Source organism: Defluviicoccus vanus (genome assembly GCF_014672695.1).
Taxonomy (GTDB): domain Bacteria; phylum Pseudomonadota; class Alphaproteobacteria; order Rhodospirillales; family Defluviicoccaceae; genus Defluviicoccus; species Defluviicoccus vanus.
On record NZ_CP053923.1, the window covers coordinates 972,505 to 1,022,500 of the forward strand.

Genomic DNA, 49,996 nt, shown 5'->3' on the forward strand with positions numbered 1-49,996 from the left:
CACAAGAAGAAGAGCCGGCGCCCTGGCTCACTACGGCAGCCGCCGCCGATATCGATGAGCAGGAAATCCACCTGTTCCTGCTCGCCGGCCGATTGTTGATCGTGTACAGCGAGGCAACACCGCGGGTGGAACACACCCTTTACAATCTGGCTGCCAAACTGGGGCGGGAGATCCGCGTCACTGCCGGCTATCGCGACCTGACGATCTTTCTGCGCTGCGGTGACCATTTCGAGGGCAGGGTCAGCCGGTTCACGCCCGAACTGAAGATCAACATGCGCATGATCACCCATGTGCATGACACCATCAGGCGATTGACGCGGCGCGAGGTCACCCTGGAAGCGACCATCGAGGCGCTGGAACGCCTCGCCGCCGGCCTGGCGCTGGCGGCGCTGGCCTCCGCCGGCTTCGGCAACTACTTCAACGTGCCGTTTCGCCTGTTGCCGGCCTGCGTGCTATGCGGTGTTGCCGGCCACGCTGCGCGTGATCTCGGCGCCGATCTGCAGCTGCATCTCACCTGGTCGACCCTGCTCGCGTCTACCGTTGTCGGCGTGCTGACCGCGCTGCTACGCCAACGCTACCACGCGCCGTTTGCGGCGATTGCCTTTGGCGCGGTGGTGCCGCTGATTCCGGGGGCACTCATCCTGCGCGCCGCCAGTGGCACCATCCAACTGTGGCCGCCGGCGCCGCGGCCACACCGGCGCAGCTGGTGGAAACCGCCGTTGCCGGCCTGAATGCCGGCTTGGTGCTGCTGGCCATCGCCGTCGGCCTGCTGGCGCCGGTTACTCTCATCCGTCGAACTCCGGCGCATCTCGCGGTTCACCCCTGACCAGGGCCACACATGACCGGGGCCGCAGCTGATCACGTGCGGCTGAGCGGCACCCCAAGGTGAAATCCGAGCCATTCTCTTGGTTATCGTCTGGCGCGAGACGTAGCGACAGGCGCATACTGAATGCGGAAGAAAGGCCCGCCGCCGCGGTTGCGGTGAGACGCGCCGCCGGTTTCGGGAGGCTCGCATGCAGCACGTCAAAGACCTGATGGTCCCGCTTGAAGAGTATCCTCGCATCCCCGCCACCGCGTCACTGCACGACGCGATCAAGGCGCTGGAAAAAGTTCTGCTCAGTCCGGCGAAAGACCCCTCGCGGCCTCGCGATCGCGCCATCATCGTGATGGAGGCAGATGGCCGGGTGCTGGGCAAGCTGTCGCTGTGGGATGTCCTGCGCGGCATTGAACCGCGCTACGGCCACCCGATCGAACCCCTGGTGATGATCGACGATTACTTCCTCTGGACCCATGCGTCCTTCGCCGGCCTCGCCGAAAAGGCGCGGGCGATCAAGGTCCGGGAACTGCTGCAGGAACACGCCAAGCAGGAGTTCATCAGCGAAGATGCCGCCCTCGATCTCGCTGCCCACCAGCTGGTGCACGGCAGGCTGCTGTCGCTGCTGGTGACCCGCGGCGAGCGCATCGTCGGCATCCTCCGCTTGAGCGACGCGTTCAAGGCCGTCACCGAAATCATCGCCGCGGCCGAAGCCCAGAAGGCACCGGAACTCGCCAAGGCGTGAACGGGGGCCCCGGCACGTAGCAACCGCCGCCGCGGTCACGCCCGCCGCGTCCCGCGGCCGGCTTTGACCGCGCCTCGCTCAGAGGGCCTCCGGCCCGCCGGCTTGACCTGTATCATTGGACCTCAGGGACAGGCGAAAGCCCAGGGAGAAGTCGTCGTCGCCCGGGTGGTACGCGAGGCGGTAGGCGGACCGGACCCTCCTGGCGTCGTCGAACCAGGAGCCGCCGCGAATGACGCGGGGNNGTGCCAGATTCAATCGGCCCCANNGCGGATCGGCGACGGCCTCGCCGCTGTAGGCTCGCATCCCATCATGGCACCATTCCCAGATGTTGCCGTGCATCTCATGCAAGCCCCAGGGATTGGCCAAAAGGCTGCCCACCGGGACGGTCTGTTGCCGATACCGCCCCGTCTTGGCGTTGCCGTAGGGATGGTTGCCATCGTAGTTGACTTGCTCCGGCGTGATCGTCTCGCCGAAGCTGAATGGTGTCGCCGTCCCCGCCCGGCAGGCGTATTCCCATTCCGCCTCACTCGGCAGCCGGTAGGCATGCGCCGTCGCTCCCGTCAGCCACTCAACATAGGCTTGTGCATCCTCCCAGCTGACGTTGATCACCGGCAGTCGGCCACGGCCCCAGCCCTTATCGTCTGGCATCCTTCGCTTCGTGACCTCGCAAAAGTGGTCGTATTCAGCGAACGTCACCGCGAAGCGGCCGATGGCGAACCGCCGGCTGATCGTCACCCGGTGTTGTGGACCCTCGTCCTCGAATCGCGCCTGCTCGCCGGGCAGCGAGCCCATCAGGAACGAGCCGGCCGGGAGCACCACCATCTCCGGACACCAGGGAGTGTCCACATCCTTGAACACCGCGAAATCGGGCAACTCGCGCCAATCGCCGCCGATATGGACGCCGTTCTTCGGTTGCGACGTCGGAGCCCTCACCCCGGCCCTCTCCCGCTGACGGGAGAGGGAGGGACCCGCGTCCGCTGGAGGGTGAGAGAACTCGGGCTGTGGCGCGGTCAGGACGGCGTAAAGGTCAGCACCGCTGTGCTGAACCGTCTGCGTGCCCTCACCCGCCGCATCCGCGCCGACATCTCCCGCAGGGAGAAGGTCGCCCCCCCCGCCNNTGCTTGCGGGAGAGGGCCGGGGTGAAGGCACCGCCGCCGCACCAATGCCAGTGGTTTTCGCCGCGGCAAGGATCGGCCGCAGCGCCTTGATCAGCCGCTGCGCGTCGGCCTCGAACCGCTCGTGGCTAATCCGCACGGCGTTCCGCCGGGCGAGCGGCTTGAGATCCTCCGGCAGCTCGTCGTTGCGCGGCATCGCCACCGTGTCGATAAGCACCGGAATGACCCGCTTGCCCTGCGCCAGTCCGGCGCCGACCTCGATGCGAACGAAATCGGCGGGGTTGTCGAGCCTCCGCTGACCGGTTTCGTCGATGGCGGCGAGCCAGCCGCGACCAATCAGCGCCAGCAAGACGTCGCAGGCGGCGACCTCCGCCTCCAGGATCGCCACGAAATCCTCCCCGGGCGGAATACTGTCCACGTCCATGAACAGCTGCCTGCGGAACGTCCGGTTCAACCGGTCGAACAGCCGCCCAGCCGACGCGGTGTCTTCGCCGCGGCGGTAGCTGATGAAGATCCTGCCGCCCATCTCCCCCACGCCCTCGCTTCCCTCATCCTTCGCCAAAGGACACTATGCCACGCGCAAGACCGTGCGCCGCATCTTTCGCACCTTGATGCAGCCGCCTTTATCGTCTATGTTCATGGTTTGTGCGGTGATGCGCGTTTTCGCTTGCGGCGACGGTGGGAACCGTATGACGACACAAGACGACAAATGACGACAGATTGGCGCGCGGTCGAGTGTATTCCTAAGACTTTCAGGTAGTTAACCTCGAACGACCGGGTCGTGATCCGCCGACGAATGGTCTTCGAAGCGGTTGCTTATGCATCGTGGTGGCCGATGGTTCAGTCGGGAACCCAACGTGAGGAGTCTGTACGCCGCCTCGCCGCATGGGCGGCAGCCGGCTTTGCCGCCGGATTCGTCTCGACACTGGTGTTTCATCAACCGGTTCTCGCGGTCCTGCATGGTCTTGGACTGACCAATCGGACGGCATTTCGCTTCGTTCTCGTCCCGCCGCTCGGGCTGCCGGACATCCTGTCGCTGGCGTTCTGGGGCGGTCTGTGGGGAAGTGCTTTGGCGGTGGCGCAGCACCGGCTGGGTCGCTGCCGTGGCGATTTCGGCAGTGCCCTGCTGCTGGGTGCCATCGTCCCCAGCCTCGGCACCTGGTTCGTCTCGGCGCCTCTGCATGGCTATGGCCTCGGCGGCGGCTGGTACGGCGCTGAGATGCTCACATCGCTCCTGGTTAATGCGGCGTGGGGCCTCGGCACCGCCCTGTTGTTGCGACGGCTTCCCGGCGCCGGCTCACTCAGTCGACAGTGACTGCTGCCAGCTCGGCTTCCACGGGTCGTCACGCTGGTGCCACTGCGGAATATAGACGTAGACAACCCGCCAGCCGCCCTTTCCCGGGCGGAGGATGTAGGTGCGTGGACCGACCTCCCATTCGCAGCGGTCGGCGGCGCAGCCTTTGACATTCGCGCCGCGCGGATCACGGTCAGTGGCGATCAGGCAATCGTTTTCCGGCCGGCACACCTGGAACCAGACGTCGGCGGCAAGATCACCTTGATGCCAGCTGGCTTCGCCAAGGTTGCTTGCCCAGGCGGGGATATCCCCCGGCCGAGAACGTGCTCGGCCATTTCCTTGTAATGAAAGACGTAAAGACGCCAGTAGTCCTCCTGGCTGGAAAGCGGATACACCGGCTGATAGCCCACGACCCGGCACAGCCGCATATCACTCCAGACGTCGCAGGCGGCGGCAGTTGCCACGGCACAGAGCGGCGTCGTCGGGTGGCCGATACAATCGGCCGGAGTCAACGCGCGATCTGCTGTTATTGTCCTGACGTCCGCGGGATCCACGGGGCGGACCTGCCCGCCAACGCTGGCAAACGCCTGCCAAGGCACGGCAAGCATGACAAGAAGGAGCCCGATCCGATGCAGCAAGAGCAACACTGGCTTCAGCATTGATATCCACCCTCTCGCCCGGGAAGCCGCAGAATCGCACGGAAGGCAGCAGCTTATCAACGTCCGAGTAGCAACCGGCGTTGCCACGGTCAGGCTGCCGCCAGCACCCACATGGCGCTTGTCAGCGGCTGGCTATTCCGCCAACATTCGCCGACGATGGGTTTCCGGTTGGCCAAGCCGACCGGATGAAAAGGGAACACGGGAGGGACGACCCAAGAGGGGCCTGATCCGTGGCTGCCCCCGCAACTGTCAGCGGTAGCCGACCCGAAGACCACTGGGGCACACCTGCCCCGGGAAGGTGGGAACCGGCAACGACCCGCGAGCCAGGAGACCTGCCCGTCGAAAACTGCCGCCGGCCCGATCCGCGTTTTGCCGGCGGTCCGTCAACGACCATGCACGGCGGGTGCTGGAAGGAGAGGATGCCATGGGTCTCGAACCCGAGCCGACAACAATCCCGTGACCGCTGCCGTCACGCCGGTGGCGTGACCCGAAGTCAGGGCATTCGCGTGTCCTGGCCAAACCTGCCCCCGGCTGCACCACCGCGCGCTTGGCAACAGCGCCGTGCCAGCCGACGGCAACCGACCAGCATGCGGATCAGGGGAGACATATTCGCCCATGCACATCATGGAAGGCTACTTGCCGCCAGATCACGCGATCGCGTGGACGGCAGCCTCCGCACCCTTCGTCGCCTATGGTGTTTATCGCATCAACCGCACCGTCCGCGCTCAGCCGCAGACTCGCCTCCTGCTCGCTGCCTGCGGTGCCTTCGCCTTCGTGCTTTCGGCACTCAAGCTGCCGTCGGTCACCGGCAGCTGTTCGCACCCCACCGGGACCGGCCTCGGCGCCGTCCTCTTCGGCCCGACGGCGATGAGCGCCATGGCAACCATCGTCCTCCTGTTTCAGGCACTGCTGCTCGCCCATGGCGGGCTGACGACGTTGGGAGCCAACGTCTTTTCCATGGGGGTGGTCGGCCCCTTCGTCGGCTACGCCGCTTGGCGGGCGGCGCGTGGCCTCGGCAGCAGCTCTGCCGTCGCCATCTTTCTCGCCGCGGCGCTGAGCGACCTCGCCACCTATTGCACCACCGCGCTGCAGCTCGCCCTGGCGTTTCCCGATCCGCAGAGCGGGATTACCGGCGCGGCGCTGAAGTTCCTCAGCGTCTTCGCGATTACCCAGGTGCCGCTCGCCATCGTCGAAGGGCTGGTGACCGTCGTCGTCTTCAATGCCCTCTCCCGCGTTGCCGCCGACGACCTGGATCAGCTCGCCATTCTGCGNCGCCGGATCACGGCCATGACCCGCTCCACTTGGATCCTGCTGGCCGCGATCGTCTTTATCGTCCTGCTGCCACTGGTCATGCCCCTGCCGGCAGGACTGCAGGAACCCTTCACCGGCAGCGACGGGCAGGCGCAAGGCCTCATTACCACCATCGCTCCGCACTACCAGCCCTGGTTCCAGCCCTTCTGGGAGCCGCCTTCGGCTGAAATCGAAAGCCTGCTGTTTGCGCTGCAGGCAGCACTCGGTACCGGCGTGGTCTGCTACTACTTCGGACGCAAGCAAGGCGAGCGGCGGAGCCGANNCAGCGGAACGTGGGTGCGCGGACCGACTCTTGAGTCATCGCCATGTGGNCTGATTGATCGCATCGCCTACACCAACCGCTGGCGAACCCGCCACGCGGCGGAGAAGCTCCTGCTCGCCGGCGGCCTGATGCTGCTAGCAATGAGCCTACCGCCGCGGGTGACCGCACCCTGCGTCATCCTCGTCGCCTTCACCGCCGCGACGCTTGGTGCCGGGATTGCCGCCGGCACCTTCGCGCGACTCCTCGCCATTCCGCTCGGCTTCATGCTGGCCAGCGCGCCGATGCTGGCACTGTCGATCGATCCCGCGCATGGCTTTGCCGTAAGCTGGTCGACGACAGGAGCATGGATGGCGCTCGACGTCACCTTGCGGGCGTTGGCGGCAACCGCATGCCTGACGCTGCTGGCGGTGACCACGCCGCTGGTGGATCTGCTNGGGGTACTACGCCAGTTCGGCGTGCCAAAAGTGTTTCTCGAGATCATGTTGTTGACCTATCGGATGACCTTTGCCCTCGCCGCGTGCGCGGCAACCGGCGCCCAGGCACAGGCGTCCCGCCTCGGCTACGACGGCTTCCGCAGCAGCTGCCGCTCACTCGGCCAGTTGGCGGCGGTGCTGCTGCAGAATGCGCTCGCCCAGGCGCGGCGCCTGGAATGCGGCCTCGCCGCCCGCGGCTACGAGGGCGATCTGCCGGTGCTGTACCTGCAGCCGCCGCTGTCCTACCCGGCGCTGGGGAAAACCGCCCTGCTCCTCGCCGCGGTGGCCTGGCTCGGCGCGGTGGCTGGGTGAGCAGACAATGCTAAGCGCCATCGGCATCGGTTACAGCTATCCGGGTGGCATTGCCGCCCTCGACAACGTCTCACTGGCCATCCGGCCGGGGCGCAAGGTGGCGCTGCTTGGCGCCAACGGTGCCGGTAAAACCACATTTCTTCTCCATCTCAACGGTCTGCTCCGCCCGCAGCGGGGCGAGATCCGCCTTGATGACGTGGTGATGGGCTACGACCGTGGCAGCCTGCGACGCTGGCGACAACGGGTCGGTCTGGTGCTGCAAGACCCCAACGATCAGCTGTTTGCGGCGACGGTATTCGAAGATGTCTCCTTCGGCCCGCTCAACCTCGGGCTGACAGCGGCGGCAACACGGGAGCGGATCGACACCTCCCTCGCCGCCTTGCATATCGAAACACTTGCCGATCGCCCCACCCACATGCTGAGCCTGGGGCAGAAAAAGCGGGTCGCCATCGCCGGGGTGATCGCCATGCGCCCGGATATCCTGGTTCTGGACGAGCCGACGGCAGGACTGGATGGCGACGGCAGCGCCCGGCTGGTCGCCCTTCTCGATGCCCTGCACCAACGCGGCACCACCATCGTCATCGCCACACACGACACCGATCTGGCACTGGAGTGGGCCGACGACGCTGCCGTCTTCACCGCCGCCGGAATCGAGCGCGCCGGACCGGTGGACGAGGTGCTCAGCGACGATGACCTGCTCGTGCGTGCCTGTCTGCGCCGTCCATGGGCGCTTGAGGTCAAGGATGCCTTGGCGACGAGCGGCGCACTCAACGGCAACCGCCTTCGTTCGCGCGCTGATGTGGTGGCGGCGATCCGTGCCTGTCTCAACCGCGTATGGCTGCACCAAGCCGGCTTAGTCATTCTCGGCGACGGCAAAAGGCTCTGATCTGGCTGCCGCCGCCCAATCCTGCATCGGTGGCAGATCGAGGATGGTCCGGCTGTAATCGGCCGCCGGCGCCGGGAGCGCAACGCCATAGGTGGCAAAGCGGGTGACCACCGGCGCCCACATGGCGTCGGCGTTGCTAAACCGCCCGAAGAGGAAGGGCCCCGCCGAGGCGTAGGCGCTGCGGCAATCCGCCCAGATGCGGGTGATCCGGGCGATGTCCTTCGCGACCTCCGGGGTCATGCCCTGGCCCGGCTTCGAGGCACGGATGTTCATCGGCATGTTCATCCGCAGCTCGCGAAAACCGGCGTGCATTTCAGCGACCACCGAGCGTGCATGCGCCCGCGCGCCCGCGTCGTCGGGCCACAGCTTCGTCGCCGGAAACAGCTCGGCCAGGTATTCGAGAATGGCGATCGATTCCCAGATGGTCCGCTCACCATGCTTGAGAATCGGCACCTGCCCTGCGGCGGAATGGGCAAGGATCGCTGCCTTGGTCTCCGGCTGGCGCAGCGGAATGACGATTTCAGCGAAATCGATGCCGGCCATCCGCATCGCCAGCCACGGCCTGAGTGACCAGGACGAGTAGTTCTTGTTACCGATCACCAAGGTGAATTCAGCCATGGCGCCCTCTTTCAGGCAATGACGAGGTGGACGAGGAGAACCACAAGGACCACGAGCGCGTTGATGCCGCAGGCAGCACGGAAGATTGCCAACGCCCGGTAAATGTCCGCGGCATCGGCCTCGCTGCTGCCGTCACCGATCCACGGATCATCAACGGTGAGCATGGGATACCGCCTGGGGCCAGCCAGCGCCAGCCCGAGCGCACCCGCCATCGCCGCTTCCGGCCAGCCGGCATTCGGCGACCGATGCTTCCGTGCGTCCCGTCGCATGGTCTTCAGCGCTGCCATCGGCTTTGCCGCCGGAACGAAGGCGGCGCCGATGACGATCATCAGCCCGGATAGTCGCGCCGGGATGAAGTTGAGCAGATCGTCGAGGCGGGCTGCTGCCATACCGAAGGCTAGATACCGGGNGGTGCGATAGCCGATCATGCTGTCCATGGTATTGACCGCCTTGTAGACCAGGAGCCCCGGCAGCCCGAACAGCGCACACCAGAACACTGGAGCGACGATGCCATCGGAAAAATTCTCGGCGCAGGACTCGATAGCAGCACGGGCAACGCCGTGGCGGTCGAGGCGAGTGACGTCGCGGCCGACGATGTGGGCGACAGCGTCGCGTCCGGCATCGAGACTCTCTTCGAGCCCGACGGCAACGCGATGGACATGCCGGTCGAGACTGCGCTGCGCGATCATCGCCGTGGTAAGTCCCAGCTCAAAGATCCAGCCGAAGGGCACCGCCCGCCCGAACCAGGTGAGGATCCAGCCGACTACGAACGCCGGCGCCAGGATGAGAATGACTGTCAGCACGCCGCGCAAGCGGCGATCCGTCGCCGAGCGATCATCGCGATTGAGTTTGCGATTGAGGTAGGCGACGCCGCTGCCGATCAGCCGCACCGGGTGCGACATTCGGGCGAACGGTCCGCGCGCTTCGCCGAACAGCGCATCGAGCGCCAGCGCAGCGAGCAGCAGCACCAGCGGCTGCACCGCGGGCGCGCTCATCAGATCGGTGCCGAGGGTGAACATGCAAAGGAGTTTCCGTTGCCGGGCGCCGTCCGTCAACGGTGCCGGCAGGTTCGTCGTGCTGAGGCTGGTGCAGCGTCCCATGGTGCCACCGTGATCCGACGTGGCGTCCCATGTCCCACCATCTCTTCGCCTCTCGCCGCGGCGTCCGCTATATTACCTGCCGTAGCGATGCGGGGCGCGCGAACGGTGGTAGCAGCGATGACGATCAAGGATGAAATCCTCGAGCGGTTGCGTGCCGACAAGGCGGCGCTGGATGCATTTGGCATCGGTTCCGTGGCGGTGTTCGGCTCGTGCGCGCGCAGCGACGCCCGCATCGATAGCGACGTCGATGTCCTCGTGCACTATCGCCCCGACGTGAACCCCGACCTGTTCGACTTCATCGACTTGCAGGATCATCTGCAAGGGTTGCTTGGCCGTCCTGTCGATCTGGTCACGCCGGACGCGTTGTCCGGTCCACTTCGCACACGCNNATCCTCGCCGAGGCGGTATATGCCTGAGCGGGACTGGCGTCTGCGCATCCACGATCTTACCGTCGCCATAGACAAAATCGAACGCTACACCGTCGATATGTCCCTCGCCGAATTCCAGGCCGACGAGCGAACGGTCGATGCCGTCCTGCGCAACTTCGAGGTGATCGGCGAAGCGGCGCGTCACGTGCCCGAGCACGTCGCCAAGGCTAACCCGGAGATNCCGTGGGCAAAGATGCGCGCGCTTCGCAACGTCGTTGCGCACGCCTACTTCGGCGTGAACCTGCCGATCATCTGGGAAACCATCGTCCGCCGCCTCCCAGAACTGAAGCCCGCCCTGGAATCACTTGAGCCGCCTCGAATTGAATGCGCAGCGTGATATGCCGGATGCGCCGGCGCGACCAACAGCATGCGGCGGGTTGCGCTTCGCTTCGAACCCGCCGTAGGAAGTTATCCAGGCTACGCGGGCCATTTAGTGTGCAGCCTGCGAAATACTACTTATTTATTTCGTCAACCGATCGGCTACGGCTGCGAGGTGCTGTTGAACTGTCTCTTTCAGCCTTTCAGCGATCGCGTGGACTAGGTCGCCGACGTCGTCCCGCCACCCTCTCTTATACCAGCGCCGAGTGATCTCGGTCCCTTCTGCGGCGAACGTGCTCCAGTCGGTCTTGGGATGTCGTGTCGCAAGCTCGAATACGTAACAATGCTCTAGACTTGGAGCGCAGGTAACCACTAATATGATCTGCTGAAGTGACGAGAATTTTGGCGTGAATGTGACTTTCATCTGCACCCGATCCATTCGCATGTTTAGGGTGAGATCCCAATTCTGAGGAAAATTTTCTGGATCGCCGCAAAGTGCCATAGTAAAGGCACCAAAAGGATGCGGCGTCACGTTCTTGCGCGCCGTAACAAAATCATCATGGCGCTTTTCCTGATTTAGCATCCGAATGATGAAGCCGCGCGTCGTTTGCTCCGCAAAGTCCGTGTGCTCGACTATGGCAAACTCAAACAACTCGCTAAGCTCTCCAGTATCCAGTTGTTGCTTTAGACCGTCAAAAAGCGTGTCCACGAACCTGGACACGTCTTCGGGCCTGCCGAGCTTTGCATCCGTCTCGGCGAGGAGGGTCGTCAAACTCTGCGGCGCCGTAGGTGGCAAAATGTCAGCCTCCGAGGTTGGGGGCGTGCATGTAACAGGTCTTGTTGTCCATCTCGCTGCGAAGCGATCCCGGAACGTGGACAGCTGTACGGCATCTTCGATGAAAACTTGGCGCCCGTGGGACTGAAAGACAAAGTGAGGCGTTCTCTCCTGATTTGTAATATACTCGTCTCGTATAATTTCTATAATGTCAGTGTAGTAGACTTGCCCTTCTGTTTTTCGTGCCGCAGACCTGCAAAATACTTCAGTGAATTCACTTAGAGGGTCGCCTCCTAGCGAGGTTTGCGAGTCGAGACATGATGCGATCTGCACGAGGTTCTTGAGGCCCCCCTTCTCATCGGGGATGCGGAGGCGGTCAGCTTTAATCATCGAGGTACCGGAGCCGCAGGCGTCAATCACTATGACTGCCAACTCAGGCGACGCATTTCTCAAGAGTGCTATAAGAGCATTGTGTGACAGACCTGTTTCATTTGGTCGCGAGCTATTAAAGTCGTGAGCGCAGAAATAGAACTGCCCTACGTCGTCGTTATATCCATGCCCAGAATAGTAAAAAAATCTCGTCATATCCTCGTTNNCTACAAGTATTTCGCGTAGACGGCGCTTCAAATTATCTGCCGTCAGATCGATGAGGGAATGTATGGCGTCAAACCGGCTCGTAGTCTCTATTAGAGCGTAGACAGCTTCCACGTCTGTGCGGCAGCACGGCAGAGCTGTAAGTTGACTATAATCTGAGTTTCCGGCGACGATTGCGACGGCTGACATTCAAGGCTCCGAATGGGTAGCGCTGGCTTGAATAACGAACTTAGCATGTGAATGCATTCGTCGGAATACGCGTCAAGCCTATTCAGAGCCACGTCCAGAGACAGGGGTGTTTGCGATTGTCTTTCGTCGTTTCTGTAAATGACTCTCGCACGCAAATGTAAGGAGGGGCGCAATCGAAAGGGAAGCAAACGTCGCCTGGGTCCGCAGCCGGCAGTGCTCTATAGTCGCCCTTGGTGAAGAATCCCGAGTTCTCAAACCATGCCCCCGCCGACGCATCCCATGCTGACAGCGCCTGCCCGCCTCCCTATGATCGCCGCTCGAACGAGAACCATCCGGCCGGAGGCGATGACCAGCCGGAGGCCGCAGCAGGCGGCCAGCGATCAGGGACGCTCAGAGGCAAGGGACCAGGCGCCATGACCAACCAACAAACCACCGAACACGCAACCGGACTGATGATCTGTGGCCATGGCAGCCGCTCGGTCGCCGCGGTCGAAGAGTTCAACGCGCTGGCCCGCCATCTGCGCAAGCGCCTGCCCGACTACGATGTCGAGAGCGGCTTCCTCGAATTCGCTCGGCCCGTCATCCGTGACGGGCTGGAAGCGCTCAAGGCGCGCGGCGTCGACAAGATCGTCTGCCTGCCGGGCATGCTGTTCGCCGCCGGCCACGTCAAAAACGACCTGCCGTCTGAGATCAATACCTTCGCCGCCGAAAACCCGACGATCGATGTGCGCTTCGGCCGCGAGCTGGCCATCGATTCCAAACTCCTGCGCGCTGCCGCCGCCCGTATCGCCGCGGCGGAGGCCGCCGCGGAGACGCAGGTGGACCGCAAGGACACGCTGCTGATGGTGGTCGGCCGCGGCACCAACGACTCCGACGCCAATTCCAACGTCTCCAAGGTCGCCCGCATGCTGTGGGAGGGGATGGGCTTCNNGGGCTGGGCGGAGGTCTGCTACTCCGGCGTCGCCTACCCGCTGGTCGACACCGGCCTGGCGCACGCGGTGAAGCTGGGCTACCGGCGGATCATCGTCTTTCCGTATTTTCTCTTCACCGGCATCCTCGTCGACCGCATCTACGGCCACGCCGATGCGGCCCAGGCGGCGCATCCCGAGGTCGAGATCATCAAGGCCGAATACCTCAACGATCACCCGCTGGTCATCGATGCCTTCGTCGATCGCGTCGACGAAACGCTCAACGGCGCCAACCTGATGAACTGCCTGATGTGCAAGTATCGGGAGCAGATCCTCGGATTCGAGGCCGCGAAGGGCGCGCCGCAGGTCGGCCACCATTACCACGTCCGCGGCATCGGCACCGACGCCGACCATGATCACGACCATGACCATGGGCATGACCCTCATCACGGTCACAGTCACGATCATCACCACCATCATCATGGTCACGGCCATCATCATCACGACCACGGCCATGACCACGACAATAAGAATGGCGGATAACGCCCGCCCGACGTCCCGCCGATGCCTCCCCTATTTGACGCCTACCTGATCGTCGACTGGAGTGCGGCGTCGCTGCCGCGCACCGGCGCCGACAGCATCTGGGTGCACCTCCTGGAGCGCGACGATGCGGGCGTGATCCACGAACGCCAGATCAACCCGTCGACGCGTCACGCCGCGAGCGCCTTCCTCGCCGACGTGTTGAGCGATCTCGTCGCCCGCGACCGGGTGACGCTGGTCGGCTGCGACTTTGCTTTTGGCTACCCGGCCGGATTCGCGAACCGGATCTGCGGCGACGGCGCCGGCTGGCAGCAGCTGTGGCAGGCCATCGACCAGCGCATCGAAGATACCGAAGAGAACGGTAACAATCGCTTCGCGGTTGCTGCGGCTTTCAATCGCGAGGTTTCCGGCGGGGCGTTTCCCTTCTGGAGCTGTCCCCGCGGCGTTACCGATCCGGCGATCGCGGTGAAAAAGCCACGCAGCTACGGCGCCGACACGCTGGCGGAATTCCGTTTGACCGATCGGGCGCTACGCGGCCCGAAATCGGTGTGGCAGCTTTACGGCGCCGGCAGTGTCGGCAGCCAGACCCTCCTCGGCATCGCCCATCTGCAGCGGTTGCGCCGCCACCCCTGGCTCGCCGGCGGCGCCCGCATCTGGCCGTTCGAGACCGGCCTCAGGGCACTGGAACGTCCCGGCAGCGACGACTGGCGAGTGCTGTTCGCCGAAGTCTATCCCTCCATGCTGCCGCTGGGTGAGCCGACAGACGAAATCAAGGACGCGCGTCAGGTGGCCGCCCTGGCGAAACATTTCGCTTCGCTGGATACCGCCGGTGAACTGGCGACGATGTTCGGCGGTCCCGCCGGCCTCAACGCCGAAGCCCGTGCCCGCATCGAAACCGACGAAGGCTGGATTCTCGGCGCCATGGGCCCCGTCACCACGACATCCGCCAACCCTTCCCGCTACGACTACATCCGCGAGCCCGAGTCGATCTATGCGGCGTCCTTCGCCACCATCCGCGCCGAGGCCGACCTCGCTTCGATTCCCGCCGCGCTGCAGCCGCTGGCGATCCGCGTTATTCATGCCGCCGGCGATCCTGCCATCGCTTCCCGCCTCGTCGCCAGCCACGAGGCGGTAGCCGCCGGCCATGCGGCGCTCGCCGCCGGCGCGCCGATCCTCGTCGATACGGCGATGGTCGCCGCCGGCATCATCCGCCGCCAGTTGCCGGCCACCACCCGGGTGATCTGTACCCTCGCCGAGCCGGAGGTAGCCGAAACAGCGCGGGCGATCGGCAACACCCGCTCGGCGGCGGCGGTGGAGTTGTGGCGGCCGATGCTCGATGGTGCCATCGTCGTCGTTGGCAATGCGCCGACGGCGCTCTTTCATCTTCTTGAGATCATCGATGCCGGCGGCCCACGGCCGGCGCTGATCCTGGGCTTCCCGGTGGGTTTCGTCGGCGCCGCCGAATCGAAGGAGGCATTGATCGCACACGACGCCGGCATCCCCTTCGTCGCCCTGCGCGGCCGGCGCGGTGGCAGTGCCATCGCCGCCGCCGCGGTCAATGCTCTGACTGGCAGGCTGTCCTCATGACGCCCTGGCTGACGGTGATCGGCATCGGTGACGACGGCCTCGATGGTCTCTGTGCAGCCGCGCGCACCCTGATCACCACCGCCGACGTCCTCGTCGGCGGCGACCGCCATCAGGCGATGGTGGCAACGACAACCGCCGAGAGGATCACCTGGAAGGCCGGCGTCGGCAGCGTCGTCGAGGCGATCGCCGCCCGTCGCGGTCAACACGTCGTCGTCCTGACCACCGGCGATCCGATGTGGTTCGGTGCCGGCGCCAACCTCGCGCGGCGCTTCGCTGCCGACGAGATGACCATCCTGCCGCATCCCGGCGCCTTCAGCCTCGCTGCCGCCCGTCTTGGCTGGTCGCTTGCCGACATCGCGACGCTGAGCGCGCACAGCCGGCCGTTGCCGCTGCTCAACCGCTCCCTCTATCCGGGCGGCCGCCTGCTGCTGCTGAGTCGAGATGGCCAGACGCCGGCGGCGGTCGCCGATCTGCTCACCCGCCGCGGCTTCGGGCCGAGCCGGATCATCGCCCTCGAACACTTGGGCGGGCCGAAGGAACGGCGGATCGAGGCCACCGCCGAGACCTGGGATTCACAACCGATCGCCGATCTCAATGTCCTGGGCATCCACTGCTTTGCCGGTCCGCAGCCGCAGTTGCTGCCGCTGGTCCCCGGCCTGCCCGATGACGTTTTCACCCACGACGGCAAGATGACCAAGCGCGAACTGCGCGCCGCGGCGATCGCCGCCCTGGCGCCGCTGCCGGGGCAAGTGCTGTGGGATGTGGGCGCCGGTGCCGGCTCGATCGCCATCGAGTGGCTGCGCGCCCTGCCCTGTCACCGCCTTGCCGACGGCCGAGAAGCCACAGCCTTTGCCATCGAGGCCGCAGCCGACCGCTGCCAGGCGATCGCTCGCAACGCCATGCAACTCGGCGCACCGCAGCTCCACATCGTCCACGGTGACGCGCCGGCAGCACTCGCCGACCTGCCACAGCCGGACAGCGTCTTTCTTGGCGGTGGCCTGTCGCAGCCGCAGCTCATCGAGACGGCATGGGCGGCGCTGCCCGCCGGCGGGCGGCTGGTGGCGCATGCCGTTACCCTCGAAGGCATCGCCCGCCTGTTCGATTTCTACCACCAGCACGGGGGCGATCTGCTACGCCTTGCCGTCTCCCGCGCCGCACCGGTCGGCCGGCTCACCGCCTTTCGCCCCGCCATGGAGGTCACCCAGTTGACGACGCTAAAGCCATGACTATCCCTCCCTCCCGTGGGACTCTCTATGGCCTCGGCATTGGCCCGGGCGATCCCGAGCTGATCACCGTCAAAGCGAGGGAAATCCTCGCCCACGTTCCGGTCATCGCCTATCCAGCCCCGGAAGGTGGCGAGAGCCTGGTGCGCCGGATCGCCGCCGTCAACGTCCCCGAGGGTCGCATCGAGATCGCCATCGTCACGCCAATGGCGATCGAGCGCTTTCCGGCCCAGGAGGTTTACGACCGTTACGCGGTGATTCTCACCGAGCACCTGGCCGCCGGTCGCGACGTCGCCGTGCTGTGCGAGGGCGATCCCTTCCTCTACGGCTCGTTCATGTACCTCTACGAGCGCCTGGCACCGACGCATCCGGCGGTCGTCGTACCGGGCGTGTCGTCGCTGGGCGCGGTTGCCGCCGCCGCCGGCCGGCCGCTGTGCAGCCGCAACGACATCTTCACCGTCCTGCCGGCGCCGCTCAGCGAGGCGGAACTGGAAGCAAGGCTGCGCACCGCCGATGCCGTTGCCATCATGAAGGTCGGGCGCCACCTGCCGAAGGTGCGCCGGGTGCTGCAGCGCCTCGGTCTCGAAGCCGATGCCAGCTATGTGGCGCGGGCGACGATGGCCGAACAGCAGATCGTCCCGCTGACCGATCTCACCCGTGACGGCGCCCCCTACTTTTCAACCATTCTGGTCAAGACCAACCGCCATCGGCAGGAGGACAGGGCGGACATCCAGCTCCCTCCGGGTGCCGCGATCATCGCCCTGTCGGCAACTGGTGCGGTACTGGCGCGACGGCTGCAGGCGATTCTACCCGAGAGCCAGGTGCATGGCCTTACCGGCCGTACCGAGGGAACAGACGTTACCTTCAGCCAGACAACAACGCATCTCAAGGGACTGTTTGCAACCGGGGTGCCGATCGTCGGCGTCTGCGCTGCCGGTATCCTCATCCGCGCCGTCGCTCCTCAGCTGACCGATAAGCGACGGGAACCACCGGTCATTGCCGTCGCCGAAGACGGGCAGACGGCGGTGCCGCTGTTAGGCGGCCATCACGGCGCCAACCGCCTCGCCCGTGCCATCGCCGCGGAACTGGGCGGTCAGGCAGCGATCACCACCGCCGGCGACATCCGGCTCGGCATCGGTCTCGACGATCCGCCCGCCGGATGGTCGGTGGCCAACCCCGAGGCGGCGAAAGCGCTCACCGCGGCACTGCTGGCGGGCGAACCGGTGCGCCTAGAGGTCGACGCCGGCGATGCCGGCTGGCTGACCGAGACAGCCATCCCCTTCACCAGCGCCGGCAAACGCGCCATCCGCATCACCGATCGCACCGATCCAGGCGACGAAGACACCCTGCTGCTGCACCCGCCGGTGCTCGCCATCGGCATCGGCTGCGAACGCGGCGCTGCGGCGGAGGACGTGATTGCGCTCGTCGAGAAAACGCTTGCCACCCATGAACTCGCCAAAGGTGCCGTCGCCTGCCTCGCCTCGATCGACGTCAAGATGGATGAGCCGGCGGTGCACGCGGCAGCGGCCTCCCTCGGCGTGCCGGTCCGCTTCTTTACCGCCGCTGAACTGGAAGCCGAAACCCCGCGCCTCGCCTCGCCTTCGGAAATCGTCTTCCGTGCCGTCGGCTGCCACGGTGTCGCCGAAGCCGCGGCCCTGGCCATCGCCGGGGATGCAGCGACCCTGGTCGTCAGCAAGCAGCGCAGCGAACGCGCCACCTGCGCCGTCGCCCGTGCCCCCGGCGCAATCGATCCCGGCGCCAAGGGTCGTGTACCGGGAACACTGACCGTCGTCGGCATCGGCCCCGGGGCCGACGACTGGCGAACGCCGGAAGTCTCGCGGGCGGTAAGTGCGGCGACCGACGTTGTCGGCTATCAGCTTTACCTCGACCTGATCGAGCCGCTGACCGCTGGCAAGCGACTGCACGCGCCACCGATGACGGCCGAAGAAGCGCGGGCGCGACTCGCTCTCGATCTTGCCGCCGAGGGGCGCCGCGTTGTCCTCGTCTGCTCCGGTGATGCCGGTGTCTATGCGCTGGCCAGCCTCGTCTTCGAGCTGATCGAACGGGAGGACGATGCCAACTGGCGGCGCATCCGCCTCGCCGTCGCCCCGGGACTATCGGCGATGTTCGCTGCCGCCGCCCGCGCCGGCGCNCCCCTCGGCCACGACTTCTGCACCGTTTCGCTCTCCGACCTGCTCACCCCGTGGCCCGATATCGAGCGCCGGCTGCAGGCGGCGGCTGTCGGCGATTTCGTCGTCGCCCTCTACAATCCGGTCTCGCAGCGGCGGCGCAGCCAACTGCCGGCGGCGCGCGACATCCTGCTGCAGCACCGGCCAGCGGCAACGCCGGTGGTGCTTGCCCGCAACCTCGGCCGCGACGGCGAGACGATCCGGGTGATCACTCTAGGCCAGCTCGACGCCGATCAGGTGGATATGCTGACGCTGGTACTCATCGGCTCGAGTCAGACGCGCATCCTCGATCGTGGCGACCGCCGCTGGGTCTACACACCGCGCGGGTACGCGACGAAACAAGCGCGCAAGGAGGCTGAGGCGTGAGCGTTCACTTCATCGGTGCCGGGCCCGGGGCGCCCGATCTGATCACCGTTCGCGGCCTCAACCTGATCCGTCGCTGCAAGGTGGTGCTCTATGCCGGCTCGCTGGTGCCGAAGGAGATCGTCGCCGAGGCCCCGGCCGACGCCCGGGTGCTCGATACCGCACCGCTCAATCTTGACCAGATCATCGAGGAGATGTTGATCGCCGATGCCGCCGGTCACGACATCGCCCGCGTCCACTCCGGCGATCCCTCACTTTATGGGGCGATCGGCGAGCAGATGCGCCGCCTCGATGCGCTCGGCATCGCCTACGACGTCACCCCGGGCGTTCCCGCCTTTGCCGCCGCCGCCGCCGCGCTGAAGTCCGAACTTACCCTTCCCGACATCAGCCAGACGGTGATCCTGACCCGCACCGCTACCCGTTCCTCTGCCATGCCAACGGGCGAAGACCTCGCCAGTCTCGGCCGCAGCGGCGCAACACTCGCCATCCACCTGTCGGTGACCAACTTAGCCAACGTCGTCCGTGAGTTATCGCCGTTGTATGGCGCCGACTGTCCGGTGGTCGTTGCCTACCGGGTCGGCTGGCCGGATCAGCTCCTTCTCCGCGGTACCCTTGCCGACATCCGTGATCAGGTGAAGGCGCAAGGATTGACCCGCACCGCCCTGATTCTGGTCGGCCGGGTGCTTGCGGCCGAGGGCTTCACCGACAGCCGCCTTTACGCCGCCGACCACCACCACGTGCTGCGGCCGAAGCGTCCCGCCTAAGAGATCCTATCGGGACGCGTCCTCATTGGGGTGACGGCAGCGGGACCGGCATCGTCGCCAGCGCTTGGTATACCGCCGCGTCGATGTTGGCGCCGCTCTGCTGCGGACCGGGGGAGTGAGATATTCGTCCGCAGTGTCGTTAGGATTGACCTGCTGAACCCCCACAAGGACGTCGTTGCCACGGCCGGCCCACAACACGCGATGTGTCCGAGCGTCAAGAAAAAGGAAAGTCAGCCGATCGCCCGCCGGTCTGATCTGCTCCTGATCCTGATAGGCGCCGGATTGCTCGCCTTGTGAATCGACAGAGAAGGTGAACTCTTCGCCCATGACGCCGAATCCGGCGGCCTGACGGTTGTTGTCGAGATAGACGTCGCTCAGCGCGATGACGAAGTCGGCCGGCTGCCCCTGCTGAAAGCCCTTACCCGTAAGGTTGGTATCGACCGCCTGCTGAATGGTATAGCGCGTGCCGTCGGCCATGGTCGGATCGTAAGGCACTTTGTAGCGGAGCATCTCCTCCGGCGTCATCCAGCGATAAGTGCGGTAGCGGGACTGGGCAACCGCCGCGTCGGGAGCTGCCATCGCCGCGGTGGTCGCGTTGGCGATCGCCACGTCCTGCTGTGTCAGCTTCGGTGATGGGTGATCGCAAGCGGCAAGCATCCCGGCGGTGAACAGGGACGCGACAACAAGCATCGATCGGTGCATGGCAAATCTCCGCAACTGGCAGGGCCGATTACACCGCCGGCAGCGCGTCGGCAAGCCTTTCCGGCCGAAGCCACGTCACACTTGCCATGCGCACGACGCCGCACCGGCTTCCCCGCCACTTTCATGCCCGCCACCTCCCTGAGTGTGCTGCCAGCACGCGGTTCGGGACTTGCTTGCGACAGACGGACGAACCCATTGCCACGCATTACGATGGAGCATCAGCCGTCGGGATGCAGTCCACATCACCTCCTCCGAGTGCCCCGCCGTCGCCCGCCACGCTACCTGCCCGGCAAAGGCTGCGCCTGGAGACTTGGAGCCGGAAGACTTGCGGCCTGGAGGATTGCGGCGCACCACCATTGGCAAAAGGCCGTCGACGCGACCATCGAGAGAACTGTGTTGCCGGGCTGCAGTTACCAGCTGCGGTGGTTAACCGCAGCAGCTGCCGATGCCCAACCGAGCGCGCGGATCCATCTACTCCGATTGAATCTCCACCGTATCCGCGCCCATGACGGTTGACGTCTCGACAACCGAATGGGTCACGATCGCTTTGAGGAAAATGGCAAAGATCAACGGATCGTCGATCAGGTACCGACGCCACAGCCGCTGCGGCTCGGTCACCAGACGATAAAGCCATTCCAGACCGAACCGCGAACACCATTTGGGAGCCCGCATCTCCGGAAAGGCGAGAAACGCCAGCGCATTGCCCACACATAAGCCAAGCCCGGTCAGATCGCCGCGCTGACGCAGCCGGTACGCGACCACCTCCTGCCGCGGCGAACCGACGCACACAAAGACGAAGCGCGACGGATGCGCGGCAACGAAATCGACAACCTTAACAACTTCCTGATCTTTATTGATGAAGCCCATGGGCGGGTTGTAGTGGTGGATAATGATCCCGGGATATTTTTCCTTCAATATGGCAATGGTTTCGTCGTTACAGCCAATGACGGTGATTCTGTCTTCCGGCTGCAGCACCTGCTCGAAGAGGACACGGGTCAAATCCGAACCCGTGGTGACCGGCAGCTCGATGCCCACCGTACCGGCCAGGGCGCTGAGAATGCGGCTGTCGCAGGTGGATAGCCACGCCTTGCGATACAGCCAGGAAAACCGCCCGCTCTGCCGGTGCACCCGAACGACGTGATCGACGTTGGGCGTGACCACATAAGCAAACTCGGCGTTCGCCGGACGTTGTGCGACAATCGCCACCACATCCCGCGTTGGCAGCAGACTCACCGGTACCTGCAGGAAACTCAAGTGGCGCGCCGTTCCCACCACCGAATTATCGACCAACCATTTCGTGCCGATCGAAGCACTGCTCGCGCTCAGACCCCTGCGAAGTGTTGCCACAACGCCATCCTTTCAGACCTGCTTCTCCCGCTCCGACCGGCAGCTCGTCCGCGCTTGGCAACTGCGCCGGAGGATGACTTCGCCGGGGGTTAAGCCGGCGGCGGGGAATAAATTGAACGCAAATTGATGACTAGAGCATTCGCTTACTGCTGCCCATCACGGTGACGCACCGCGAAGACCCGCTAACGCGCCCCCGCCAACACACCCACCACGATAGGGTCTGAGTATAATGTTCCCTTGATAGCTGTAGTGTGATGGGGCTCACAACTCAGTGCAGGCCTGTCGCGTATTTCTCCGGTGCAGTTCGGAAGCCGCCGCTGCCAAGCGCGAAATTTGCCCTTGTGTGACGAATGCAACTCCCGGGACAGGCATTCGCCTATACAATTAGCAACATGGGCGTAAGTTTCGTCTTCAGGTTGCCGCGCAGTTCGGGCGCGGCCGATGGGTCGCGTTCCCTGGAGTGGCGTAGCTCGGCGTGCTCGCCCTGCTCTCCGGCGAGGGGCCGGATTGGTTAGCCTGCCAGAGCAGGCAGGGTAAGGCGGGATTATCGCTTAACGGGGCATGGTTTCGAGGGTCAGATAGCGGGCGTGCTGGACCGCCCATTCATCATTCTGCTCGATAAGGACGGCGCCGACGAGGCGGGTGATCGCCTCTTGGTTGGGAAGCGAGCAGGACCGTCGCCGAATGCGGCGTAAGCCCGCGCAGGCCAACCACGTTTGTGCGGCGTTTGATCTCGCCGTTCAGGCGTTCGCGCGGGTTGACCGAGTTGATCTTGTCTCCACGACCTTGGGGAAGGTCATGGAAGCGAGAACGTCGGTTCCGGCCTCGTCCATGAACTCGGCGAGCCTGCGGATCGTCGGCCGCAGTTGGCCGGCGGCCTTACGCCATTGGGCTCTGGCGGCCACGGCGGCGTGCCTCAAGCGAAGGCGGTGGCGATGAAGGCGGCGACGACGCGTCGGCCGCTCTTGCCGGCATGGGCGAGCACGTTGCGCATGAAATGCACCTGGGGCCTGTTGAAAAAGCTTGAATCGGCGGCGTCGGCGGCGGGATTGGTCGCCTCGGCCCGTTGTTCGTCGGGTGGCTTCTCGATCAGGCAGGATGCGCATCGGCGAGCGGCGCATCGGCCGATCCCGATCCCATCAACCGCCAAAGCAGCGCGACGAGGGCGGCGGCGAGCCGCTTCAGGTTGATCGCCGCGGCGGTGAGGAAGGCCTGGATGCGCATGTCGTCTATGCCGCGGCGGACGGCGCGGGCGAGGCCGTGCCAAGTCTTCGCCTCGCCGTGGAAGCCTTCCGAACGCCAGCGGTGCCGCCCGTAAAGGCGCTTCTCGCCGTCCGACCAGCGCGCGCGCCGACGCCGCGTCGCTCGAGCGCCTGCACGAGCTCGCCTCGGAGAACCGCCGCTACGGCTATCCACAGCTGCACGCCCTGCTCTGCCGAGAGGGGCTGGTAACCCTCAGGAATCCCCTCATTTTGAGTTTTGATACGGATCAATGGGTTGCTACGGATGAGCTTTGCGGCGGCGGTCGGTTATGCAGGGTGAGAGGAAGGTTTCGAGGGTTGGGGGTGGGGAAGTGAACGGGGTAGCGCGTCCTGAGTTTCGTTTGACCGACGTTCGTCGGTTTCTTGATGGGGTTTTCGCGGGGCATGTTCACGCCAAACGGATCGCGTCGCTGGCCAACGGCACGCTGGGGGTGATGACCGGTGCGTCGCTGGCGGTTTCGATGATCGGCCATGCGTTGGCGCAGGCGCGGGGATTGCTGACCAAGCATGCGGTCAAACAGGTCGACAGGCTGCTGAGCAACGCGGCGTCTCCGTCTGGGAGATGTTCGGGCAATGGGTTCCGGAGGCGGTTGGCGGCCGCAAGGAAATCGTCGTCGCCATGGACTGGACCGATTTCGACGCCGACGGGCAGGCGACGCTGGCGCTCAATCTGGTGACCGGGCACGGCCGGGCGACGCCGCTGTTGTGGCTGACGATGCTGAAGGCGGAACTGGCGGGCCAGCGCAACGCCATCGAGGATGCGTGTCTCGGCCGCCTTGCCGGGGTGTTGCCGGCGGGGACGACGGCGACGATCCTCGCCGACCGCGGCTTCGGCGACCGCAAACTGTTCGATTATCTGACGAAATTGGGCTTCGCCTATGTCATCCGGTTCCGCGGCGACATCCGCGTCGACGCCGCCGGATGTCAACGGCGGAGCAATTCTGGGCCACTGTAGCGGAGTCAAAGCAGGCCATTTGGGCGAGAGCGGTGCAATCACGGCAAGGGGCCCGATCGGGCCCCTTGCCGTGCGTCGGCTTTGCCTCGGGGATCAGGCTTGCTGGTTTCGCCGGTCTCGGGATCGACGGTCTCGGCGGTGGTCTGGTTTTGCTCCGCCCGATCGGCTGCGGTGGGGGACGACGACGTCCGGCGGATTGCTTCAACCGGTAGCTGTCGCCGTTCATGGTGAGGATATGGACGTGGTGGGTCAGGCGGTCGAGCAGCGCGCCGGTGAGCCGTTCCGATCCCAGCACCGAGGTCCAGTCCTCGAACGGCAGATTGGAGGTGACGAGGGTCGAGCCGCGCTCGTAGCGCTGGGAGAACACCTCGAACAGAAGTTCCGCCCCGGTCGGCGACAGCGGCAGGTAACCGAGTTCGTCGACGATGAGCAACATCACCGACTGGAGATCGCGTTGCAGCTTCAGCAAGCGGCGCTCGTCACGCGCCTCCATCAACTGGTGCACGAGGGCGGCTGCGGTGGTGAAGGCGACGGTGAACCCCTTCTGGCAGGCGGCAAGAGCGAGGGCGAGCCCGACATGGGTCTTGCCGGTGCCACATGTTGCCGAGCGCGATGACGTTCTCCCGGCGCAGGATGAACTCGCAGCGGGCCAGCTCGAGCACCAGCATCTTGTTGAGGCTGGGAATCGCGGTGAAGTCGAAGGTGTCGAGGCTTTTGACCGCCGGGAAGCGTGCTGCCTTGATCCGCCGCTCGACCATTCGGCGTTCTCGGTCGATCAGTTCGAGTTCCACCAGGCGCAGCAGATAGCGGGGATGATCGACGCCGTCGCGTGCGCATTCGCGGGCGATCTTGTCGTATTCCCGCAGAACGGTCGGCAGCTTCAACTGCTTGAGGTGATGCGCCAGCAGAACCTGCGGTGTGCCGCTTGTCGTTCCCGCCGGCATCGCATCAGCGCCCGCCTTGCCGGTCATGCCGTTGTCCCGGGAACGAGAACGGCGTAGTCAGCCGCCGCCGTCATCCTGACGTCCATTTTCGGCAGATGTGGATAGGCCGTCAGGTCGAGCCGGGCCGGCCGCCGCTCGACGCGCGCCAGAGCAATCTGCTTGACCGCATCAAAGCCGATGACGCCGAGCCGGATCGCTTCGCTGACCGCGCTCGCCACCATCTCCATCGGGATCGCCTCCATCAGCCGCAGCACCTGGATGAACTCCCGCCTGCCGCGGTTGCCCATGCGCGCCTCGAGGAGATGGCGCAGGTGCTGGAACGCCTCCGGCAGATCCCAGTCTTTCAGCGCCGCCGCCTGGTCGAGGGCATTCGGCTTCGTCTCGATCAGCGCCAGATAGTGCAGCGGCTCGAATACGAAGGTGCCCGTGCCATAGCAGCGACGATGCCGGGCGATCGCCTCGCCGGCACAAAGGATCACCACCTCGTCGACGAAGCCCTTCACCACAACATCCCGGAAGCCGTATGCCGTCGGTACCGAGTAGTCGTTGCCGCGGTAGCGGACCAGGGCGGTCGATGAGACACGGGCCGCCCGCTTCTCGCTCGGCTCCAATGGCACCGCCGGCAAATCCCGGAAGGCTTCGAGGTCGGCGACGAGACGCTCGCCGATGGTTTCGCCGTGGCGACCGGCGCGTTCGCCTCGTCGCTGCCGGCAGCGCTCTTCCAGCATGGCATTGAGATCGTCGAAGCTTGCCGCCTGGGGGATCGGCGTCAGGAAGTTCGATCGAGCATACTTCACCAGCCCCTCGACCTTGCCCTTGTCGTTGCCCTTGCCGGGACGGCCGAAGCGATCCTGGAACAGGTAATGGCTCTGCAGTTCCGTAAAGGCCCGGGTGCGCTCCCGCCTGCCGTCGCCGCAGATCTTCGCCACCGCGAGCGTCGTGTTGTCGTAAAGCACCGACAACGGCACGCCGCCGAAGAATGCGAATGCCGACACATGCCCGTCGAGGAAGGCTTCCGTCGTCTCCGCCGGATAGGCCTTCACGAAAGCAGTATCCGATTGCGGCAGGTCCATGCAGAAGAAGTGGATCTTCTGCCGGACGCCGCCGATCACGCCGATCGCCTCGCCAAAGTCGACCTGCGCATGACCGGACGGATGAGCCAACGGCACGAAGGTCTCCCGCAATCTCCNCCGAGCAACCCGGACGTAGTCCCTCACCACCGTCAGACCGCCGGCATAACCGTGCTCGTCGCGCAGTCGCTCGAAGATCCGCTTGGCCGAATGCCGCTGCTTCGAAGGCGCCGTCCTGTCGGCCTCGAGGATGGCGTCGATCACCGGCAGCAGCACCCCGAGCTTCGGCTTCTTCACCGGCTTCGTTCGCGTGTAGCCGGGCGGCAACGAGAACCGGCACATCTTCGAAACCGTCTCACGGCTCAGCCCGAACACCCGGGCCGCCTCACGCCGGCTGTTGCCCTCGATGAAAACGAAATGCCGAACGGCGGCGTAGACTTCCACGGCAAACATCCCCGGCCGCCCCCACAAAAAAGAGACAGCCTAACCACTGGCCGGATTTTACTCCGGCGCGGCAGCACCAATCACCGCCGCTACGTGGCCTAATTTGTCACCGCCATACACAGACCGCACCTCGTGTCCCAAGGCCACTGCCAACCAGTTCCGGCTGTATCGCTGTAGAGCCGCGCCTACTGGCTGCTGTGGAGTCTGCGCGCGCTGATGCCGAAGGCCTCGTCCTGGCGCGTCGCCCAGTTCGACACGCTGCGGCGGCGCCTCGTCAAGGTCGCCGCCCGCGTCGTCGAGATGAAGACCAAGATCAAGGTCCACCTGCCGACCAGCGCCGCTGATCAGGTGATCTGGCACTTGGCTCTCGGCCGCCTGCCGCGTCTCTCGACCCGACCGATCCCCCATCCCGCGACAGGCGGAAACCAACCCGCTCGCCAACAACAACCATTACGCGCATCCACGATTTAACACCCGACGCACGTTGTGTCCCGGTGAATACATCGGGCTAGCAGCCTGTCGGACTTAACGCGAGGCGGAGCTGTGGGTTATAGAATCCGGGCATGGATTCACGCCCCCGGCCCGGACCTCTTCGGCATGAGCAACTTCCGCCCGATCGACCGCGACAGCGGATTTCTGATGCCGCCGCCGTCGGTGGACGAGTGGCTTCCGCAGCGGCACTTGGCGCGGTTCGTGGTGGAGGTGATCGCGGGGCTGGATCTGCGGCCGATGACCGGCAGCTACCGTGGCTCTGGGGAAGCGTCCTACCACCCCAGCCTTCTGCTGGGCATTCTGATCTACGGCTACGCCACCGGGGTGTTCTCCAGCCGCAAGCTGGAGCGGGCGACCTATGACAGCGTGGCGTTCCGCTTCATCGCGGCGAACGATCATCCGGACCATGACACCATCGCCGCGTTCCGCCGACGCTTTCTGCCGCAGATCGAGAAGCTGTTCGTCCAGGTGCTGGTGCTCGCGCGCGAGATGGGCGTGCTGAAGCTGGGAACGGTCGGGCTCGACGGGACCAAGGTCCACGCCAATGCCAGCCGGCACAGCGCGCTGTCCTATGACCATGCGGGCAAGCTGGAGGCCCAACTGCAGGCCGAAGTGGCCGATCTCATGGCCAAGGCAGAAGCGGCGNNGACCAGGTGGACATCGCTGACGGCATGTCGATCCCCGACGAATTGGCGCGACGTGAGGAACGGTTGTCCAGGCTCGCCGAGGCCCGGGCGAAGATCGAGGCCCGCGCGAAGGAACGCTTCGAACGGGAGCAGGCAGACCATCAGGCGAAACTCGCAGCACGGGACGCCAAGGCAGCGGCCACCGGCAAGAAGCCCACGGGCCGTGAGCCGAAGCCGCCGGTGGCGACGCCGCTGCCCACGGATCAGATCNAATCTGACCGACGAGGAAAGCCGCATCATGGCGGTGGCGGGCGGCGGTTTTGAGCAGTGCTACAATGCGCAGGCGGCGGTGGCGGCGGGCAGTCTGCTGGTGGTGGTCGCCGACGTGGTGCAGGCGCCCAACGACAAGCAGCAGCTTACACCCATGCTGGACAAGATCGGCACTCTGCCGGACGTGCTCGGCAGGCCGGACATGCTGTTGGCGGACAATGGCTACTTCAGCGAGGCGAATGTGCAGGCCTGTGTGGCCGGCGGGATCGAACCGCTGATCGCACTTGGTCGCGAGGCGCATCATCTCAGCCTGCAAGAGCGCTTCGCTGCGGCGCCACCGGCGCCCGAAGACCCCACCCCGGTTCAGGCGATGGCGTATCGGCTGCGCACGCCGCAGGGCCGCGCGCTCTACGCCCTGCGCAAGCAGACGCCCGAGCCAGTGTTTGGCATCATCAAGTCCGTGCTGGGGTTCCGGCAGTTCCTGCTGCGCGGGCTCAATGCCGCCCGTGGCGAGTGGAGGCTTGTGACCATGGCATGGAACCTGAAGCGGATGTTCGCCCTCAGCCGCGCCGTCTAGCCTGCGCGGCCAGTTCCGCAGGCGCGCCAGCGCGACCGCACCGCCCAAAATGGCGCTGACAGAGGCGCCGACGCACCGATCCCTACGCAGGTCCGGCGACGCCCGAGACGCAAGTCCGACAGGCTGCTAGGGCCTGTTGAGATTCNNACCGTGAGTTTATGACGGCGGCGACGAGATAGATATTGGCGCTGAAGCTTTGGTCTGTTTTGTCGGCACGCATGGCGATGCGCTTGAACTCTTTGAGCTTACAGAAGAAGTTTTCGATGAGATGGCGCCATTTGTACATCTCGGCATCGAATGGGAGAGGCTTGCTCCGGCGCGGATGCTGGGAGATGACGATCTTGGCGCCGCGCTCGTTGAGCTCAGCGACGATGTCGTTGCTGTCGAAGGCTTTGTCGGCGATGAAAGCGTCGAATTGGAGGCCGTCGATGAGCGGGGCAACGCCGACGGTATCGAAGCGGTGGCCCGGCAGGAGTGCGAAGCGCACGAGATTGCCCAGGGCATCGGTCAGGGCCAGGATCTTGGTCGTCATGCCGCCTTTGGAGCGCCCTATGGCCTGGCTCTGAGTCCCCCTTTNTGCGCCCTGGCCATGGCGGTGAACCTTGACGATGGTGGCGTCGACCATGGCGTACTCCATATCGGGATCATCCGAGCAAGCCTCGAAAAGCCGAATGAAAACATCGGCTTTGACCCAGTCTCGGTAGCGCTTGAAGACGGTGTTCCAGTTGCCGAAAAAGGCCGGCAAATCACGCCAGGGACTGCCCGTGCGAACCACCCACAGAACCGCCTCGACAAAGAGCCGATTGTCTCTGCCGCTGCGACCCGCGTCCGTTGGCTTGCCCAGGCAGTGCGGTTCCATTCTCGCCCATTGGGCGTCTGTCAGTACAAAACGTTCCATCCATAGCTTGAATCACAATCAAGCCAAGGATGGAATCCTGAATCTCAACAGGCCCTAGTCCGCGCGCTGATCGCGATCGACCGTGGCGACAAACATGTCGCGGCCATCGTCCGCGTGCCGAGCGTCGAGGAGGAAGACGCCTGCCGCTCGCATCGCGAGCGGCAGCGCCTGATCCGGGAACGCACTGCTCACATCAACCGGATCAAGAGACTGCTGTTCGCCCAGGGCATCCGGGGCATCGATCCGTCACTCCGATCGCGACGGATCGACTTCGCCGCGCTGCGCACACCTGAAGGCCTGCCGATCGCACCCCGGCTTCGCCAGGAACTCGAACGGGAGTATGCCCGCCTCGACTTGGTGGAGCACCAGTTGCGTGCCGTCGAGGGTGAGCGGGACGTCGCCGATGCGCAGGATCCCGCGATCGAACGCAAGCGGGAAATGCTGATGCGTGTCCGCGGCATCGGCGCCGCGAGCGCCGCCATCCTCAGCCGTGAGCTGTTCATCCGGTCGTTCGCCAACCGGCGGCAGCTGGGATCCTATCTCGGGCTGACACCCAGCCCCTACGACAGCGGCGCCACGACGCGGTGCCAGGGGATCTCCAAGGCGGGGAACAGCTTCGCACGACGTGTTCTCATCGAGCTTGCCTGGCTGTGGCGACTGTATCAGTCGGAAAGCCCGCTCGCCCGCTGGTACGAGGCGCGCGCAAAGGGTCAGTCGCCGCGCATCCGCCGCATCATGCTGGTGGCGCTCGCCCGCAAGCTCGGCATCGCGCTGTGGCGCTATGTCGAGACCGGACTCGTACCCGACGGGATGGTTGTCGCCAAGGACAACGACCGCGCCGCACAGGCCGCCTGAGCAGGCGTCTATGGAACCGATGATGATCTGATCTCTCTTCCGGGAAAACCTGGAGGTGTCGGGCGACGGGCGGTCGTGGCTTCGATTGGCGCGATCACGCACCGGTAAAAAGTGTGACCCCCGTCCTCGCGAACTCGACCGTGCACGCAGGATCGTGGCCAGCCGTCATGGAGCTGCCGGATATAAGTTGATGCGCCGAGCGCACGTCTGCACCGTCGACGCACACCCGATGCTCACAGGCCGCGACCATCCATCGGCTTCAGAACCCGAAAGGCGGAAACGAGGTTAAACATGCCTGTTGACTGATGAGCGCTCATATAAATCCCGCTCGACCGTCAACTGCCCGATCTTGGCGTGCAGCGTCTCGATCTCCCGCTCGCGCGCCTCGTCCGCGTCGATGCCGACGCCCGGATCGAAGGCCCGCGCCGCGTTGTCCAGCAACTGCTTCTTCCAGGCATAGAGCTGGTTCGGATGAATCTCGTGACGCACCGCCAGGTCCGTCACCGTCGCCTGTTCCCGCAGCGCCTCCAGGGCGATCCTCGCCTTCTGCGCCGCATCGAGCTTCCGTCTCGGCTTCTTCATCATCCTCTCCGTCTACCACGACGGAGCCGACCCCGCTCCAATCAAGCCCCTGGTCCCAAATTCGGGGTCCACTTCATAATCAACTGAAATACTTGCTGTAATCATGGTTTATGACGTGAGCTGAAGCCTTGGCATTGACACCTGAGAGTAGTATCATGTGGCTACATGAGTGCGCAGCGGTAGCAGCCGCGGTGAGGGGGCTTCGTCGGCTGAACGCATCGTGACCAATCGCCGCTGGGTCATACCGACCCGGTGCGGTTGTCCTCTGACTGTCGTCGCCGCTAGCCTGGCTCATCTGAGCGTGTCATTGACGGCTGCCGCGAGTCTGCGGGAGCGAGAGACATCGAAAAGACGAAAGGCAACGCCTGACGTCCTTATATCAGCGTAGAAACAACATTCTGAGGTCTAGACACCGAACAACACAAGGCAAATAGGTGGCATGGCGTGATTGTGTGCGATGGAAACATCTACATTGGGAGGATCGCGTGACAAACAAACACATTGATCGCTGGCGTTGCGCCGCTGCCGTTACAGCGGCTTGTCTCTTGCCCTTGGCGACCGGGACGCCAGAACCTGCCTTTGCTGACGCATCACAGACGTATATCATCCTCTACACCGCGCAGGCCATACCCGCCAACGTTGCGGCGTCGATCGCTAGCTCNGGGGGTACGCTCGTCTACCGCTACGATCAAATCGGCGTTGCGATCGCGCGCTCGGATTACGCGTTGTTCCGCGAGGCGATCCTCCAGGACGCCCGGGTCGACAGCGTGGCGGCGACGGCCGGTTTCGCCGTCAAAGTGAACGACGAAGCTTTCTCCGCCGGTGGCGCCGAGGGACCGCCCCCGCCGGCCTGCCGAACACCCCGGTGTTGNGGTAGCGACAGCTTGTCGAGCCTGCAATGGGATATGGCGCAGATCCGCGCACCGGAGGCGCATACCATCACCGGTGGCAGCCCGTCGGTCGTTGTCGGCGACATCGACACCGGCCTCGATTTCACCCACCCCGACATTGCCCCCAACTACGATGCCGCCAACAGCATCGACTGCAGCAGCGGTGCGCCGACACCGCTTCTACCCGGCAATGACGAGGTCGGACACGGCACGCACACCGCCGGGACGATAGCGGCGGCGGCAAACGGCATTGGTATCATCGGCGTTGCGCCGAACGTAAAGATGGCGGGGATCAAAGCCGGCGATGCCAATAATCTCTTTTTTCCAGAGGCGGTCATCTGTTCGTTCTATTGGGCTGGCTCGCACCGTCTCGATGTGACCAACAACAGCTACTTCGCCGACCCATGGCGTCTAAATTGCCGCAACGATGCGGAGCAGCGCGCCATCTGGCAGGCGGAGCGGCGGGCGATTCGCTACGCCCAGTCGCGCGGGGTCACGGTCGTCGCCAGCATGGGCAACGAATTCGACGATCTCGCCCATCCGGCAGTTGACGAATCGAGCCCGGATTTTCCGCCAGGGAGCGCGGACACGCGTGACGTCACCAATGCCTGTGCCACCGTCCCGGTCGAGGTNCCCGGGGTGATCGGCGTGGCGGCCGATGGCAACCTGCGGCAGAAATCGCTTTACTCGAACTACGGCGTTGGGATCGTTCAAGTCGTCGCTCCCGGCGGCGACTCGCTCTTCCAGGTGACCGCCGCTGCGCCAAACGGGCGTGTTCTCTCCACGTGGCCGGCCAATGTCCCCTGCGCGCGAAAGGTGGTCGACCCCTCGGGTGCGACTTATTGCTACCTCCAAGGCACCTCGATGGCAGCACCGCACGTTGCCGGCGTGGCCGCGCTGATCATCAGCCGGTTCGGCAAGATGTCGCCCGGCAGGGTGCAAGCCTACGTTACACAGACCGCCGACCCGCTGCCTTGCCCACCCAATCCGTTCCTGTTCCCGGACTGGCCCCGGCCGAGTGGTGACCCCCAGACCTGCGAGGGCGGCACCGGCTACAACGCCTTCTATGGCCACGGAGAGGTGGATGCGTTGAACGCGGTCCTGCACGCTTCGGTCCCATAACCGAGTCACCGGAACCGTCGTTGGCAACAGCGGTTGCAGAACGGCGGAAAAACGTCCCGAGAGGGGCGCTGCACTTGCGTGCGGCGCCCCGGTGGCCTTTGCGCCAAACGATGCTGCCCGAATGGCGCCAATAAGTCTCCCGCTATTCGCTTTGGACCGGTGAAGGGGATGCCGAAAAAGCGCTGCAAGACGCCTCGCTTGTCGGGTACTTCGCGCTGCCGCTACGTTGTGTCGTCGGTTGACGTTACGGCGCGTTCTTGGGTACACCCTCGGGAATGGGATCGCCAGTCGCCTCTCTAACCCGTGTGTGGACGGCCCCCTGGGTGCAAGGGGTGAGGGGGAGAAAATCTGATCTGGTGCGATGGCAGTCGTGTGTCCGGCCTGTTTTGCGCGGCACGATGTCCGCTGGCCCAGATGGGTTCCGCGATCCACGCCCAAACGGATTAGCGGCCTTGATGGCCACCGGGCTACCCGGGTTCTGTGGATCGTCGGCTCGACCGATCAGCATCTCTCCGTCCTCAGCCCTGCACCTGCGGCATCAACGAGTGGTCAAGCGGTTGCCGGCTGGCGATACGCCTCTCCACTCGTCATCATCGCCCAGACGATGCGGGCCATCTTGTTGGCCAGCGCGACCGCCGCGAGCTTGCGCGGCCGCCTCGCCAGCAAAGCGATGAGCCACGCCGAGGCCTTTCCCGGCTTGGCCTGTCGGATCACCGCGGTTGCTCCCAGCACCAGCAACTGGCGCAGCCGCTCGTCGCCGGCGCGGCTGATCCCGCCCAGCCGCGTCTTGCCGCCGGTGGAATGCTCGCGCGGAGTCAGCCCCAGCCAGGAGGCGAAATGCCGCCCCGACTTGAACTGGCTGAAATCGACCCGCAGCACCAGGCTCAACGCGCCGATCGGCCCGATCCCCGGCACCTCCGCCAGCATCTGGCTGGTTGGCGTCTGTTTGTGTTGCGCCACCAGCCGGGCGTCGTGTGTGGACGGCCCCCTGGGTGCAAGGGGTGAGGGGGAGAAAATCTGATCTGGTGCGATGGCAGTCGTGTGTCCGGCCTGTTTTGCGCGGCACGATGTCCGCTGGCCCAGATGGGTTCCGCGATCCACGCCCAAACGGATTAGCGGCCTTGATGGCCACCGGGCTACCCGGGTTCTGTGGATCGTCGGCTCGACCGATCAGCATCTCTCTTCCTCAGCCCTGCACCCTTGGCATCAAAGAGTGGTCAGGCGGTGGCCGGCTGGCGATACGCCTCTCCACTCGTCATCATCGCCCAGACGATGCGGGCCATCTTGTTGGCCAGCGCGACCGCCGCGAGCTTGCGCGGCCGCCTCGCCAGCAAAGCGATGAGCCACGCCGAGGCCTTTCCCGGCTTGGCCTGCCTGATCACCGCGGTTGCTCCCAGCACCAGCAGCTGGCGCAACCGCTCATCGCCGGCGCGGCTGATCCCGCCCAGCCGCGTCTTGCCGCCGGTGGAATGCTCGCGCGGAGTCAGCCCCAGCCAGGAGGCGAAATGCCGCCCCGACTTGAACTGGCTGAAATCGACCCGCAGCACCAGGCTCAACGCGCCGATCGGCCCGATCCCCGGCACCTCCGCCAGCATCTTGCTGGTTGGCGTCTGTTTGTGTTGCGCCACCAGCCGGGCGTCGACCTCGGCCAGCCGCGCATCCAGCCGACCGATCTCGGCGCCCAGCAACGCCAATGCGTCCTTCGCCGGCGTCGGCAGATCCGCGTCCTCGGCGACGTCGGCCAGCAGCTTTGCCACGCCTTGGCGGCCAAGGCGGCCGACATGACCGAACTCGGCCGCGTGTCCGCGCAGCGCGTTGACCAGCTGCGTGCGTTGGCGCACCAGGAGCTCGCGCACCGACAGCAGCATCGCGTTGGCCTGCTGCCTCGCCGACTTGACCGCGACCTCGCGCATCTCCGGCCGGGCCGCGGCTTCGCTGATCGCCTCGGCATCGTTGCGATCGTTCTTGCCGCGCTTGACGAAGGGTTTGACGTATTGCGGCGGGATCAACCGCACCGTGTGGCCGAGCCCAGCCAGCACACGGCCCCAGTGATGCGAGCCGCCGCAGGCCTCCAGCACCACCTCCATCGGCGGTCGGCGCGCGAAGAATGGCACCATGTCCTGGCGGCGCAGATTGCGTCGCAGCACCGCCCGCCCGTCGGCATCCGTGCCATGTAGGGTGAAGACGGACTTGGACGTGTCGATCGCAATGCGGGTAATCTCGGTCATGGACGGCTCCTGTTCACTTCGACAGCGAACCTTGGCACCAGATGCCGCGGGGCCGTCCACCCCAACGGATTATGCGTAGAGGTTGGCGGGTGTAGGGTAGTCCATTGGAATCGCCTAGGATTCGGTTGTCGAAGCCAATCCACGTCGTTTCCGCAGCGCCCACCCGCCATGGTTGATCCGACGCTGCCGCTGCTTGGCCTGTCACCGGTTGCCGGCAATCAAATCGTCGCCCGGTTCGACGGCGGCCGGCTGTCGTCCGACGGCGGCCTGTTGGTTTTGCGCGAGATCGAGCGCCGGCTGGAAGTCGCCGATCGCCTCGCCGCCTGCATCGACGATCCGCGCGATCCCGGCAGCACCGTGCATACGCTGGCCGACATCATCCGCTTCCGGATGCTGATGATTGCCGCCGGCTACGAGGACGGCAACGACGCCACCGGCTTGCGCGGCGATCCGCTGTTCAAGTTGGCGCTCGAACGGCTGCCGTCGGACCGGGACCTGTGTTCGCAGTCAACCATCTCGCGGCTGGAGAACCTGCCGGATGCGCGGACGCTGCTGCGGCTGGGCCGGGCTCCGGTCGACGTCTGGCGCGGCCGCACCAATCGCCGCCGCTACGTGCCTACTACTACAGTTGCATTTTATCCTCTAATATGGTTCCGTTGCCTGCGGCTGTGGGAGGGCGACGGATGGGTGTGGCGGAATGGGCGGGCACGCTTGTTGATTGGAAGGCGGAGCTCGAGGGGTTGAGGCGGGTGATCGCGCCGGCGCTGGGGCGGGCGGAGACGCGCCGTTCGGCCGGGATGTTCATCGACGGGCTGTTCTCGGCGGCATCGCGCAAGACCGGCTGGATGCTGGCCGAACAGGCGGGCCTCGAGGCACCCTATCGCCTCCAGTCACTGCTCGGACGCAGTTCATGGTCGGCAGACCAGCTTCGCGATCTGGTGCGCGGGTACGTGACGAACGCGCTGGGTGATCCGGGCGGCGTGCTCGTTGTCGATGAGACCGGTTTCCTGAAGAAGGGCCGGCACTCGGTGGGTGTCGGCCGTCAGTACTCGGGCACCGCCGGCCGGATCGAGAACTGCCAGGTCGGCGTTTTCGTCGCCTACGCCAGCCGCTGGGGCCACGCGCTCATCGACCGGCAGCTGTACCTGCCGAAAGACTGGGCGGACGATGCGACGCGCCGCCGGACGGCCGCCGTGCCGGACGACGTCGAATTCAAGACCAAGCCGGCGATGGCGCGGGAGATGATCGAGCGGACGCTCGACGCCGGCCCGCCTTGCGCCTGGGTTCTCGCCGATGCGCTCTACGGCTCGGACAGTCAACTCCGGCACCTGCTCGAGGGCCGCGGCCAGCCTTATGTCCTTGCCGTACGCTCCAACCACACCCTTCGCTTCCTCGAGGACGGGACCCTCGTCCAGACCGACCCTGCCACCATGCTGGACACGCTGGCGGACGATGCGTGGTCGTCGCTGACCGCCGGCGAGGGGGCGAAGGGTCCAAGGCTCTACGACTGGGCAAGGCTGCCGCTCGGATGGTCGACGGATGACGGTTTCGAGCGCTGGCTGCTCATCCGCCGCAGCCGGCGTGATGCGCAAGCACTCGCCTATTACCTTGCCTATGCCCGGCAAGGCACGTCCCTGCCCGAGCTTGCCGCTGCCGCAGGCCTCCGCTGGACGATCGAGGAGTGCTTCCTGCGGGCGAAGGACGACCTCGGCCTCGATCACTGCGAGGCGCGCTCCTGGCACGGATGGCATCGCCACATGAGCCTGGTCCTCGCTGCCGCCGCCTTCCTCGCCAAATTGTCGGCCGACCAGCGCCGGATCGCCTTCGATAAACGGGACAAAACGAGTCCGGCCGCCGCGGCCGCATGACCGTCCCGCTCGCCACGCCGGAAATCCGCCACATGCTCGAAAGGATCCTGTTCCGGGCGAAAACCCATCCCGCCTTCGTCTGGGCCTGCTCACGATGGCGCCGCAGCCACCAAACGACAGCCGCCAGCAGTCACCGCAAGAAACGACTAGAAACGCAACTGTAGTACTAATTTGTCACCGCCATACACACGCTCGATTGCGATCTGCTCGTCGTCGACGAAACCTCGATGATCGACGTGCTGCTGATGCACGCGCTGCTGAAGGCGGTGCCGGATCATGCGGCGCTGATCCTGGTCGGCGACGTTGATCAGCTGCCGTCCGTCGGTCCCGGGCAGGTGCTCGCCGATATCATCGATTCCGAAGCGGTGCCGGTGGTGCGGCTGACGGAGGTGTTCCGCCAGGCGGCCGAGAGCCGGATCATCGTCAATGCGCACCGTATCAACCAGGGCCTAATGCCGGAGTGGGTGCAGGATCCGACCAGCGACTTCCATTTCATCGAGTGCGCCGATGCCGAAGACGGCGTCGCCAAGATCCTGCAGATCGTCCGCGAGCGCATCCCGAAACGCTACGGCCTCGATCCGATCCGCGATATCCAGGTGCTGTGCCCGATGAACCGTGGCGGCCTCGGCGCCCGCTCGCTCAACATCGATCTGCAGCAGGCGCTGAATCCGCCCGGCGATTTGCGCGTCGAGCGCTTCGGCTCGACCTACGGCATCGGCGACAAGGTGATGCAGATCGAGAACGACTACGATCACGAGGTCTACAATGGCGACTTCGGNGTCGTCCGGAGCATCGATCCCGAGGCATCGGAGATGGTCATAGAGTTCGACGGGCGGCCGGTGACATACGGCCTCGGCGAGCTGGACGAAATCGTGCTCGCCTACGCCACGACCATCCACAAGAGCCAGGGCTCGGAATACCCGGCCGTCGTCATCCCGCTGACCACGCAGCACTACCCGATGCTGCAGCGGAACCTGCTCTACACAGCGGTGACACGTGGCAAGCGGCTGGTCGTCATCGTCGGACAGAAGAAGGCGCTGGCGATCGCCGTAAAGGGAAAGCAGACCAAGCGGCGGTGGTCGAAGCTGCGGGAGTGGCTGGACGCAGATCGATAGTCATCCGGTGCCGCTGCGCCGCACGGTGCTCAGCGCCGGTTTCTTGCCGGCGACAACCACCGCGCCGTCCTTCTTGCGCGACAGCGCCGCGAGCCCGATCAACGACATCACCACCGGCGGCAGGCACAGCGCGACGACCTTGGCGGCGTGGGCGAATTTGTCGATCTTCTGCATTCCAACCTCCAGCCTTCAGCCGATGGCGCCGGTTCGATCAAACATGGAGAGTTCCCATCAACTTGGCGGGTACGTAATTCTTGTTTGTGGAGTGACCCCCAACGCGATGCGTCGCCGACGTCTTTTCAGCCGGGAATCCCATACCTCACACTGTTCGGATGGCTTTGAGCCGATCAAGCGCCCGCGCTGCCGATTGTGCCATCTCGGCGATCAGATCTGCCGCCTTGGGGACTGAGGCAATCAGTCCAGCGACTTGACCGGCAAATGCGGGAAGAGCCTCAAGATTGCCTCTTGTTGACCTGAGCGGCGAGTCCGTACTGAACTTGTAAATTGGACGCCCATCTTCTTCTGCAATCATTTCTCTCGGCAGATTACCGGGATCATTACCGCGAAGCTTGACGGACTTGTCTTCGGTAATGCTGTTGCGGATCACTCGAACCGGCGATTCCGGTGGCCAGTTTATGGCGAACAGGTCGGTGTAGACCGTGTCTTCCGAGCTGGCGGCAACCACCCGCCGCTTGTGAAATTCATGGGCGAACGATTCCTCGGTCGCCAGAAAGACCGTCCCGCAGTGGATCCCTTGCGCTCCAAGAGCCAATGCCGCGACCAACCCTTCTCCGGAAGCGAATCCGCCCGACGCAACGACCGGAATTGAAACAGCTTCTACCAACTGCGGCAGCAGAACGAGTGATGAGACGACACCTCGGACATGTCCGCCAGCTTCAAAACCCTGGCCAATGATGATATCCGCCCCGGCCCTTTCCGCCGCGACAGCTGCCTCAACCGAACCGACCTGATACAGCACGAGGCACCGAGCGCGCTTGGCGCGCATGACAACATTTTGGTCAACATCCCAAAAGAAACACATCGAATGAACGCGCTTTTCAAAGCAGACTGCCAACTCCTCGTCAAGCAGCGATCGGTCGGTGGCTGCGGGTATGAGGTTCGCGCCGAACGGTTGATCGGTTCGCTCTCGGACGGCATCGATCTCTCGCGATATCACCTCCGGCTGTTCCCGAACCATGCCAAGAAAGCCGTAACCACCGGCGTCAGATACGGCCGACACCAGTTCCGCTCGCGCCACACCTCCCATGCCCGCCTGCAAGATGGGATATCTGCAACCAAGGAGATCACACAGAGGCGTGTGCAGACCCGGTTCGGCAGTCATTAGCCTGACCTCGCAGCATTTCGCTCGAGGTACTCCTTGAGTGCGACCGCATTGTTCCGATCGACGTCACGGGCCCCGAAGATCAACGTTGTCGGTTGCCGGCATACCGTTTCGACGAGCCTTGCGACCGCGTCCGGGTGCTCGTCCAGCTCGCGGAAGTAGCGCCGTTTGAACTCCTGCCACTTTGTGTGGTCATGGCCGAACCATTTGCGAAGCTCGGTCGTCGGCGCAATCTCCTTGGCCCATTCATCCAAGGCCAGCGCCTTTTTGGATATCCCTCGGGGCCANNGAATGCGGTCAACGAGGATGCGATAGCCGTCGATGTCGGCAGGTCTTTCGCGACTGCTTTTCAAAGAAACGGTCAATGTGCTTTCCCGGGTCTTGCACCGGCTTGCGATCAGGTCTCCGTCCCAGAGCCCCGAAGATTCCGACCGGTGCGAACGCCGACGCTCGACCATCAGCTTTCCGGTTCGATGTCGATCGCATCAAGGGCGAGGGCCGAATGGGCGAAGGCGCCTCCCGCACGCATCTCTGCCGCCACCCAAATGGCCTCCATAATCTCTTCCGCCGTCGCGCCGCTGCGGCGTGCCACCTTCGTATGACCGCGAATGCAATAAGGGCATTGGGTGACATGCGCGACCGCCACGGCGATCAGCTGCTTTGTCTTCGCCGGTAATGCTCCGTCTTTGAATACCGTTCGGCTGAACTGGTTGAACGCCGCTTCGATTTCCGGCGCCAGGTCGTGTCGTTTCTGAGCCAGTTGCTTCGTTGATCGCGGGAACAGCGCCTCGGGCATTCCAATCTCCCTCCCGTCTGGCAAAAGATGCATGCTTGATATATGTATAGAAGCGCCTGAATGCGTGGCGAGGATCTGCCGCTCGTCACCTGGAGTTGCAAATGCGTTTGACGACCTATACGGACTACGCGCTGAGGGTGTTGATGTACCTCGGGCTGCGCGGCGCCGACCTCTCGACCATCCAGGAAATTGCGGAGCAATACGGCATCTCGAAAAATCACCTGATGAAGCTGGTGCATGTGTTGGGTCAGCTCGGCTACATCGAGACCATTCGCGGAAAGAAGGGCGGGCTCCGGCTGGCGCGGCGTCCAGAGGCCATCACGGTTGGCGAAATCGTCCGGCGGATGGAGCCGGACATGGCTCTCGTCGAGTGTTTCCGAAACGCCGATATCCAATGCCGGATCGTCAAGACCTGCATCCTTCAGGGTGCGCTGGGAGAAGCCCTTGACCGCTTTCTCGAGACCCTCGACGGGTACACGCTCGCAGACCTGCTGGCACAGCCGAAGATTTGTCACGATCCTTTCCCGTACACATCGAGCACCTGCCAGCGGCTGTCTCGGATTGACCGCGACCGTCTGAGGTCACTGGTCTTTTCGAGACATCCGCCGGCGGGCATGGCGTTCATTCCGCCGCGAGCGGGCTTTCGCCTTTGCGCCCGGTTGCGCGCGGCACGCGCCCCAGGCTGCCGCGCCATAGCTTGAAGGCGAACACGGCGATGAGCAGCGCGCCCAGCCCGAAGACGATGTCACCCGGCACCCGCATCCACACCAGCGTTTGGACCAGCGGCGAATGCACCACCTCGACCGACCGCGCGTACCATAGCCCCTTGGAGACGGCAGCCCAGCCCTGAATGGCGCCGATCGGAAGCAGCGACAGGAACACCATCATCGCAAGCCCGACGTTCAAACCCCAGAAGCCCCATTTCAGCAGCCGGTCGTCCCACGCCGCGCGAACCGTAAGCCCGCGCAGGCAGAACAGCATCAAACCGATGCCGAGCATTCCGTAGACGCCAAACAATGCGGAGTGCGCGTGCACGGCCGTCGTATTTAGACCCTGGATGTAGTAGAGCGAGATCGGCGGGTTCACGAGGAAGCCGAAAACGCCGGCGCCCAGCATGTTCCAGAAGGCAACCGCGACAAAGAACAGGATCGGCCACCGGTAGGTCCACACCCATTGCGCCGACTTTGTCATCCGATAGTTGTGGTAACCTTCCAACCCGAGCAGCACCAGCGGCACCACCTCCAGCGCCGAAACCACGGCGCCCAATGCCATCACTGAGGNGGGCGTGCCCGCCCAGTAAAGATGATGCAGCGTGCCGATGATGCCGCCCGACAGGAAAATGATCGTCGAAACCAGCACCGCCGACGACGCGATCTTCGGTCGGACCAGGCCGAGCTTCATGAACAGCATGGCAATGACGGCGGTTGCGAAAACTTCGAAGAAGCCCTCCACCCAAAGGTGCACAACCCACCAGCGCCAGTATTCGATCATCGACAGCGGTGTGCGTTGCCNCCACGTGAGGCCGGCTGCGTAGAACAGCGCGATTGCGACGGTCGATATGAACACCATGGCGATGAGCGGCTGGCTGTCGCCCGGCTTGCGCAACGCTGGCCATAAAGCCCGGCCAACCAGAAGCAACCAGAGCAGTAGGCCGACGAACAGCAGAATCTGCCAAAATCGTCCAAGATCGATGTATTCATAGCCCTGGTGACCGAACCAAAAATTCGCATCAAGACCCAGCTTCTGCTGGACGCCGAACCACTCCCCGGCCAGCGATCCAACAACCACGATCAGCAGCGCTCCGAACAACACGTTGACGCCGGTAGTTTGCCAGGGTGGATCGTATCCCGAGATTGCCGGCGCGATGTAAAGCCCCGTGGCGAGCCAAGCGGTAGCAATCCAGAATATGGCGATCTGGGTGTGCCACGTTCGGGTCACGGCGTACGGCAGCCAGTCGGCTAGCGGGAAGCCGTAAAAATGCGTGCCCTCGACGGTGTAGTGCGCGGTCAGGGTGCCAAGCCCGATCTGGACCAGGAACAGGAGCATGACAACGCCGAAATACTTGCGGGTGGCCAGCATCGAGCGGGTCGGCCGCAGCGCCGCCATCGGATCGCTGGCCGGCGGCGCCGTTGCCGGTTCCTCGGCGAGCTGAACGGCCTGATACCAGACCAGGAGCCCGATTGCGCCGATTAAGGCGATGAACGAGGCGACTGACCAGACCACCGCCTCGGTCGTCGGGAGATTGCCGATGAGCGGCTCGTGCGGCCAATTCATGGTGTAGGTCGCGGTCTCACCGGGTCGATTTGTCGCCGTCGCCCACGAAGTCCAGAAGAAAAAGGTTGTCAGCGCCGCGCGACGCGACGCATCGGGAATTGGGTTTTCGGGCAAGGCGTACTTTTCGCGCAATTCCGCCTGCTCCGGCGCTGCTCCGAAAAGACCCTCATAGTATCCTTGGTTGTCGCGGATCGCGGCGGCCCGCTCCGGGGACACGGTGAGGATGCCTGTCGCGGGATCGACGTGATCGTTGCGGATCTCCCCGGCCAATCGTTCCTTCAGCGCCGCCTGCTCCTCACGGCTGACATCCACGAACCGAACGCCATAGTCACGCTCGGCCCAGCGGTCGAGCATGAACACGAGCTCGCGGTGTAGCCAATCGGCCGACCAGTCCGGCGTAAGGTAGGCGCCGTGTCCCCAGATCGACCCAAGTTGTTGCCCGCCCATCGACTGCCATACCTGGCGGCCGCGGTAGATATCTTCGGCGGTAAACAGCGTTTCGCCACCCTCGGTCTCCACCGCCGAAGGAATGGGCGGCCGATTCACGTAAATCTGCTGCCCGATAAAGCCGAGTACGGCAAATGAGCCAACGACAATGATCGCGAGCACGATCCAAAGACGACGGATGTTGTGCAACTCGGACTCTCCTCTCTTGCCACCCGACGGAGGGGCGGCCGGTCAGGGAGCATCCGATCGCCATTTGCGACCGTCACTCACGCCTCGACCGGCTCCGGCGAGAAAGCCGTCCCCGCCCATATGCCAAGCGTCTTGCCAATTAGATGTATGTCTGATACATCTTTAATCGCTGACGCACAAGATGCATCCGGCATTCATGTTCAAATCGTTCCTATGCGGGCGGCCGGCTGAGTCCCGCGGTGCCTATTGCTGCGCGAGTAATCTGCGGAGCGCGGTGATTGTGGGATTGCTGAGGATGATCGGGAGGGAAGCCAAGTCATGACCACAGCCTCGACCGCGGGTCCGGTTCCGAGACTACGAGCCACCGCAGGACCGGCGCTGCTCAGCTACGGGTTTCGTCCCTTCTTTCTGCTTGCCGGAAGTTGGGCTGCGATTGCGTTGTTGCTGTGGATGGCAGATTTGCTCGGGTTCGTTCTCCTGCCAACCGCGTTCGATCCGGTGAGTTGGCACAGCCACGAGATGCTGTTCGGTTTCGCCGCAGCGGCGGTCGCTGGCTTCGTCCTCACCGCTGTCCCCAACTGGACGGGGCGGCTGCCGCTGCAGGGAAGGCCACTGCTGTTTCTCGTCGGGCTGTGGTTGGCGGGACGAGTTGCCGTGACCACGTCGGCAATCATCGGCGGCTGGACGGCCGCTGTCGTCGATGTCGCCTTTCTGGCCGTGCTGCTGGCTGCCGTCGCCCATGAGATCGTTGCTGGCCGTAACTGGCGAAACCTCCCCATCGTGGCTGCCCTGGCCGTTCTCTGCGGCGCAAACGTGGCATTTCACATCGGGGCTCTTACCACGCATGGAACGGCCGCGGCGGCACGCCTCGCGATCGCCGTGCTCATCGTCCTCATTTGTCTGATTGGCGGACGGATCATTCCGAGCTTCACCCGCAACTGGCTGGCAAAGCGGGGACAGGGCCGCCTGCCGGCGAGCTTCAATGGCTTTGACAAGATCGCGCTGGCGGTAACGTTGACTGCCATGGCCTGCTGGACCTACGAGCCTCAGTCCTCTCTCACCGGCGTGGCCGCCGCCGCAGCGGCGGCCTGCAACCTCGCGCGTCTGGCGCGCTGGGCGGGCGAGCGGACAACCCCGGAACCGCTGCTGTGGATCCTCCACGTCGCCTTTCTATGGGTTCCGGTGGGCCTTGCGCTGCTCGCGATCACCGCGTTCGGAGGTGCCGTTCCGCCATCCGCGGGTCTGCACGCGCTGACCGGCGGTGCCATCGCATCGATGATTCTGGCCGTGATGACCCGGGCGACGCTCGGCCACACCGGCCATGATCTGCATGCCGGGCCAAGCACCACGGTCATCTACCTGCTCGTCCTGGTGGCGGGGATCAGCCGGGTCTGGGCATCGCTTGAGCCTCAGCTTTTCACGCCACTGCTCATTACGTCCGCGCTCGCCTGGGTGGCCGCGTTCGGCGTGTTCCTCGGCGTATTCGGACCGGTGCTGGTTCGGCCACGTGTGCGGCAGGTTTTGTGAGAATGGAGAGATCGACATGGACAACAAGAAACAGATCGGGGAGCGAGACGACGCGCCTACGTCGTCGTCTCCGCCCTGTTTCCTGCATGACGCCGAACCAGCCTATCAGGGTTATCTGGAGCGCGCCCAAGTCCTCGCGCTGCTCGACGAGCTTCTGGAGGCGGAACGCGCTGGCGCCAAGGTTGCGCGGACCTTGAGTGCGGACGCTGCCGGTGGACCAGCGGAGGACGCTCTGAGGTCGTTGGCTATGGACGAGGCCCACTTCTGCGCCATGCTCGCGAGGCATATTAAACAACTGGAGGCCAGCCCCAGCCAGCGTACCGGAGCTTTCCGGGAGAAAGTTCTCGCCTTGGAAGGACTGGACAATCGATTGCGCTTGCTGAATCGCGGCCAAGGATGGGTCGTCCGCAAGCTGCAGGAAGCTTTGCCGCGGATTGCCGATGAAACACTGCATGCCGACCTTGCCGACATGCTTTCCGTCCACGAAACTAACATTCGCAAGTGCGACGAACTATTGAGAAGCGGATAATCCGTTGATCGATGGGAGGGACGCGGGAAACTCTCCTTGGCAGGAAACACGCTAAAGCCCCTCGACGACGACTTCAGCAGGTGCGAGCAAGGCGTCGGTGAATTTCAGCGTGAATGTGGTTTCTCGTCCTCGTCAGCGTCCGCTGAGGAAGGTGATGAAATCCCCTTTTTCCTGTGCGGTACAGGGTCGGCCGAGGACGTTCTGACAGTCGCGACGGAAGCGCTTTTCGACGTCGGCGGCGTCGGTGAATCGGCTGGGATCGACAGAGACGGCCATCGGCTGGATCGGTCGACCGGATTTGACGTTGCGACCCGGCATGCGCGGATCCGCCGTATGGCACGACGCGCAAGCTGGCGTCTGCGGATTTCNCCCGGCGTGAGGACCGCGATACAGGGCCTCGCCGCGCGCCGCGGAAAAGCCGGCGAAGTCAGGCGTTTCCGCCTTCGCCTGCCGTGCGTACTTATCGAGGATCGCATCGCGGGCCGGCTCACCAGCGACGGCGACTTCGCTGAGGCAGAGCAGCACCGCCGCCAGCATGGCCGCAGTTCCCGCACCTGTCTTCGGCCGCCCGAGGGCGGATGGGCGGGCGCGGGTCGAACCACCCGGTGCACGGCGCGTTTGCCGCCAATAGAGAGCCACAACCATCGCCACGTGCCCAAGCACAAACCAGGGCGCGAGTTCGCCGATCGCCTCGTGAAGGTGCTCAATGGGAGGAACGAAGTCGGCAATGGCACCGCTGCCGGCCGCGGCTCCGACAAACATGAGCAGCACAACCGCGGCCAGCGACAGCAACGGACGACGCGGCAGCGGTTGACTCCGACCATGTAACGCGCCGTCGACCCACTCCCGAATGGGCGTCAGCGTCGGACGAGGCAGCCGCAGCGGGCTTCCTTCGGCGACAAACACCCCCACGATTACCCGGAGGGCCAGTGCCGCCAGGACAGTGTAGCCGGCAAATTGATGCATGGCGAAAGTGTCCTCGTCGCTGCTGAGATAGGCGACGATGAAGGCTCCCGACAGCAGCGCATGCCAGCCGTACAGCAGGCTGAACTCGATCGCCCTGGGTCTGCGCCGAGCCGGGGCTTGCCGCCTGTTAATCGTCATCGTGATATACCCTTTCACTCCAGGTCGGGCTGTCCGGCGACACGAACATTCCCGGCCCCGCCGACAACTGCCAGACTGCCGCCAGCGCGCCGATGACGGCGGCGGCGATAAGAGTTTGGCGCGCCATCTTCCACAGCATGCGCGGATCTCCTCCGATCTTGTGCAGCAACGAGTCTACCGCCGGACACCTGAACCACGGCTGAGGCGGTCGTTCATGGCCGGTTCAGATCCGAAGAGCGACGATCGCCCATGCGCAGCGTGCGTCTTCACTTGGTGGCCGCGTTCCTGGTCGTCGCCCTGCCTTTGGTTTCGGCGGCGACGGCCGACGATCAGGACCGGGCGCGCGAGGATGTGACGGCCGGGCGGATCCTGCCGCTGGCGACGATTGTGGAGCGGGCAACGGGGCAGTTCGGCGGTACCATCCTCGATGCGGAGTACGAGTGTGACGACGACGACCATGGCGATCGGAACCGGCTGCCGCGTCATCGCTACGAGCTCAGGCTGTTGACCGTGGACGGGCGAGATCCTGGAGCTCGAGTACGACGCGGCGACCGGTGAACTCATCGGCGAGCGGAGTCGTCGGCGCGAACATCATCGCGGGCGGCATGGCCGTCCTGACGACGAGTGAGTGGGATGCGCCTCCTGGTGGTCGAAGACGATCCAATCCTCCTGCGCCAGCTCCGCGAGCGATTGGGCACCGAGGGCTATGCGGTCGATGCAGCAATCGATGGCGCGGAAGCCGCCTTTCTGGGATCGAGCGAGCCTTACGATGCGATCGTCCTCGACCTGGGTCTGCCGCGGCGAGACGGGCTGTCCGTTCTGCGGAGCTGGCGGGAGGAAGGCCTCAGCATCCCGGTGTTAATTCTGACCGCGCGCGATCACTGGCACGACAAGGTGCTGGGCATCGACGCTGGCGCCGACGATTACCTCGCCAAGCCCTTCCACATGGAGGAACTGCTCGCCCGCCTTCGCGCGCTGATCCGCCGTGCCCGCGGCCATGCCTCATCCGAGTTGCGGGCGGGATCGATAGTCCTCGACACGCGGACCGGCACCGTCACCACCGATGGTCAGCCGCTCGATCTGACCGGATACGAATTCCGCGTCCTTTCCTACCTGATGCACCACGCCGGCGAGGTGGTGTCGCGGACGGAGCTGACCGAGCACGTCTACGCCCAGGACTTCGACCGCGATTCCAACACCATAGAGGTGTTCATCGGCCGCCTGCGCAAGAAGTTGGGTGGGGATCTCATTAAGACGGTACGTNNGGCCTGGGCTACCGGCTGGAGATCCCGCCGGACGACGCCCCGTGACACCTCCCGTCGGNNCTCGCTCCGTCTGCGCCTGCTGCTGGGCGCTGCCGTCTGGATCCTGCTCGCCTTGGTGATCGCGGGCCTGGTCCTCGCCGAGCTTTTTGCACGCCACGTCCAGGACCGGTTCGCGGTCGAACTCGGACATCACCTCGATCAGTTGGCGTCCAGCCTGCGCATCGATGCCGAGGGCAAGCCCGACCTTCTTCGACCGCTCCCCGACCCCGCNTTCAGCCGTCCGCTGTCAGGTCTCTACTGGCAGGTGTCGGCAAACGGCCGCGTTGTCCTGCGCTCGCGGTCCCTGTGGGATCAGACGCTCGCCCTGCCAGCGGACTCTTCAGCCGAAGACGGACGCGTGCATCAGTGGCAGATCGCGGGTCCGGAGCACCAGCCGCTTCATGCCCTCGAACGCTCGCTGCTGCTGCCGGAAGGGCCGGAGTCACTGCAGGTCGTCGTCGCCGAGGACCTCGGGGAGCTGCATGCGGCCCTTCGGGCATTCAATCGTACTTTGGCGCTTTCCCTCGCGGCTCTCGCGATTGCGCTAACTGTCGCTGCCGTTGTCCAGGTGGCGCTCGGATTGCGGCCGCTCGGCAGGCTGCGCGGCGAACTGGCCGAAATCCGCAGCGGACGCAAGCGGCGGTTCCAGCGACCGATGCCGAGTGAAGTGCAGCCGCTGATCGACGATCTCAACGCGCTGCTCGACCACGCCGACGAAGTGGTCGATCGGGCACGGCTGCAAGCCGGCAACCTCGCCCATGGCCTCAAGACCAACTTGGCGGTGCTTGCGAACGAAGCGGAACGCCTCGCTGCACCTGATGCGCAAGGTGAAGACGCCAAGGTGGCCAAGCTCATGCTTTCACAGGTGGCGACCATGCGTCGGCACATCGATCATCACATGGCGCGCGCCCGTGCGGCGGCCTCGTGTGGATTGCCGGGTACGGGGACGGACGTCGCCGACTGTGTCTCGGCGCTGGTGAGAGTCATGCAAAAAGTCCACGCCAGCCGCAACCTCGCGATCCGCGCCGAAGTCCCGGCAGGGCTCACGTTCGCCGGAGATCGGCAAGACCTGGAGGAAATGTTGGGCAACCTGCTCGACAACGCCTGCAAATGGACGAAAGGAGCGGTTGCCGTGATGGCTGTGCGCGAATGCAAGCAGCTGATCATCAGCATCGAGGACGATGGTGTCGGCCTCTCTTCGGAAGACTTCGAACGCGCGCTTTCGCCCGGCACGCGCCTGGACGAAAGCGTGCCAGGCACCGGCCTCGGTCTCGGTGTCGTCCGCGACCTAGTCACGTCCTATGGCGGAAAGCTCGTCCTCGTTCAATCCTCCGAGGCAGGCGGGCTGCGTGCTTCGCTGCACCTGCCAGCGCTATCTTGATCCCGGAACCCAGCGAAGGACGCTGTCGCAGATCCACCCTATATACCTTGTATGCTTTGCAACCCATTGCGGCCACAGCATGACTTGGGTTGAAAGTAACCATCCGACGAAGGCCGCGGGTGGTCCTCGTTTCAGGCTGCGGCGGCGTCGAGGGCCTGGGGTCGCCAGTTCCAGGGGAGGAGTTCGGCGAGGCGGCTGGCGGGGTGGTCGGCGATGCGGCGGAGCACATCCTCGAGCCAGGCCTGCGGATCGACGTCATTCAGCTTGGCCGTCCCGATCAGCGTGTAGATCGCGGCGGCCCGCTCGCCGCCGCGGTCGGATCCCGCGAACAACCAGCTGCGTCTGCCGAGGGCAATGCCACGCAACGCTCGCTCGGCGGCGTTGTTGGTCAGGCAGATCCGCCCATCTTCGAGGAAGCGGGTGAAGGCGGGCCAGCGCTTCAACATGTAGTCCATCGCCTTCGCCACCTCGTTGTGGCGGGAGAGCCGGGCGCGCTCGCGTCGCATCCAGGCTTCCAGTTCGCCGACGAGCGGCGCCACGCGGCATTGGCGCAGCGCCAGCCGCTGCTCGACGGGCAACCCATTGAGGGGGCGCTCGGCATCGAAGACGGCGTCGATCCGCCGCACCGCCTCGATTGCCAGCGGAGCCTTGGCAACATCTGCCAGCGCGAAGAACTTGCGCCGGCCGTGGCTCCAACACGCCGCCTCGGTGATCGGCCCCGGCTTGCGCGACGGCTCGTAGAGCGCGTTGAAGCCGCCGAACGCGTCGGCCTGCAGAATGCCGGCGTAATCGGTCAAGTGCCGGCGCGGGTGTTCGCCCTCGCGACTGCGGGAGTAGACGTACACCGCCGCCGGCGGCCCGGTTCCATCGAGGTATGGGCCGCCGAAGGGGCGGTCGTCGCGGACGTAGGTCCACAGCCGGCCGGTCACCGTCTTGCCCTTGGCGAGAACCGGCACCGTCGTATCGTCGCCGTGGAGGCGCCCGGCCGCCAGCACATGGCGGCGGATCAGTTCGACCAACGGCGACAGTGCCGCGGCGCAGGCGCCGACCCAGTCGGCCAGCGTCGAGACGTCGATGTCGATGCCTTCGCGGGCGAAGCCCTCGCTTTGCCGGTTGAGCGGCAAATGAAGTCCGTACTTGCCGTAGAGGACCATCGCCAGGAGCCCGGCGCCGGCCCGGCCGCGGGCGACCCACCCCACGCGATCGATGATCGCGTGGGGGCCCCGGGGCGATCGGGTGAAACGGCGCCGGCGGCTGGGTGATCCGCTCGCACGCCCGGCAGGTGAACTTTTCACGGACGGTCTGGATCACCTTCCACTGCCGGGGATCACCTCCAGCGTTTCGGTGACGTCCTCGCCGAGCTTGACCAGCTTGCCCTGGCAGCACGGA

General features: G+C 64.7%; 42 protein-coding genes, 10 pseudogenes and 1 riboswitch (2 of these 53 running past the window's edge). Of the genes and pseudogenes, 26 read left to right on the plus strand and 26 right to left on the minus strand.

Annotation, left to right across the window (positions count from 1 at the left end; genetic code table 11):
• Both HQ394_RS04295 and HQ394_RS04300 read left to right on the plus strand, forming a co-directional pair.
• On the plus strand, positions 1-731 hold the 3' portion of the coding sequence (locus HQ394_RS04295; RefSeq protein WP_190262174.1) for a threonine/serine exporter family protein. It extends 7 nt beyond the left edge of the window; 731 of the gene's 738 nt are visible here — the last part of the coding sequence; the start codon falls outside the window, past its left edge; it ends in the stop codon at positions 729-731.
• Between the two features lie 282 nt (positions 732-1,013).
• Positions 1,014-1,559 (plus strand): CBS domain-containing protein, encoded by a 546-nt coding sequence (locus HQ394_RS04300; RefSeq protein ID WP_190262176.1) that lies wholly within the window; start codon positions 1,014-1,016, stop codon positions 1,557-1,559.
• A gap of 78 nt (positions 1,560-1,637) precedes the next feature.
• On the opposite strand, the gene HQ394_RS04305 is transcribed toward HQ394_RS04300, so the two are convergent.
• The gene (locus HQ394_RS04305) at positions 1,638-3,200 is read right to left on the minus strand and encodes an SUMF1/EgtB/PvdO family nonheme iron enzyme (protein WP_190262182.1); all 1,563 of its coding nucleotides are present in this window, start codon (positions 3,198-3,200) and stop codon (positions 1,638-1,640) included.
• Between HQ394_RS04305 and HQ394_RS04310 the strand changes: the two genes are divergently transcribed.
• Both HQ394_RS04310 and HQ394_RS04315 read left to right on the plus strand, forming a co-directional pair.
• On the plus strand, positions 3,181-3,387 hold the full coding sequence (locus HQ394_RS04310) for a hypothetical protein (RefSeq protein ID WP_190262184.1): 207 nt from the start codon (positions 3,181-3,183) through the stop codon (positions 3,385-3,387). The genes HQ394_RS04305 and HQ394_RS04310 overlap by 20 nt on opposite strands.
• Before the next feature lie 68 nt (positions 3,388-3,455).
• Positions 3,456-3,989 (plus strand): hypothetical protein, encoded by a 534-nt coding sequence (locus HQ394_RS04315; protein WP_223291841.1) that lies wholly within the window; start codon positions 3,456-3,458, stop codon positions 3,987-3,989.
• Between the two features lie 182 nt (positions 3,990-4,171).
• On the opposite strand, the gene HQ394_RS04325 is transcribed toward HQ394_RS04315, so the two are convergent.
• Complete coding sequence (locus HQ394_RS04325; RefSeq protein ID WP_190262187.1) at positions 4,172-4,480, minus strand: hypothetical protein; 309 nt, start codon at positions 4,478-4,480, stop codon at positions 4,172-4,174.
• A gap of 288 nt (positions 4,481-4,768) precedes the next feature.
• Positions 4,769-4,981, plus strand: a riboswitch (cobalamin riboswitch).
• A gap of 270 nt (positions 4,982-5,251) precedes the next feature.
• Between HQ394_RS04325 and HQ394_RS04330 the strand changes: the two genes are divergently transcribed.
• Together HQ394_RS04330 and HQ394_RS04335 are read left to right on the plus strand one after the other, a co-directional pair.
• A complete protein-coding gene (locus HQ394_RS04330) occupies positions 5,252-6,985 on the plus strand; it encodes an energy-coupling factor ABC transporter permease (protein ID WP_456151532.1) in 1,734 nt (577 codons plus the stop codon).
• A gap of 7 nt (positions 6,986-6,992) precedes the next feature.
• On the plus strand, positions 6,993-7,871 hold the full coding sequence (locus HQ394_RS04335; RefSeq protein WP_190262190.1) for an energy-coupling factor ABC transporter ATP-binding protein: 879 nt from the start codon (positions 6,993-6,995) through the stop codon (positions 7,869-7,871).
• On the opposite strand, the gene HQ394_RS04340 is transcribed toward HQ394_RS04335, so the two are convergent.
• Together HQ394_RS04340 and cbiB are read right to left on the minus strand one after the other, a co-directional pair.
• Entirely contained in the window at positions 7,839-8,489 is a 651-nt protein-coding gene (locus HQ394_RS04340; RefSeq protein ID WP_190262191.1) for a glutathione S-transferase family protein, read from the minus strand. The genes HQ394_RS04335 and HQ394_RS04340 overlap by 33 nt on opposite strands.
• Positions 8,490-8,500: 11 nt before the next feature.
• Positions 8,501-9,589 carry an adenosylcobinamide-phosphate synthase CbiB gene (cbiB, locus tag HQ394_RS04345; protein WP_317628991.1) on the minus strand — a complete coding sequence of 363 codons (1,089 nt, stop codon included), beginning with the start codon at positions 9,587-9,589 and terminating at the stop codon, positions 8,501-8,503.
• A 117-nt stretch (positions 9,590-9,706) separates the two neighbouring features.
• Here cbiB and HQ394_RS04350 point away from each other — a divergent pair, with 117 nt between their 5' ends.
• Positions 9,707-10,354: a HepT-like ribonuclease domain-containing protein gene (locus HQ394_RS04350; protein WP_223291842.1), complete on the plus strand. Its 648-nt coding sequence runs from the start codon at positions 9,707-9,709 to the stop codon at positions 10,352-10,354.
• Between the two features lie 123 nt (positions 10,355-10,477).
• Here the strand turns inward: HQ394_RS04350 and HQ394_RS19510 are convergent, their stop codons facing one another.
• Together HQ394_RS19510 and HQ394_RS21015 are read right to left on the minus strand one after the other, a co-directional pair.
• On the minus strand, positions 10,478-11,107 hold the full coding sequence (locus HQ394_RS19510) for a hypothetical protein (protein ID WP_223292151.1): 630 nt from the start codon (positions 11,105-11,107) through the stop codon (positions 10,478-10,480).
• A gap of 219 nt (positions 11,108-11,326) precedes the next feature.
• Positions 11,327-11,893 (minus strand): annotated as a pseudogene (locus tag HQ394_RS21015) (caspase family protein); the annotation flags it as partial.
• Between the two features lie 452 nt (positions 11,894-12,345).
• On the opposite strand from HQ394_RS21015, the gene HQ394_RS04360 reads away from it, so the two are divergent.
• The 5 genes from HQ394_RS04360 (at position 12,346) to cobM (ending at position 19,467) form a co-directional block, all read left to right on the plus strand.
• Complete coding sequence (locus tag HQ394_RS04360) at positions 12,346-13,344, plus strand: sirohydrochlorin chelatase (RefSeq protein WP_456151533.1); 999 nt, start codon at positions 12,346-12,348, stop codon at positions 13,342-13,344.
• Positions 13,345-13,365: 21 nt separating this feature from the next.
• A complete protein-coding gene (locus HQ394_RS21440; protein WP_190262197.1) occupies positions 13,366-14,928 on the plus strand; it encodes a precorrin-8X methylmutase in 1,563 nt (520 codons plus the stop codon).
• Entirely contained in the window at positions 14,925-16,154 is a 1,230-nt protein-coding gene (cbiE, locus tag HQ394_RS04370; RefSeq protein ID WP_190262199.1) for a precorrin-6y C5,15-methyltransferase (decarboxylating) subunit CbiE, read from the plus strand. Before HQ394_RS21440 ends, cbiE begins: the two co-directional genes overlap by 4 nt.
• The gene (gene cobJ, locus HQ394_RS04375) at positions 16,151-18,706 is read left to right on the plus strand and encodes a precorrin-3B C(17)-methyltransferase (RefSeq protein WP_223291843.1); all 2,556 of its coding nucleotides are present in this window, start codon (positions 16,151-16,153) and stop codon (positions 18,704-18,706) included. The genes cbiE and cobJ overlap by 4 nt, the downstream gene beginning before the upstream one ends.
• Positions 18,703-19,467: a precorrin-4 C(11)-methyltransferase gene (gene cobM / locus HQ394_RS04380; protein WP_190262201.1), complete on the plus strand. Its 765-nt coding sequence runs from the start codon at positions 18,703-18,705 to the stop codon at positions 19,465-19,467. The genes cobJ and cobM overlap by 4 nt, the downstream gene beginning before the upstream one ends.
• A gap of 6 nt (positions 19,468-19,473) precedes the next feature.
• On the opposite strand, the gene HQ394_RS04385 is transcribed toward cobM, so the two are convergent.
• From HQ394_RS04385 to HQ394_RS19525, 5 genes and pseudogenes are all read right to left on the minus strand, one after another.
• A complete protein-coding gene (locus HQ394_RS04385; protein WP_190262203.1) occupies positions 19,474-20,169 on the minus strand; it encodes a DUF4136 domain-containing protein in 696 nt (231 codons plus the stop codon).
• 471 nt (positions 20,170-20,640) lie between these two features.
• Positions 20,641-21,516 (minus strand): WecB/TagA/CpsF family glycosyltransferase, encoded by an 876-nt coding sequence (locus tag HQ394_RS04390; protein WP_223291844.1) that lies wholly within the window; start codon positions 21,514-21,516, stop codon positions 20,641-20,643.
• A gap of 525 nt (positions 21,517-22,041) precedes the next feature.
• Positions 22,042-22,534: pseudogene (locus tag HQ394_RS04395) on the minus strand (transposase); the annotation flags it as partial.
• A gap of 71 nt (positions 22,535-22,605) precedes the next feature.
• Positions 22,606-22,884: pseudogene (locus HQ394_RS04400) on the minus strand (transposase); the annotation flags it as partial.
• A gap of 282 nt (positions 22,885-23,166) precedes the next feature.
• The gene (locus HQ394_RS19525) at positions 23,167-23,319 is read right to left on the minus strand and encodes a hypothetical protein (RefSeq protein WP_223291845.1); all 153 of its coding nucleotides are present in this window, start codon (positions 23,317-23,319) and stop codon (positions 23,167-23,169) included.
• 21 nt (positions 23,320-23,340) lie between these two features.
• Here HQ394_RS19525 and HQ394_RS04405 point away from each other — a divergent pair, with 21 nt between their 5' ends.
• Complete coding sequence (locus HQ394_RS04405; RefSeq protein WP_190262206.1) at positions 23,341-23,733, plus strand: transposase; 393 nt, start codon at positions 23,341-23,343, stop codon at positions 23,731-23,733.
• Here the strand turns inward: HQ394_RS04405 and HQ394_RS20650 are convergent.
• The 3 genes and pseudogenes from HQ394_RS20650 to istA all read right to left on the minus strand — a co-directional run.
• Positions 23,660-24,274: pseudogene (locus tag HQ394_RS20650) on the minus strand (ATP-binding protein); the annotation flags it as partial. The gene HQ394_RS04405 and the pseudogene HQ394_RS20650 sit on opposite strands and share 74 nt — an antisense overlap.
• Complete coding sequence (locus HQ394_RS20655; protein WP_317628992.1) at positions 24,213-24,704, minus strand: ATP-binding protein; 492 nt, start codon at positions 24,702-24,704, stop codon at positions 24,213-24,215. The gene HQ394_RS20655 and the pseudogene HQ394_RS20650, both read right to left, overlap by 62 nt.
• Positions 24,701-26,200, minus strand: a complete 1,500-nt coding sequence (gene istA / locus HQ394_RS04415; RefSeq protein WP_190262208.1) for an IS21 family transposase — start codon at positions 26,198-26,200, stop codon at positions 24,701-24,703. Before istA ends, HQ394_RS20655 begins: the two co-directional genes overlap by 4 nt.
• Positions 26,201-26,312: 112 nt before the next feature.
• Between istA and HQ394_RS04420 the strand changes: the two are divergent.
• Both HQ394_RS04420 and HQ394_RS04425 read left to right on the plus strand, forming a co-directional pair.
• Positions 26,313-26,578, plus strand: a pseudogene (locus HQ394_RS04420) (transposase); the annotation flags it as partial.
• A 210-nt stretch (positions 26,579-26,788) separates the two neighbouring features.
• A pseudogene (locus tag HQ394_RS04425) lies at positions 26,789-28,156 on the plus strand (IS1182 family transposase).
• A gap of 148 nt (positions 28,157-28,304) precedes the next feature.
• On the opposite strand, the pseudogene HQ394_RS04430 reads toward HQ394_RS04425, so the two are convergent.
• Positions 28,305-29,054 (minus strand): annotated as a pseudogene (locus HQ394_RS04430) (IS5 family transposase); the annotation flags it as partial.
• Between the two features lie 114 nt (positions 29,055-29,168).
• On the opposite strand from HQ394_RS04430, the gene HQ394_RS04435 reads away from it, so the two are divergent.
• Positions 29,169-29,909 carry a transposase gene (locus tag HQ394_RS04435; protein ID WP_190262210.1) on the plus strand — a complete coding sequence of 247 codons (741 nt, stop codon included), beginning with the start codon at positions 29,169-29,171 and terminating at the stop codon, positions 29,907-29,909.
• Between the two features lie 285 nt (positions 29,910-30,194).
• Here HQ394_RS04435 and HQ394_RS04440 read toward each other — a convergent pair whose 3' ends face one another.
• The gene (locus HQ394_RS04440; RefSeq protein ID WP_190262212.1) at positions 30,195-30,491 is read right to left on the minus strand and encodes a transposase; all 297 of its coding nucleotides are present in this window, start codon (positions 30,489-30,491) and stop codon (positions 30,195-30,197) included.
• 905 nt (positions 30,492-31,396) lie between these two features.
• On the opposite strand from HQ394_RS04440, the gene HQ394_RS04445 reads away from it, so the two are divergent.
• Complete coding sequence (locus tag HQ394_RS04445) at positions 31,397-32,503, plus strand: S8 family peptidase (RefSeq protein WP_456151534.1); 1,107 nt, start codon at positions 31,397-31,399, stop codon at positions 32,501-32,503.
• 549 nt (positions 32,504-33,052) lie between these two features.
• Here the strand turns inward: HQ394_RS04445 and HQ394_RS04450 are convergent.
• Both HQ394_RS04450 and HQ394_RS04455 read right to left on the minus strand, forming a co-directional pair.
• A pseudogene (locus HQ394_RS04450) lies at positions 33,053-33,475 on the minus strand (IS110 family RNA-guided transposase); the annotation flags it as partial.
• Positions 33,476-33,720: 245 nt separating this feature from the next.
• Complete coding sequence (locus tag HQ394_RS04455; protein ID WP_190262215.1) at positions 33,721-34,731, minus strand: IS110 family RNA-guided transposase; 1,011 nt, start codon at positions 34,729-34,731, stop codon at positions 33,721-33,723.
• Positions 34,732-34,899: 168 nt separating this feature from the next.
• Here HQ394_RS04455 and HQ394_RS04460 point away from each other — a divergent pair.
• From HQ394_RS04460 to HQ394_RS04475, 4 genes and pseudogenes are all read left to right on the plus strand, one after another.
• Positions 34,900-35,316: pseudogene (locus HQ394_RS04460) on the plus strand (transposase); the annotation flags it as partial.
• 98 nt (positions 35,317-35,414) lie between these two features.
• Complete coding sequence (locus HQ394_RS04465) at positions 35,415-36,599, plus strand: IS701 family transposase (protein WP_190260091.1); 1,185 nt, start codon at positions 35,415-35,417, stop codon at positions 36,597-36,599.
• Positions 36,596-36,763, plus strand: a complete 168-nt coding sequence (locus tag HQ394_RS04470; RefSeq protein WP_190260090.1) for a hypothetical protein — start codon at positions 36,596-36,598, stop codon at positions 36,761-36,763. Before HQ394_RS04465 ends, HQ394_RS04470 begins: the two co-directional genes overlap by 4 nt.
• Before the next feature lie 18 nt (positions 36,764-36,781).
• Positions 36,782-37,714 (plus strand): ATP-dependent DNA helicase, encoded by a 933-nt coding sequence (locus tag HQ394_RS04475; protein WP_456151535.1) that lies wholly within the window; start codon positions 36,782-36,784, stop codon positions 37,712-37,714.
• On the opposite strand, the gene HQ394_RS04480 is transcribed toward HQ394_RS04475, so the two are convergent.
• From HQ394_RS04480 to HQ394_RS04495, 4 genes are all read right to left on the minus strand, one after another.
• Positions 37,715-37,888: a hypothetical protein gene (locus HQ394_RS04480; RefSeq protein ID WP_190262219.1), complete on the minus strand. Its 174-nt coding sequence runs from the start codon at positions 37,886-37,888 to the stop codon at positions 37,715-37,717.
• A gap of 145 nt (positions 37,889-38,033) precedes the next feature.
• Positions 38,034-39,056: an NAD(P)H-dependent flavin oxidoreductase gene (locus HQ394_RS04485; protein ID WP_190262220.1), complete on the minus strand. Its 1,023-nt coding sequence runs from the start codon at positions 39,054-39,056 to the stop codon at positions 38,034-38,036.
• Complete coding sequence (locus tag HQ394_RS04490) at positions 39,056-39,514, minus strand: DUF488 domain-containing protein (RefSeq protein WP_190262222.1); 459 nt, start codon at positions 39,512-39,514, stop codon at positions 39,056-39,058. Before HQ394_RS04490 ends, HQ394_RS04485 begins: the two co-directional genes overlap by 1 nt.
• A complete protein-coding gene (locus HQ394_RS04495; RefSeq protein WP_190262224.1) occupies positions 39,514-39,852 on the minus strand; it encodes a carboxymuconolactone decarboxylase family protein in 339 nt (112 codons plus the stop codon). Before HQ394_RS04495 ends, HQ394_RS04490 begins: the two co-directional genes overlap by 1 nt.
• Before the next feature lie 107 nt (positions 39,853-39,959).
• Between HQ394_RS04495 and HQ394_RS04500 the strand changes: the two genes are divergently transcribed.
• Complete coding sequence (locus HQ394_RS04500) at positions 39,960-40,553, plus strand: Rrf2 family transcriptional regulator (protein ID WP_317628993.1); 594 nt, start codon at positions 39,960-39,962, stop codon at positions 40,551-40,553.
• On the opposite strand, the gene HQ394_RS20395 is transcribed toward HQ394_RS04500, so the two are convergent.
• Positions 40,474-42,735: a nitric-oxide reductase large subunit gene (locus HQ394_RS20395; protein WP_456151536.1), complete on the minus strand. Its 2,262-nt coding sequence runs from the start codon at positions 42,733-42,735 to the stop codon at positions 40,474-40,476. The two genes, HQ394_RS04500 and HQ394_RS20395, sit on opposite strands and share 80 nt — an antisense overlap.
• Positions 42,736-43,140: 405 nt before the next feature.
• On the opposite strand from HQ394_RS20395, the gene HQ394_RS04510 reads away from it, so the two are divergent.
• Positions 43,141-44,289, plus strand: coding sequence for an NnrS family protein (locus HQ394_RS04510; RefSeq protein ID WP_263053787.1), 1,149 nt, complete (start codon positions 43,141-43,143; stop codon positions 44,287-44,289).
• 16 nt (positions 44,290-44,305) lie between these two features.
• Positions 44,306-44,818 carry a DUF6306 domain-containing protein gene (locus HQ394_RS04515; RefSeq protein ID WP_190262230.1) on the plus strand — a complete coding sequence of 171 codons (513 nt, stop codon included), beginning with the start codon at positions 44,306-44,308 and terminating at the stop codon, positions 44,816-44,818.
• 132 nt (positions 44,819-44,950) lie between these two features.
• Here HQ394_RS04515 and HQ394_RS19540 read toward each other — a convergent pair whose 3' ends face one another.
• The gene (locus HQ394_RS19540; RefSeq protein ID WP_223291847.1) at positions 44,951-45,922 is read right to left on the minus strand and encodes a DUF1924 domain-containing protein; all 972 of its coding nucleotides are present in this window, start codon (positions 45,920-45,922) and stop codon (positions 44,951-44,953) included.
• Positions 45,912-46,091, minus strand: a complete 180-nt coding sequence (locus tag HQ394_RS04525; RefSeq protein WP_223291848.1) for a hypothetical protein — start codon at positions 46,089-46,091, stop codon at positions 45,912-45,914. The genes HQ394_RS19540 and HQ394_RS04525 overlap by 11 nt, the downstream gene beginning before the upstream one ends.
• Positions 46,092-46,171: 80 nt before the next feature.
• Between HQ394_RS04525 and HQ394_RS04530 the strand changes: the two genes are divergently transcribed.
• Together HQ394_RS04530 and HQ394_RS21025 are read left to right on the plus strand one after the other, a co-directional pair.
• Positions 46,172-46,480 (plus strand): PepSY domain-containing protein, encoded by a 309-nt coding sequence (locus HQ394_RS04530; protein WP_190262234.1) that lies wholly within the window; start codon positions 46,172-46,174, stop codon positions 46,478-46,480.
• 75 nt (positions 46,481-46,555) lie between these two features.
• Positions 46,556-48,607 (plus strand): response regulator, encoded by a 2,052-nt coding sequence (locus tag HQ394_RS21025; protein WP_456151485.1) that lies wholly within the window; start codon positions 46,556-46,558, stop codon positions 48,605-48,607.
• A gap of 131 nt (positions 48,608-48,738) precedes the next feature.
• Here HQ394_RS21025 and tnpC read toward each other — a convergent pair.
• Positions 48,739-49,996: pseudogene (tnpC, locus tag HQ394_RS04545) on the minus strand (IS66 family transposase) (it continues 401 nt past the right edge of the window).

Excerpts from the sequence above, each read along its gene's own strand:
- HQ394_RS04385 (WP_190262203.1), bottom strand. The coding sequence starts at position 20,169 with ATGCACCGATCGATGCTTGTTGTCGCGTCCCTGTTCACCGCCGGGATG.
- HQ394_RS04440 (WP_190262212.1), bottom strand. The coding sequence starts at position 30,491 with ATGAAGAAGCCGAGACGGAAGCTCGATGCGGCGCAGAAGGCGAGGATC.
- HQ394_RS04485 (WP_190262220.1), bottom strand. The coding sequence starts at position 39,056 with ATGACTGCCGAACCGGGTCTGCACACGCCTCTGTGTGATCTCCTTGGT.
- HQ394_RS20655 (WP_317628992.1), bottom strand. The coding sequence starts at position 24,704 with ATGACCGGCAAGGCGGGCGCTGATGCGATGCCGGCGGGAACGACAAGC.
- HQ394_RS04480 (WP_190262219.1), bottom strand. The coding sequence starts at position 37,888 with ATGCAGAAGATCGACAAATTCGCCCACGCCGCCAAGGTCGTCGCGCTG.
- HQ394_RS04340 (WP_190262191.1), bottom strand. The coding sequence starts at position 8,489 with ATGGCTGAATTCACCTTGGTGATCGGTAACAAGAACTACTCGTCCTGG.
- HQ394_RS04515 (WP_190262230.1), top strand. The coding sequence starts at position 44,306 with ATGGACAACAAGAAACAGATCGGGGAGCGAGACGACGCGCCTACGTCG.
- HQ394_RS04495 (WP_190262224.1), bottom strand. The coding sequence starts at position 39,852 with ATGCCCGAGGCGCTGTTCCCGCGATCAACGAAGCAACTGGCTCAGAAA.
- HQ394_RS04300 (WP_190262176.1), top strand. The coding sequence starts at position 1,014 with ATGCAGCACGTCAAAGACCTGATGGTCCCGCTTGAAGAGTATCCTCGC.
- HQ394_RS04335 (WP_190262190.1), top strand. The coding sequence starts at position 6,993 with ATGCTAAGCGCCATCGGCATCGGTTACAGCTATCCGGGTGGCATTGCC.
- HQ394_RS04455 (WP_190262215.1), bottom strand. The coding sequence starts at position 34,731 with ATGACCGAGATTACCCGCATTGCGATCGACACGTCCAAGTCCGTCTTC.
- HQ394_RS04465 (WP_190260091.1), top strand. The coding sequence starts at position 35,415 with ATGGGTGTGGCGGAATGGGCGGGCACGCTTGTTGATTGGAAGGCGGAG.
- HQ394_RS04470 (WP_190260090.1), top strand. The coding sequence starts at position 36,596 with ATGACCGTCCCGCTCGCCACGCCGGAAATCCGCCACATGCTCGAAAGG.
- cbiE (WP_190262199.1), top strand. The coding sequence starts at position 14,925 with ATGACGCCCTGGCTGACGGTGATCGGCATCGGTGACGACGGCCTCGAT.
- HQ394_RS21440 (WP_190262197.1), top strand. The coding sequence starts at position 13,366 with ATGCCTCCCCTATTTGACGCCTACCTGATCGTCGACTGGAGTGCGGCG.
- HQ394_RS04310 (WP_190262184.1), top strand. The coding sequence starts at position 3,181 with ATGAAGATCCTGCCGCCCATCTCCCCCACGCCCTCGCTTCCCTCATCC.
- HQ394_RS04405 (WP_190262206.1), top strand. The coding sequence starts at position 23,341 with ATGTTCGGGCAATGGGTTCCGGAGGCGGTTGGCGGCCGCAAGGAAATC.
- HQ394_RS04530 (WP_190262234.1), top strand. The coding sequence starts at position 46,172 with ATGCGCAGCGTGCGTCTTCACTTGGTGGCCGCGTTCCTGGTCGTCGCC.